This window comes from Kocuria tytonicola (genome assembly GCF_003687455.1).
Classification (GTDB): domain Bacteria; phylum Actinomycetota; class Actinomycetes; order Actinomycetales; family Micrococcaceae; genus Kocuria; species Kocuria tytonicola.
In genome coordinates this window covers 1-56803 of the sequence record NZ_PHOA01000002.1, presented here as the reverse complement: position 1 = coordinate 56803, position 56803 = coordinate 1, and the positions used below count along the sequence as shown (strand labels likewise).

Genomic DNA, 56803 nt, shown 5'->3' with positions numbered 1-56803 from the left:
TCACCGACACCGCGATCTGCTGGCCGAACGTGATGGCGGCCAGGAAGAAGACGATCCCGAAGCCGAAGGCGATGAGGTAGCGCAGCAGGGGGTTCGGTGCGCTGGGGTCGAGCAGCTCCACGGTGGGGCTGGCAGACAGTGCCTGCACCAGGCCCGTGGGGGCGTCCGTCATGGCCAGGACGGCGGTGCCGGAGGGGCTGGCCGGATCGGGAACCACGGCGGCGTCCGCGTCCCCGCTGCGCACCGCGTCGCGGGCCGCCTCCTCCGAACCGAGTGTCTGCGGCGCGTAGTTCTCCCCGAGCCCCTGGACCGACGCCGCCGTCTGGTCGACCACCGCCACGCGCATGGCGTCCCCGGCGAACAGGTCGCCCAGGCGCGGCACGAGCAGTGTGGCGGCCAGTGCCGCCGCGATCAGGATCAGCGTGGTGACGATGAACGGACGGGACCTGGCCTTCACCGTCATCTCCCGGGCGGCCACGGTGCCCACCGCGGACCAGAAGGGGGTGCGCCGGGGCCTGTGGACCGGAGTGGTGGGCGTGGAAGCAGCGGTGGTGCTCATCGGGTGACCTCCGTGAAGATCTCGTGCAGGGTGCGGGTGACGGGGCCGAAGCGGTGGACGGTGCCCCTGCCCACGGCGTCGGCAAGGACCTGGTGGGCGGCGGGTTCAGAGGTGGCGCGGAACCGGACGTGGCCGCCGTCGAAGGACAGCACCTCCACCCCGGGGACACCGCGCACCCACCCGGTGTCGGAGTCCGTCACCAGCTCCCACTCGGGTTCGGCGTGTGCGGCCAGCAGCTCGGCGCGCGAGCCCGTGGCGCGCACGCGTCCGCCCGCCAGGATGACGAGCTCGTCGCACAGCCGCTCCACGAGGTCGAGCTGGTGGGAGGAGAACAGGACGGGGACGCCGGTGTCGGCGGTCTCCCGCAGCACCTGGAGGGTGGTTTCCACGGCGTGGGGGTCCAGGCCGGAGAAGGGTTCGTCCAGCACCAGGGCCACCGGGTCGTGCACCAGAGCGGCGGCGATCTGGGCGCGCTGCTGGTTGCCGAGGGAGAGCTCCTCGAGTCGGCTGCCCGCCCGCTCGCCCAGGCCGAGCCGCTCGAGCAAGGCCGCGGCGCGGGACTTCGCCGTGCCGGAGGACAGGCCGTGCAGCCGGCCCAGGTACACGAGCTGGTCCAGGACGCTCATCTTCGGGTAGAGACCGCGCTCCTCGGGCATGTACCCGATCCCAGCCCGGTAGTCGGCGGTGATCGGGGCCCCGTCCACCTCGATCCGCCCCGAGTCCGGCGTCAGCACACCCAGCAGGATGCGCATGGTGGTGGTCTTGCCCGCGCCGTTGCCGCCCACGAACCCCGTCATGAGGCCCGGGCGGATGCTGAAGGTCACGTCCTGGAGCACGTGGGCCGCGCCGAAGGACTTGTTCACCCCGTTCACTGTGATCATGCTTCGAGGTTACGGAGCCCGGGCCTTCCGCACCTCCGTCCCGTGGGGGATTCTGCGGCGTGGGTTTCCTCCGCCCCGAGGGGGAGGGTGCCGCAGCGCGATGGGAGTCAGCCCCCGGCCACCCCGTGCTCGAACGCCCAGATGATGGCGTGCACGCGGTCCCTGGCCCCCGTCTTCAGCAGGACGTTCGAGACGTGGGTCTTCACGGTGGCCCTGCCCACGACCAGCTGCTGGGCGATCTCGTCGTTGGACAGGCCCCGCGCCATGGCCCGCAGCGCCTCGGCCTCCCGGGCGGTGAGACCCGCACGGTCCAGCTCGTCCGCTCCCCGGCGGTCCTGCTCAGCAGGGGTGGCCTCCGTCTCCGGGGCGGGCAGTTCGGAGCACGACGACGCCGCGGAGCCACCTGGCTCATCGCTCGCCCCCGCCATGCGCTCCAGCACCCGCCGCGTGACCAGTGGGTCCAGCAGCGCATCACCGCGTCCGAGCACCCGGACCGCCTCGATCAGCTCCTCGGGGCCCGCGGACTTCAGCAGGAACCCGGAGGCCCCCGCGGACAGGGCCGCGAAGAGTGCCTCGTCCGTGTCGAAGGTGGTGAGGATGAGCACCACAGCCCGTGACCCGGTGGCCAGGAGCCGACGGGTGGCCTCGATGCCGTCCATCCGGGGCATCTGGACGTCCATGCACACCACGTCCGGGTGGAGGGCCGCCGCGAGGTCGAGGGCCTGCGCGCCGTCACCGGCTTCTCCCACCACCTCGATGTCCTCCTGGGACGTGAGGATCGTGGCGAAGCCCACGCGGATCAGGGGCTGGTCGTCCACCAGCAGGACGCGCAGGCTCATGGCAGGGTCCTCTCCCCGGAGGGGACCGGCACGGTGGCCCGCACAAGCCAGCCGCCGTCCGGTTTCGGACCCGCCTGCAGCGTGCCGCCCATGGACGCCATGCGTTCTCTCATGCCGGTCACGCCCATCCCGGTGCCGTGTGCGGGCGTGTCACCGGGTCGGCCGCCACGGCCGTTGTCACTGACCTCCAGCTCCACCCGGTCCGTGCCGGAGCGCAGTCGCACGGTGACGGCTGCGCGGGGCCCGGCGTGCTTGCGGGCATTGGTGATTCCCTCCTGGGCCGTGCGGTACAGGGCCAGCTGGGCCGGGGGCGGCAGGTCCGGTTCGGGTCCGATCCGCTCGAGCACGGCATCCTGCCCAATGGCCCGGGCATCGGCCACGAGTGCGTCGAGGTCCGCCAGGCGCGGCACCGAGTCGGGAACCTCGTCGCCGTCCCGCAGCGTGTGCACCATGGTCTTGAGCTCGGCCACGGCCTCCCGGGCCGAGGACTCCACGCCGCGCAGGTGCACGGCCGCGGCGTCGGGGTCCCGGGTCATGCTCACCCGGGCCGCACCGGCCTGCACGCCCATGGCGGTCACGTGGTGGGCCACCACGTCGTGCAGCTCCCGGGCGATCCTAAGCCGTTCCAGGCTCACCGCCTGCTCGGCCAGCCGGTCCTGCTGCTCCCTGATCTCTGCGTGGGCGGCTTCCAGGTTTTCGCGCTCCACGGCCGCGTGCCACGTGCGGTCCCCGAAGATCCAGGCACCGGTGAAGTAGGCGATGTTGACCAGCAACTGGATCGCGGCGAACGCCATGTAGGCGTTGACGCCGCGCTCTCCCACCTGCGGGTCCGTGAACTGGTCCACGGTGGCCCAGAGCAGCCACACCGCCATGCCCACGGCAACCGCCGCCCGGGACCGGACGGCCAGACGGCGGTCCGGGCACCACGCCCCCACGGAGTAGAAGCCGAGGAAGAGCACCACCTGGGAGGCGTACATCTCCACTCCCACCCAGGTGGCGAGCGTGAAGTACAGGAAGGACACGGCCACCATCACGGTGACGGGGAAGCGCCGACGCCAGGCGAGGGGCGCGGCCAGGGCGACGGCGCCCAGGGCAACCCATCCCACGTCCGCCTGCCACGGCACCTTCTGTACGAAGTCCGACAGGTACACCAGCTCCACGCCGAAGAGCGCCAGGACCACGGCCTCCAGGCCGTCGCGGCGTCGCCACCCCGACGGCAGGGCGCGATGGCGCGTGGCGGCGTCGGGGGCGGAGCGGCGCGGTGGCATGGTGCCCACCCTACCGAGACCAGCCCGCGGGGCGGCCCGCTGACAGGGGAGCGGACCGCGCGGTCCACCCGGTGCACCCGGTGCACCCGGGCACAATGAAGGGGTGCAGACCCCAGCCCCCGCGCCGCGTCCGGCGAGCCCCGCAGACCTCCGGCTGCAGCTCCTCCTGGTGCTCGGCGTGTCCCTCGGCGCCTCCGCCGTGTACTCCGTGCTGGACCTCGCGGAGATGGTGCTGCGGTCCTCGATTGCGGAGAGCTCCACCACCCTGAACCAGCCCCTCAGCCGGGTACCGGTGGTCGACGCGCTGCGCCGCCTCGCGGGCATTTGCCTCGCCCTCGTGCCCGTGGCGCTCGCGGTCTACCTCCTGGCGGGCACCGCATCCCGCATTCCGGCCGCCCTGCGCGGCATGGGTGCGGACGGCAAGCGCCCGGCGCACGACGCCGCCTGGGGCCTCGGGCTGTTCCTCGCCATGGGCGGCGGCACGCTCGTGCTCTACCGGGTGGGCCGTGCGCTCGGGATCACCGCGCAGATCACCACGTCCACGCTGGACACCACCTGGTGGGCAGTGGCACTGCTCGCGCTCACAGCCGCACGGCACGCTCTGGTGGAGGAAGTCATCGTGGTGGCGTTCCTCGCGGACCGCATGCGCGGGCTGGGCCGCTCCTGGTGGACCGTGGCGGTGGTGTCCTCGGTGCTGCGGGCGAGCTACCACCTGTACCAGGGGGTGGGGCCGGCCGTGGGGAACCTCGTGATGGGGCTCGTCTTCGTGTGGTGCTACCGCCGGTACGGCCGCGTGATGCCGCTGCTGCTGGCCCACTTCCTGCTGGACGCGGCCGGTTTCCTCGCACCCCAGCTGCTGGCGGGATGACACCGTGGCACCGCCAGGATGCCGGGGCTCAGATGGTGACGGTGCCGTCCGGAGTGTCGAAGGAGACCGCCATCAGGCCGGGGGTGCCGTTGGGGGCGCTCCAGGTGACGTCCAGCGAGCGCAGGACGTCCTCCACGGGACCGCCCAGCCAGTCCGTGACCCGCTCGGGAGAGCCCGCGATCTCCATGCCGGTGAGGCGCACGTCCGTGAGACGGGCCTGGGAGGGGTGCATCGCGTCCGCGGAGTCGAAGTGGATCATGAACGGCAGCTGGGGGTCCGCGATCAGGCCCTTGACGCCGATCTGGTGCCACTCCAGCTGGCGCCCGTCCGGGAAGAGCCGGGAACCCGGGGCGGCGGGGCGCCCGAGCTTGTCCTCGAAGGGCGCGAGGTCCGGGACCTCCACGACCCAGCCGAGCCAGCCACCGCCGGCCTCGGAACGGGCGCGGACGGCCTGGCCGAACGGCGCCTTCTCCGCAGCGGGGTGCTCCAGGACGGTCACGACCTCCACGTACTGGTGGTCGGTGAGCGGCAGGATCATGTTCCGGGTGCCGAAGCGGGGATGGACCCCGCCCTTGACCGGCTCGATCCCCAGGCGGTCCGCGATCCGCTCGGTGGTGGCCTCCAGCCCGTCCGGCTGTGCTGCGAAAGAAACGTGGTCCAGCTTCATGCAGTCATCGTGACACCCGTCATACGGCCGTCCAAATCGGGCGGTGCAACACACGGGACCACCCGGACGGAACGCTCGCTTGACGGGTGCCGGGGTGGTTCCCACAATGGAGGCCTAGGTCACGAGAGTCAGCGCCAAGCCCCAGCTTGCTGACCGGCAACCCTCCCTACCGCGGCGGGGTGCCCTGGGTGAAGACCTGGCCGGGACGTCGTCCGACGTCTGCGGCAAGCGCGGGCCCTCGGTTGCCCGTTCGTGCGGGCGCCGTGCGGACGGTCGCCAGGCCCATGATCCTGCACAGGAGCACGGCCATGAGCACTGCACCCACCCCCGACAACCCCCAGGGCTGGTCCTTCGAGACCCGGCAGATCCACGCCGGTCAGAACCCGGACCCCGTGACCGGAGCCCGGTCGCTGCCCATCTACCAGACCTCGTCCTTCGTGTTCCCGGACGCGGACACGGCCGCCGCCCGGTTCGCCCTGCAGGAGATGGGACCCCTGTACTCCCGCCTGACCAACCCCACCACGGAGGTGGTGGAGAACCGCATCGCCTCCCTCGAGGGCGGCGTGGGCGCACTGATGGTCTCGTCCGGGCAGGCCGCCGCGACGCTGGCGGTGCTCAACCTGGGCGGCGCGGGCAGTCACGTGGTGGCCAGCCCCTCCCTCTACGGCGGGTCCTACAACCTGCTCAAGCACACGCTCGCGCGGCTGGGGGTGGAGACCACCTTCGTGGCGGACCCGGACGACCCGCAGCAGTGGCGGGACGCCGTGCGGCCCAACACCGTGGCGTTCTTCGGGGAGATGATCCCCAACCCCCGCAACGACGTCCTGGACGTGGAGACCATTGCGGAGACCGCCCACCGGGCCGGGGTGCCGCTGATCGTGGACAACACCGTGGCCACCCCGTACCTGGTGCGGCCCATCGAGTGGGGCGCGGACATCGTGCTGCACTCGGGCACCAAGTTCCTGGGCGGGCACGGCACCGCCATCGGCGGGTTCATCGTGGACGCCGGGCGCTTCGACTACGGTGCGGACCCCGAGCGCTTCCCCGGCTTCAACGAGCCGGACCCCACCTACAACGGCCTGGTGTACGCGCGGGACCTGGGGGAGGGCGGCGCGTTCGGCGCGAACCTCTCCTACGTGCTCAAGGCGCGCGTGCAGCTGCTGCGTGATCTGGGCTCGGCCATCTCACCGTTCAACGCGTTCCTCATCGAGCAGGGGATCGAGACGCTCTCCCTGCGCGTGGAGCGCCACGTGGCCAACGCCCAGCGGGTGGCCGAGTGGCTCGAGGCCCGCCCCGAGGTGCGCTCCGTCTCCTACGCGGGCCTGCCCTCCTCGCCGTGGCACGAGCGCGCCCGGAAGTACGCACCCCGAGGAGCCGGTTCCGTCCTCGGCTTCGTCCTGGACGGCGGCAGGGACGCGGGGATCGCCTTCGTGGACGCGCTCGGTCTGCACTCCCACGTGGCGAACATCGGGGACGTGCGCTCGCTGGTGATCCACCCGGCGTCGACGACGCACGCGCAGCTCTCGGCCGAGGAGCAGCTCGCGGCGGGTGTGGAACCCGGTTTCGTGCGGCTTTCTGTGGGCACCGAGGGCATCGAGGACATCCTCGCGGACCTGGAGGCCGGTTTCGCGGCGGTGGCAGGCGCCCCGACCGCGGGGGACGCGCAGGAGCCGGCGCGCTCGCGGTCGGCACAGTCGGCACAGGGTGGCGACGACGCCGTGGTCGCCGACGCGGCGGTGGGCGCGGGTCGCGGAGGTGGCCCAGCGGCGTCGTCGACGGCGCGTGGTGGCGCGGGCGCGGAGCGTGCGGCGTGAGTGCGGTGCAGACCGCGCCCGCCGTGCGCCGGGACGGCGTGGTGCGCCGCGCGGACCTCGGGGAGCTGGAGCTGGAGTCCGGGGTGCGTCTTCCGGACGTGCGCCTGGCCTACGAGACGTGGGGCGAGCTGGCCCCGGACGGCTCCAACGCAGTGCTGGTCGAGCACGCGCTCACGGGCGATTCGCACGTGGCGCGCGGCACCCGTGTTGGGTACGGGGACACTGCGCCCTTCGACACCCTGGACCGCCGCGTGGCCGCCGGGACCGACGGCTGGTGGGACGGGCTCGTGGGGCCGGGGGCCGCGATCGACACCAACCGGTGGTTCGTGGTGTGCGCGAACATCCTGGGCGGCTGCCACGGCAGCACCGGCCCGGCGAGCCTGGCCCCGGACGGCGCCCCGTGGGGCTCGCGCTTCCCGCGCATCACCGTGCGGGACACCGTGGCCGCGGAGGCGCGGCTCGCGGACCTGCTGGGAATCCCGCGGTGGCGGCTCGTGGTGGGCGGCTCCATGGGCGGGGCCCGCGCGCTGGAGTGGGCCGTGTGTCACCCCGAGCGGGTGGCCGCGTGCGCGGTGATCGCCGCGAACGCCCGGGTCAGCGCGGAGCAGCTCGCGTGGGGCCGCACCCAGGCGCTCGCCATCCGCCAGGACCCCCGGTTCCGCCACGGCGACTACTACGCGGGCCCGCACCCCGTGGAGGGCCTCGGCCTGGCACGGCGGATCGCGCACATCACCTACCGCAGCGCCCACGAGCTCGCCGCGCGCTTCGGCCGGGAGCCCCAGCCGCGCGAGGACCCCGCGGGCACGTACCCCGGCAGCCGGGGTCGCTACCGGGTGGAGGGCTACCTGGACCACCAGGCGGAGAAGCTCGCGGCGCGCTTCGACGCGAACGCGTACCTCAGCGTCAACGAGACGCTGATGTCCCACGACGTCGCCCGCGGCCGCGGCAGCCTGCGGCAGGCCCTTGCGCGCACCCGCTGCGAGTGGCTCGTGGCCGCCGTGGACTCGGACCGGTTGTTCCCGCCCGAGGAGTCCGCGGAGCTCGCCGAGGCGCTGCCCGGTGAGCACGAGGTGCACACCATCACCTCACCGAACGGCCACGACGGCTTCCTGCTGGAGACCCCGCAGGTGGGCCGGCTACTGCGGGCCACGGTGCTGGGGGACTGAGCGCGCGGGTGGCTGCCTGCTGCGGCTGACCTACGACGGCGCCTGCCCCCCGGAAGGGCGCGGGCGCCGTCGTCGTGTGGTGGAGCAGAGCGGGAGGGCTCAGGCCTCCTCGGCCTGCTGGGGGATCTCCTCGCCCGCGCCGGGGATGGTGGCCTGGCCGAAGGCGGGGCGCTTGGCGGTGATGAAGTCGCCGGAGCTGCGGCGGCGGATGCGGCGGCCCACCCACGGGACGAAGTACTTGCGGGCCCAGACCATGTCGTCCCGGCGGGCCTCGCGCCACGTGCGCTCGGGGCGCGCCTCGGGGTGGTCCGGGGTGAGACCGTGGTCCACGCCCAGGCTGTCCAGGGTCTCGCACGCGAGCAGCTGGTGGCCCAGGGGGGAGAAGTGCAGGCGGTCCGGGGCCCACATCTGGGGATCGCTCAGCTGGTTGAGCCCCCACAGGTCCACCAGCACGGCGTCGTGGCGGGCGGCCACGGTGCGCACGTTCTCGTTCCAGATGGCCACGCGCCCGCGGATGCCACGCATCACGGGGGTGTTGCCGATGTCCGCGGCGTCGAACATCACCACGGTGGCGCCGGTGGCGGCGATCTGCTCGACCACCACGTCCAGGCGGGACGCGATGTCGTCGGGGTCAGCGCCGGGGCGCAGCATGTCGTTGCCACCCGCGCTGATGGTCACGAGGTCCGGCTTGAGTTCCAGGGCGGGCTCCAGCTGCTCGTCCACGATGGGCTGGAAGAGACGCCCGCGGATGGCCAGGTTCGCGTAGGCGAAGTCGTCCGTGGTGCGCGCGAGCTCCTCGGCCACCCGGTCCGCCCAGCCGCGGAAGCCGCCAGGGACGGAGTCGTCCGGGTCACCCACGCCCTCGGTGAAGGAGTCCCCGATGGAGACCATGCGGTGCCACGGGTGCCACGGGTGCAGCGGTTCGGCGGTCGGGGTCTGCGGGGTTTCGGCCATCGGGGTCTGCGCTGGGGTGCTCTGATCCATGATCGGTTTCTAACACGCCCAAAGGGGTGGACGCGACTTCCGGGACCGGCAGCGCGTGCCAGGATGGTGGCATGCAGCAAGCCCCTCACGTGATCTGGAACAACGACCCCGACGACCGCGCAGGCACCCCGCTGGTGGTCCTGCTCCACGGCTACGGCTCGCACGAGGGGGACCTCATGGCCCTGAGCGAGTCCCTGCCGGAGTCCTTCAGCTACGTCGCCGTGCGTGCGCCGCAGCGCGCGGGGATGGGCTTCCAGTGGTTCCCGCTCGCGGATGACCTCAGCTTCACCACGGACGCCGTGGTGGCCGCCGCGCAGCCGGTGGTCGAGTGGCTGCGGGACGAGTCCCTGCAGCACACCCACGTGATCCTGCTGGGCTTCTCGCAGGGCATGGCCATGGCCACCACGGTGGCCCGTCACGCCCCGGACCTGGTGGACGCCGTGGTGGGTCTCTCCGGTTTCGTGGTCCCGGTGGCGCACGACGACGCCCAGGCGGACTTCTTCCACGACACCGCCCTGCGCGAGGAGCCCCTGCCCATGTTCTGGGGCCGCGACCCCGAGGACCCGGTGATCCCGCCCGCGATGGTGGACTTCACCGCGGAGTGGATGCAGCAGCACGCGGACGCCACCAAGGTGCAGTACCGCAACGTGGGCCACGGGGTGTCCCCGCAGGAGATCGGCCACGTGGGAGAGTACCTGCGCGCGCTGGTGGGCTGAGCCGGGTCCACGGCTCTCCACGACCTGCCTCAGGGGGCCGTGGCCGCGCTCCCGTCAGTTCCCACCCGGGTGCCGAACGGACGCGTCTCCTTCCATGCGGCGTCGGCGCGCAGCTCGCCACGGTCACGCGGAGACGAGACGCACCCCCGGCAGCCCGGAGCCCTCGACGGCGACGACGTCGCCCGGGTGCAGCTGGGCGCCGCGCCGGGTCTCCACCGCGCCGTTCACCGTCACCCTGCCCTCTGCCACCAGGGTCTTGGCCACGTGCCCGTCCTCGGCCAGGTTGGCCAGCTTCAGGGCCTGGCCCAGGCGGATCATCTCGTCGCGGATCGGCAGCTCTTCGTAGGCGTTGTCACTCATGGGCACATTGTCTCAGGTGCTCTGGGAGTGCGCGGAAGCCCCAGGTGTCTCAGACGGCTCCGGAGTGCTCGGGGTGGGCCACGGGTCAGGACGGCCGGTGCCGGGACGTGCGAGGGCAGGGCGCGCGAGGCGACACGTGAACGCACCCGGGCGGCGTCGTGCGCCAAAGTAGTTGCACGTCCAACGAAGTGGGGCTACGTTCGGGGGAGACGTGCATCACACCCCACCCCAGGAGCAGCCATGACCCTCGTTCCCCACTTCGTCCACGGCCGCAGGACCGAGGGCGGCTCGGGCCGGACCCAGGACGTCTACAACCCGGTGGAAGGTGCGGTGAGCGCGCAGGTTCCCCTGGCCACCGCCGAGGAGGTCGCGGAGGCCGTGGGCTCTGCGGAGCGGGCCTTCCCCGAGTGGTCCGGGCTCAACGCCCAGCGGCGCGCGCGCATCCTGCTGAAGTGGGTGGACCTCATCAACGAGAACATGGACGAGCTGGCCACCCTGCTCTCCAACGAGCACGGCAAGACCTTCCCGGACGCGAAGGGTGACATCCAGCGCGGCATCGAGGTGGTGGAGTTCGCGGCCGGTGCACCGCACCTGCTCAAGGGCGAGTTCTCCAGCGGCGCCGGAACGGGCATTGACGTGCACTCCCTGCGCCAGCCCCTGGGCGTGGTGGCCGGAATCACCCCGTTCAACTTCCCCGCGATGATCCCGCTGTGGAAGACCGGCATCGCGCTCGCCGCGGGCAACACCTTCGTGCTCAAGCCCTCCGAGCGGGACCCCTCCGTTCCGGTGCGGCTCGCGGAGCTGGCCCTGGAGGCCGGGATGCCCGCGGGCACGCTGAACGTGGTCCACGGGGACAAGACCGCGGTGGACGCGCTGATCGAGGATCCCCGGGTGCGCGCCATCGGCTTCGTGGGCTCCACACCCATCGCCCAGTCCATCTACAGTGCGGCGGCCGCGCACAACAAGCGGGCGCAGTGCTTCGGCGGCGCCAAGAACCACATGGTGATCATGCCGGACGCGGACCTGGAGCAGACCGCGGACGCGCTGATCGGCGCGGCCTTCGGCTCCGCGGGTGAGCGCTGCATGGCCATCTCCGTGGCGGTGCCCGTGGGGGAGGCCACCGCGGACACCCTGCGGACACTGCTCGAGGAGCGGATCGCCACGCTCACGCTCGGCCCGTCCCTGGACGAGTCCTCCGACTTCGGACCGGTGGTGAGCGCCCAGGCCAAGGAGCGCATCGAGACCTACATCGCCGCCGGTGAGAAGGAGGGTGCCGAGCTCGTGGTGGACGGCCGCGGTGCCACCGTGGACGGCTACCCGGACGGCTTCTGGGTCGGCGCCACCCTGTTCGACCGCGTGACCACGGACATGAGCATCTACCGCGAGGAGATCTTCGGCCCGGTGCTGTGCATCGCCCGCGCCGCGGACTACGAGGAGGCCCTGCGCCTGCCCAGCGAGCACGAGTTCGGCAACGGCGTGGCCATCTTCACCCGTGACGGGGACACCGCCCGGGACTTCACCACCCGCGTGGACGTGGGCATGGTGGGCGTGAACGTCCCCATCCCCGTGCCGATCGCGTACTACACCTTCGGCGGCTGGAAGGCCTCGGGCTTCGGGGACCTCAACCAGCACGGCACGGACGGGCTGAAGTTCTACACCAAGACCAAGACCGTCACCACGCGCTGGCCCTCCGGTGCCAAGGAGGGCGCGAGCTTCGTGATGCCCGCGGGCAGCTGAGCCGCGCGGCGTCGTCGTCCGCAGCCCCCCGGCACTCCACCACCCCCGGATCTCCACCACTCCTGGAACGAGGAACGTCATGACCGAGACCACCAGCCAGCAGCTCCCCGCCGTCGCCTTCCTGGGCCTGGGCCACATGGGCGGCCCGATGGCCGCGAACCTCGTGGAGGCGGGCGTGCGGGTCACCGGCTACGACATCGTCCCCGAGGCGTGCGCGGCGGCCCGCGAGCAGGGGGTCGACGTGGTGGACACCCCGCAGGATGCCGTGCGCGCGGCGGGCGTGGTGATCACCATGTTCCCGTCCGGCCGGCACGTCATCGACGCCTACACGGGGGCCGACGGCGCCGAGGGCCTGCTCGCCGCGGCTCCCGCGGGTGCCACGTTCCTGGACTGCTCCACCATCAACATCTCCGAGGCGCAGGAGGCCGCCCAGCTGGCGCGGGACGCCGGGTTCACCGCGGCGGACGCCCCGGTCTCCGGGGGAGTGGTGGGCGCCACCGCCGGGACCCTCGCGTTCATGGTGGGCGGTGAGCCGGAGGTGTTCGAGCGCGTGCGGCCGCTGCTGGAGATCATGGGCGCGCGCGTGGTGCACTGCGGCGGCAACGGCATGGGCCAGGCCGCGAAGATCTGCAACAACATGATCCTGGGTGTGTCCATGGTGGCGGTCAGCGAGGCGTTCGTGCTCGCGGAGAAGCTGGGGCTGGAGCACCAGGCGATGTTCGACGTCGTCTCCAACGCCTCCGGCCAGTGCTGGGCACTGACCACCAACTGCCCGGTTCCCGGCCCCGTGCCCACGAGCCCGGCCAACAACGACTTCGAACCCGGTTTTGCCGGCGCTCTGATGGCCAAGGACCTCAACCTCGCGGCCACCGCGCTGGACGAGACCGGGGCCACGGCGCCCATGGGGCGGTTGGCTGCGGAGCTCTACAACCAGTTCGTGACGGACGGCCACGCAGGCAAGGACTTCTCCGGGATCATCACGACGCTGCGGGCGGGGACGGGGGAAGACTCACAGGGAGGTTCTCGGGAGCAGTGAAGTCCCCGGAGCGCGCACGGAAGCCGCTGAGTGCGGCCACGATCGTCTCCACCTCCTGCTCCTCGAAGCCCGTGGTCAGGAACAGCTGCTCGTTCAGCGCGCGGCTGGCCTGCTCCACGATCTCCAGACCCTCGAGGGTGAGCGCCACGTTCACCGCCCGGCGGTCCGTGCTGACCGGCTCACGGCGCACCAGCCCGGCGTCCTCCAGACGGTCCACGGCATTGGTGATGGACGTGGGGTGCACCTGCAGCAGGGCGCTCGCCTTCTTCATGAGCATCTTGTGCTCCCGTGCGAAGCTCAGCAGGGCCAGCACCTCGTAGCGGGAGAACGTGAGCCGGAACGGCTTGAGAATGCGGTCCGCCTGCCCCAGCAGCAGCTGTTGTGCGCGCATGATCGAGGTCACGGCTGCCATGGGACCGGCGGCCTGCGTCCAGCCCTCGCGCTCCCAGTTGCGCCGTGCTTCGGCAATGGGATCGCGGGGGAGGGGCTCGTGCTGGGGCATGCCCGCATTCTAGTGGGCACCGGCCTGCGGGCTCGCAGCGGCGCAGCCCCGGGCGTGGGCACCCCATGTGATCCGCACCACGGAAAATCCATGAATCCGTTATAGTTGGACGTACCACTATCGACCTGCCCACCACACGAGGACCAGGACCATGAGCCCAGCCGCATCACCCCAGCGCGCCACCGCATCCCTCCCCACCCCGGACCTGCTGCACCTGGAGCACCAGCTCGGCGCGGCGGAGCGTGAGCGGCTGCACGCCATCTCGGAGTACCTGCAGCACGAGGTGCGGCACCAGAGCGTGGACCCGTGGAACCGGGAGGAGCTGCCCCGGGAGCTGCTGCCCGGGCTCGCCGAGCTCGGACTGGGGCGGCTGGTCCAGGACGGCGGCTCCCGTCTGTTCCAGGGCCTGGTGCACACCCAGATCGCCCGCGCGGACCTCTCGCTGTCCGCGCTGCTCGGCATCCACAACGAGCTGATCGTGGGCACCCTCGCCGCTTTCGGCTCGGAGGAGCAGAAGCAGACGTGGCTGCCCGGGCTCATGGAGCTGCGGCAGCTGGGCGCGTTCTGCCTCACCGAGCCCGAGCACGGCTCGGACATCGCCGGTGGTCTTGCCACCACCGCCACGCGGGACGCGGACGGGTGGGTGCTCAGCGGCTCCAAGCGCTGGATCGGGCTCGGCACCGTGGCGGACCTCGCGCTGGTGTGGGCCCGGGACACCGCGGACGGCCTCGTCAAGTGCTTTGCGGTGGACACGTCCCTGCCGGGGTACGCGGCCACCAAGATCGAGCACAAGATGGGTCTGCGCATCATGCAGAACGCGGACATCGAGCTCACGGACCTCCGGCTGCCCGCTGACGCACTCCTGCCCGGTGCGGCGTCCTTCCAGGCGGCCAACGGCCTGCTCAAGGACTCCCGCGCGTGGGTGGGCTGGCAGGCCGTGGGCGCCCAGCAGGCGATCCTGGACATCGTGCGGGACTACGCCCTGGAGCGGATCCAGTTCGGCAGGCCGCTCGCGAGCTTCCAGCTCGTCCAGCAGGTGATCGCGGAGGTTGCCGGGAACCTGGCGGCCAGCTCCGGGATGATGGCGCAGCTCACGCACGTCCAGGAGGCGGACGAGCTCGCCATGATGCAGGCCGCCCTCGCCAAGTCCACCGCGACGCGCCTGGCCCGCCAGTCCGCCGCGCAGGCCCGGGACGCGCTCGGTGGCAACGGCCTGCTGAGTCCGTACGGGATCGCCAAGGTCATGGCGGACATCGAGGCCATCCACACGTACGAGGGCAGCTACCACATCAACTCGCTCATCGTGGCCCGCGCCCTCACGGGCGTCTCCGCGTTCGTTTCGTAGGTGTTCGAAATTAACGACGTGATGGGTCAACGAAGCGGCAGGTGACACCGTTGCGTCACCATCGCCGCTCTGTTCGACTCAGGTGAGTTCGTGGGCGTTGATGAGCTTCTGGCTCACGGTGGCTCCCGCCAACAGTGTCGCCAGCTCTGCTGTGACGGCAGCGGCGATCATGATGGCCGGGATTCCCACGATGGCTGCAAGTTGCCCTGCGGTCAGGGCGCTCACAGGCATGATCCCGAAACCGACGAAACGCGCGGCACCCCCAACCCGTCCGAGCTGGGCGTCAGGAATCATGCGGGGCCGTATGGAGCCGGACACAACGTTTCCAATCACGCCGGCTATTCCGGCGATCAAGCCGTAGGCCACCATACCGGCCACGCTCGGAGAGATCAGGGGGACGACAAGGGCCGCGGCACCGACGGCCCAGCACGAGAGCAAGACGGTCATCTCGGGCAGTCGTCGCAAAAGATAGGTGGCCAGCCAGCTACCAAGCAAGGCGCCGGCAGGAAGAGCGATGACAACCAGCCCCCACGTCTGCGGGGTCAAGGCCCCTGCGGAACCCGGCCCGACCATCCAGAGCAGTAGCACGGCGCCCATCGCGGTGGAACCGGCGTTCCACAGCGCTCCAAAGAAGATCAGGGGTCGAAGTACCGGGTGGCGCCACAGAATCCTGAGTCCGCCATTCAGATGGTTCTTTTCATCATCTTCAGGGGCGCTTCGCGTCGCGGGGGCACGCCAGCGCCGCAGACCAAGGAAAAGGACGAGCACCGCGGCGAGGACGGCGACGGCGGGGAGCCCGAGCACCCATGCGGCGCCCAAGCCGACGAGCAATCCGGCTAGGGGAGGGCCGATAAATCCGTTGGTGATCTGCTCGAGGGAGAGAAGGCGCGCATTGGCGCGTTGCAGTTCGGTGGATGACCGTCCTGTCAAGGCGGGGACCTGTGCCTGTGCAGCCAGGTCCACGAACACCTCGGTGATCCCGTAGGACAGTGCCAGAAAAACCAAGATCAGGATCGTAAGATGCCCGGCCATCGCCAGACCGGTGACTGCGAGAAGCAGGATCGCGCGCATGGTCAGCGCAACGATCATGATACGGCGACGGTCCCACCGGTCGACTCCTCGGCCGGCGCTCAAACCGAGGAGGAGCCATGGGAGCCAGACCGCGGCGCTGAGTGCGCCCATGGCGGACGGGGACCGGGTCAGGGTGAGCGCCAGAAGGCCAATGCCCGTCTGCATGACGCCGTCTGCCAGGTTTGCCATGCCCACCGCGCCGAGGTGAGCATGGAAAGGATGAACGCGGCGGGGGCTTGACAAACGATGGAGCGGGACCATGGGCACCTCTAGACTGAGTACAAACCAAGTTGTGCAAAGGAATTTCTGCAAAGGTATCTCTGTATATGGATGAGGACAAGAACCTGCCCGTGGCGATGACGCCTGAGCAGATGAAGGCATTCAGCCATCCGCTCCGGATGCGGCTGTATCGCCTGCTCGAAGATCAGGGGCAGGCCACGGCCAGCATGCTGGCTCGGCAGACGGGGGAGAGCAGTGGGCAGACGAGCTACCACCTTCGCCAGCTGGCCAAGTACGGCTTCGTTGGTGAGGTCGAGGGGTCGGGGTCGAGTCGGCAGCGGTGGTGGCGGGCGCAAAGCTTCTCCTTCGAAGACGTCGGCACTGCACCGGCCGTGGTGGTGGAGGGCTTGCGGGACTGGACCGTCGAAGCAGTGGTGAACGATCTCCGCCGCTCGGTCGCGGGTTCAGCCAGAGACTCCCCGTGGTCTGAGGCAGGAACGCTGACGACGTACACGCAGTGGATGACCTCTGAGGAGTTGGCTGCGCTCACGACAGAGATGCTGCGCACCCTCAAACGTCACTCGGAGGCCGCTGAGCAGCGCCGCAAAGGTGAAGGAAAGATGCCGGGCGACACATCGGAACGTGCCGGAGAGAGACGCGTTCGCATCTTCTTGCACTCCTTCTCTCTTCCAGACGAACACCACAGCCACGACAGACCCCAAGCAGACGAGTGAGCGGGTGCCGCCCGGCGTCGGTTCGTGGCCCCGGGAATCACTCCCACGCGCTTCGGGGGGCGAAGCATCCGAACGGACTGAGCGGCGGGCGGTGCGCGCGGGAGTCCGCCGTGCGGCGTCGTCGTGCGCGGGGGTTAGGTCCGGCCTGCGGAACCTCGCTACCCTGGAGCGGAACGGCTCTGCCCGCGCGGGTCGAGAGCCTGAGCCCACCGATCCCCACGCGCGAGCCCTCGCGAGGCCCGCGCGAGAAACGGAAGTGAGACCGCATGGCCCCGAAATCCACCCTGGACAATGTCATCTCCCTGGCCAAGCGCCGGGGCTTCGTGTTCCAGGCGGGGGAGATCTACGGCGGGTCGCGCTCCGCGTGGGACTACGGGCCCCTGGGTGCGGAGCTGAAGGAGAACATCAAGCGCGAGTGGTGGCAGACCTTCGTGCGTGGCCGCGCGGACATGGTGGGCCTGGACTCCTCGATCATCCTGCCGTCCGCGGTGTGGCAGGCCTCCGGGCACGTGGAGACGTTCACGGACCCCCTGGTGGAGTCCCTGCACACCCACAAGCGCTACCGTGCGGACCACCTGCTGGAGGTGTACGAGGCCAAGCACGGGCACCCGCCGGTCAACGGGCTGGCGGACGTCAAGGACCCGGAGACTGGCCAGGACGGCAAGTGGACCGAGCCGCAGCAGTTCTCCGGTCTGATGAAGACCTTCCTGGGCCCCGTGGACAACGAGGAGGGCAAGCACTTCCTGCGCCCGGAGACCGCCCAGGGCATCTTCGTGAACTTCCTCAACGTGGTCACCGCCGCCCGCAAGAAGCCGCCGTTCGGCATCGGACAGATCGGCAAGGCGTTCCGCAACGAGATCACCCCCGGCAACTTCATCTTCCGCACGCGCGAGTTCGAGCAGATGGAGATCGAGTACTTCATCCACCCGGACGAGGCCACGCAGTACTTCGACGAGTGGGTCGAGGCGTGCTGGAACTGGTTCGTGGACCTGGGCGTGAACCCGGACAACATGCGCCGCTACGACGTCCCCGAGGACGACCGCGCGCACTACTCGGACGGCACCATCGACATCGAGTACCGCTTCGGCTTCCAGGGCTCCGAGTGGGGTGAGCTGATGGGCGTGGCCAACCGCACGGACTTCGACCTCAGCAACCACACCGAGGCCTCCGGAACCAAGATGCAGTACTTCGACCAGGCCTCCGGCGAGCGCTACACCCCGTACGTCATCGAGCCGTCCTTCGGGCTGACCCGCTCCATGATGGCGTTCCTGGTGGATGCGTACGTGGAGGACGAGGCGCCCAACACCAAGGGCGGTGTGGACACCCGCACTGTGCTGCGCCTGGACCCCCGTCTGGCCCCGGTCAAGGCCGCCGTGCTGCCGCTGTCCAAGAAGGAGGACCTGCGCCCCGCCGCGCAGACCCTGGACGCCGAGCTGCGCCGCCGCTGGAACATCGACTACGACGACGCCGGGGCCATCGGGCGCCGCTACCGTCGCCAGGACGAGATCGGCACCCCGTTCTGCATCACCGTGGACTTCGACACCCTGGAGGACCAGGCCGTGACCATCCGCTCCCGGGACGAGATGACCCAGGAGCGCGTGGGCCTGGACCGCGTGCAGCAGTACCTGGCCGAGCGCCTGGAGAAGTGAGCGCATGAGCATCGACTACCGCCTCTGGCAGGAGGACGACGACCTCCGCCTGCTGGAACTGTGGCCCGACGCCGAGTCCGCGCCCGTCCAGGCGTTCCGTGCCCGGCTCGGTGCTGAGGACCACAGCGGCTTCTCCACGACGCTGGTGGCCACCGACGACGACGTCCCGGTCGCCGCGGGGGTCTGCTACGCCTCCGCGTGGCACCCGCAGCGGCTGTGGCTGTTCGTGGAGGTGGCCCCGGACCACCGCCACGAGGGCATCGGGCGGGAACTGGTGTCCCGGCTGCGGGCAGCGGCCCGTGAGGCCGGTGCTCCCGTCGAGGCCCTGCGCACGCGCATGACCCCGGGCTCCACAGGGGAGGGCTTCGCCCGCTCCCTCGGGTTCGTGCACACCATGCGCTCGCGCGTGGTCCGCGTGGACGCCGGTGCTCTGCCGCAGCCCACGATGGGCCAGAACGCGGACGGCTCGGACGCGGAGTCCGTGGAGGACCTCGCGTCCGGTTCGGTGGAGCTCACCCGGGCGGTGGAGGCCTTCTACCGTGCGGTGCACGCGTGGGATCCCGTGGGGGACGTGAGCATCGGGGCGGTCAACAAGCAGTTCCTCTCGGACACCGCCGGGGCCTACGGCGCGGTGGTGCTGCGGCGCACGGTGGACGGTACGGAGGGGAAGGGCCCGATCGGTGCTTTCGCCGTGAGCTACCGCCCGTTCGACCCCGCCAACCCGCACGACGAGCCCCTGCCGAACGAGGTGGCGGACGTGCTGCTGGGCTACGTCCCCGGGACGGCCGGCGCCACCCCGGAGCAGTCCGGTGCTGCACTGGAGACCCTGCTGGCGCTGCTCGTGAGCGACTACCCGGTGGAGATCCAGGTGGACGACTCCATGGGCCCGCTGGTGGCCGTGGTGGACAACCTCCTGGCCGCCGGGGTGGCACGGGTGGTCACGGAGACCGAGACCCTGGTCCTGGACTAGGTGTCACGATGGATCCCCATCGCCCTTTCCCTCGAAGAGGAGGGCATGGGTCCACCAATACTGCCGCTACTCGAAAGGGAATCATGTCCTCCGCGTCCTCGCCTCGTCATGAAATCACGTCAAGATCTCCGGGATCCTGCTCACCTCCCCTGATCCTGCAGGGAATGAAGGAGGCACGGCGTCCTACTGGGCCAGTGGTCGGACTCCTCGTCGCAGGCCTGGCGATGCTTGGCCAGTTCGTCTTTCTGCCGCTGCTGATGGTTGACGACACTCCGCCTCAGTCGATGATCGCTCAGCTCGGCCTCACCGTCCCGTTCCTGGGCTGGGCACTGGCCCTGCTGGCATGGGTGAAGTTCAAGGAGAAACGCTCGATTCGCAGTGTCGGGTTGACCGCTGGAGCATTCCGCGGTCTCCTCGTGGGCAGCCTGGTGGGATTCGGCATGACCGCCATCGTTGTGGCTGTCAATCTGATCGCAGGAACCGCCACTCTCGGATCCTTCTCCTGGGGTGCGCTCGGAGGTGTTCTCATCGTCCTCGTCGGATTCGCGATTCAGAGCTCCACCGAGGAGATCGTGTTCCGGGGGTACCTCAGTCAGGCCCTCGCCCGCTGGGGTGCACCTGCTGCGTTCCTCCTCCAGGCAGTCGTGTTCTCGGCCCTGCACAGCTCGAACGGTGGAGCAACCGTTGTGACGGTGCTCAATCTCTTCCTCTTCGCCACTTTCCTGGCGGCGTGGACGTATGTCACCGGCAACCTGTGGGCCGCGTGTGCCTGGCACACCGTGTGGAACTGGGCGCAGGGGAACATCTGGGGAGCGGCTGTGTCGAACAACCCCTTCGCAACTCGGATGGCGCACTACTCCACGGTGGACGGGTCTCCGAGCTGGCTCACCGGCGGCGGTTTTGGTTTCGAGGGCTCCGTGGTTGCCACGGTGATGTTTGCCGCAGCCACTGTCTACCTTCTTGTCCGGCACCGTCGCGCTCGTTCCTGACGCCCGCCCATCAGACCCGTCGTTGAAGACTGCCTCGCCAGACCCAGTATGAAAGGTGGCGGGAATGTGCTGCGGCGGGTTGGGGAGTGGGTCATGGCAATACCTTGATCCTCTACCCAGCTGCGGGGGAGGTGCACGCGGGGACCGCGTGCACCCGACGAATATCGGGCACCCCTAGCACCTGCCGCGAAGGCCCTCCCTCCGAGCACTCGGCGGGAGGGCCTTCGCATGCGCGGCCTGCCCGAGCACCGCCCCACCCCCGCGCATGTGCTTTCCGCGGTGAGGACCGTGGTATGACGTTCACGGACGAAAGGACTTCCATGACCGGCTCCCAGGTGACACCCCGCTCGGACCGCGCGGCCTCTCCACCCGACACCCAGCCCCTGAACGGGCGGCTGCGGCTGATCGCCACCGTGGCCACGTTCGGCGGGCTGCTGTTCGGCTACGACACCGGCGTGATCAACGGCGCTCTGCCCTCCCTGGTCACGGACCTGCGGCTCACTCCGTTCCTGGAGGGGCTGGTCGCCTCCATCCTGCCGTTCGGCGCGGCCTGGGGCGCGGCGTTCGGTGGGCGGTTCGCGGACCGTTTCGGGCGGCGTCGTGTGCTCACGGTGCTCGCGGTGCTGTTCGTGGCCGCGACGCTCGGCTGCGCGCTCGCCCCCTCGGTGGGGGTGCTCGTGGCGTTCCGTGCGGTGCTGGGACTGGCCGTGGGTGCGTCGTCGGTGATCGTGCCCGTGTTCCTCGCGGAGCTGGCGCCCGCCCACCTGCGCGGGCGGGTGGTGGCCCAGAACGAGCTGATGATCGTGGGTGGGCAGGCGCTCGCGTTCGTCTTCAACGCGGGTCTGGCGACGGCGTTCGGGCACATCCCGCACGTGTGGCGCTACATGCAGGTGCTCGCCACGGTGCCCGCGCTGGTGCTGTGGGTGGGGATGGCCGTGGTGCCGGAGTCCCCGCGCTGGCTGGCCCGCCGCGGCCGCCTGGACGAGATGGTGCGGGTGCTCCAGCGCATCCGGCAGCACGCCTACACCGGGGACGAGGCCGAGGGCGTGCGGGAGCTCGCCGCGCAGGACGCGGACCGTCCCGCCGCCGGTGTGCTGGACCTCGTGCGCGTGCCGTGGATCCGCGGCATCTTCGGGATCGGTGCGGCCATGGCCGTGATCAACCAGATCTCCGGGATCAACGCCATCCAGTACTACGGCGTGACCGTGCTGCAGGACTCGGGCTTCGGCGGCAACGGGGCGTTCTACGCGAACATCATCCCCGGGTTCGTGGGCGTGGCCGCCGTGGCGCTCGCCATGGTGCTGCTCAAGCACGTGGGCCGGCGCCCGCTGCTGCTCACCGGGCTGGCGGGGACCATCACCTCGCTGACCGCGTTCGCGCTGTGCTACCTGCTGATCCCCGAGGACAGTACGGCCCGGCCGTGGGCGGTGCTCGCGTGCATCGTGGTGTTCGTGGGCTTCGAGCAGTGCTGCGTGGGAACCGTCACGTGGCTGTACATGTCCGAGATCTTCCCGTTGTCCGTGCGCGGGGTGGGAATGGGCGCGTGCGCGTGGTTGCTGTGGATGATGACGTTCGTGGTGGGGCTGACCTTCCCCCTGCTCACGGACGCCCTGGGGGTGGGGTACACGGTGCTGATCTTCGTGGCCCTGCAGCTCGTGGCGCTCGTGTGGGTGCACCGTGTGGCCCCGGAGACCAAGGACCGCACCCTGGAGGAGCTGGAGCAGCACTTCCGCGGCGCGTAGGGGACAATGGCGTGTCACCCCGCACCACCCGATCCACCACGTGAGGAAACCGTCCGTGTCCTGTGAAGCCAGCGTCGTCGCCCCGCCGGAGGAAGCCGGGTGCCCGCAGTGGGTGCCCCAGCCGGACGTCGCCGCCCGGGCACGGGAGCTGGGCGAGCGCTTCGAGCGGGCCTACGGCCGCGCGCCGGCGGGGGTGTGGGCCGCGCCCGGGCGCGCCAACCTCATGGGGGAGTACATCGACTTCTCGGGCGGGATGTGCCTGCCGTTCGCGCACCAGTACGTGACCCTCACCGCCGCCGCACCGCGCACGGACGGGGTGCTGCGGGCGCTGTCCCTGCAGGACGCGGACGAGTCCGTGGCGGACCACCGGCTGCGGGAGACCCGCGTGGGGCAGATCGCCCCCGGGGGGATCAGCGGCTGGTTCGGGTACGCCGCCGGCGTCGCCTGGGGCATGAACCGTGTGGCCGCGGGCGCCTCCGCGCACCCGGTGGCCGTACCGGAGCTCGCCCTGCCCGCGGAGTTCGGCGCGGACCTCATGGTGGACTCCACCGTGCCCATCGGCGCCGGACTCGCCTCTTCCGCGGCCCTGGAGTGCTCCGTGGCGCTCGCGCTGCACTCGCTGCACACGGGCGAGGACGACCCCGACGACGCCCACCGCCGCGCCCTCGCGCGCGCGTGCATGGATGCCGAGAACTACATCGTGGGCGCCAACACGGGCGGCCTGGACCAGACCGCCTCCCTGCGCTCGCACGCGGGCGAGATGATCGCCCTGGACTGCCGCGACTTCGACGCCACCCACCTGCCCGCCGATCCCTCCGCCGCCGGTCTCACGTGGCTCGCGGTGGACACGCGCGCCCCGCACCGGCTCGCGGACGGCCAGTACAGCTCCCGCCGGGACGAGTGCGAGGCCGCGGCCGCCGTCCTGGGCGTGGCCCGCCTGCGCGACGCCCTGCCGGAGCACCCCACCGAGGACGACGCGGCCGCGGTCCTCGAACGCTTCGACGACCTCGTCTCCTCCGGGGTCACCCTGCGCGGCAACCCGGAAGGTGTGCGGCTGCGGCTGCGCCACTCCCTGACGGAGATGGTCCGCTCGGTGCGCATAGCGGACCAGCTCTCCTCCCCGGACCCGGACTGGTCGCTCGTGGGCCGCCTGCTCGTGGCCGGCCACGAGTCCATGCGCCGCGACTGCCAGGTCACCGTCCCCGAGCTCGACACCGCCGTGACCGCGTGCCTGGCCGCCGGCGCCCTGGGTGCCAAGGTGGTGGGCGGCGGCTTCGGCGGTTCCGTGATCGCCCTGGCCCGGGAGGACGCGCTGGACGAGCTGGCCGACTCCGTGTGCTCGGCGTTTTCAGACCACGGCTTCCGCGACCCTCTGTTCCTGACCCTGAACCCGTCGCCCGCCGGGCGCCGGGTCCGCTGACGTGTTCCGGGAGCAGTTGAGCAAGCGGTTCGTGACGTGGGCCGGTACCCCGGCAGGGGCACTGGGGAGACCATTCTGGCGAGATCCGGATGTTCATCAGCAGTAGTTGCGGTTGCAGACAACGCCCCACCTGAAGAGCTCTGGGTTTCGTTCCGACATGCTTCCTCAAGGAGGATCAGAACATGTCTCAGAACTACAGCTCCGAATTCAAGGCCCGTGCCCTGGAGCTCATCGAGGAGCGAGTCCGTGCGGAGCAGTGCTCGGGATGGGTTGCCTACACCGCCGTGGGAGAAGCACATGGCGGGATCTCTCCCCGTACCCAGCGGAACTGGTGGAAACAGGACCGCATCGACCACGGTGAAGCCCTCGTTCCTGGGGGCTCAACTACTATGAGGGCCAGGCTCTCGGAGCTGAGCCAGGCGCCATGTGCTTGGCAATACAACTTATATCACCAGTAACGTGAACGAGAGGCTCCTTGGATGAACACCTACAAGATCAGCAAGCAGGCAATGACTGCATTCCTCTCGTCGAGTTGCCTTCGACAGCTGAGAATCAATCTAGTTCCAGAGCCGGCCCGCAAGCAGCAGTCGGGGCTCGATGCAATGCCAGAGAAGCACCCCCGCCCGGGCCTTACAGACCGCGCCGCAGCCGGAGAGGAATGGGCCAACACTTGTGTGGAGGACCTCATACAACAACTGCCCGCCGGTTTCGTCGTCGAAGAACACGCCGTCTCATCCGCCGGTAAGACCACTTACCAGAACATCCCGATCACGCAGGCCGGCCTTGCTCGGACCGCGCCATCGCAGGTGCTGGTCGAACACGAATACAGCGTGGGGCAAACCTTTCGGCGCCATTTTCCTGTTCTCAGCCAGGCAGGCCACACGATCGAGTTCACCAAGCTACGGCCAGACCTCATCTTTGTCATGGAGCCTGGCTCGGAAGGCAACGAGGTGCTCTCCGATGGGGGCATGCGACCGATCCTGAAGAGCGACAATCGCCGGCAGCTGCGCATCCTCGACATCAAGCTCAATGAAGACCCTGGTACCGGATACCTTATGGAGGCCGTCTTCTACGCCGTTGCCCTCGCTGGTTGGCTTGAGGACCAGTCATTGCAGCAAGAATTCCTAGTGCGAGCTGACCCGGGCATCTGGCCGGGTTCCCATGTCGGAAGCACCCTTCACCAGACTGCTCTCTACGCCGCGACCGAGGGTAGAAAGCTGACGCCCGGCGAAGTTCTGGGCTCAGTGGAGAAGGACCTTGTTATTGCTCAGCCCGCAGTTCTTGTCCACTCGTTACAGAAATTTTTCGGTGAGCACCTGCCGAAAGCGATGGACGAACCCGACTGGCAGGCTCTTCCCTTTCACGTCAACGCTCTGTGCCGTGGTTGTGACTACCTGGGTATGAGGTGGTCCAACGCACAGCCACCCTCGCCGAACTCGTGCATCCCCACCACGGAGGTGCGCGATCACTTATCTCGCATCCCTAGACTGAGCCGGGGCGCAGCGGGAGTTCTAGACCGCAATTCGGTCCAGACCGTCGCAGACGTCACCACAGCCTCTGATGAAGTGTTCGACGAGCACCACAGCCTCCGAGGGCGTCGGAGCGTGACGGTCGATAGAGCCGACCGGATCCGCTCGGACGGTGACGCAAGCCTCATCCCGGGCAACATCGCTACCGCCTCCCTGCCTCGATGGGCGGACGCGCAGATCCACGTTGTTGCCAACTTCGACTCGTCGACAGCAATCACGTTCACCCTCGGTGCCGACGGTATATATTCCGGCACCCGAAATAACCGGCTCGCCGAGCCAATATCGTTCCGTGTTGTCGAGATTGTCGAGCGCCGGGAAATCGACGAGGAGCAGACGAGGGTCATCAATTTTCTCGCAAAAATTGGCAGATTCGTCGAAAAGGTTCGCAAACACGACGAGAATGCTTCTCTGCAGGTTTATGTCTGGGACCAGCTGACTTACGACCATATCTGCAGGGTCGTTGGCCGCCACCTGGATGCGGTCCTCGCCCAGCCGGGAGGAGCGAAAAGCCTGGCTTGGTTGTTCCCGCCAGAAGAGATCCTCGCCAACGCCCGACTGGTCCTTGAGCCAGCAATTTGTGTCGTAAACCAACCTGTGGACTCGTTGCTGGCTACGCGCACCCCGTTCTACTACTCACTGCTCTCCACCGCTCGTGATTACCACAGTTCGGAGGCCTACGGAAGCGCCCATGGTTTCGCCCCTCCCACAGATCTGTGGGAGGATCCGTTCTCTAGCCAGATTCCCAGTGAGCGCGCCCACGAAAAATGGAAGCAGGCCAGCGGGAGTGCGCGCGTCCAACAGCAGGCTTTCAAGATGACGTTAACGCAGTTGTCTGCGTTGCAGGCTGTGCGTGAGCGGCTTCGCGAAGACCTCGGCGCCCGGAACGGCCTGCGGAGGTGGGCGCCAAAGGTCAAGTACCTGAAGGCTCTCGATAACCCCGGCAAGATGACCTCTGATGAGCTTCTCTGGTATGCACACACCAAGCTCAAGGCGGCAGTAGCATCGCAGGCGGTGTCTGCTATTCATGCGCTAACCGCGTCTGAGCGAGAAGCGTCCTTCGAATCCGCCCGCCTCAGCGAGCTGCTGGTCGGAGCCGACCGGGACAATGCGATGGTCCAGCTTGAACTGTCGGGCCCGGAGATCGAGATTTATCGGATCGCCGAGGCCAGTCGGGATGCGAAGTTCAGCGAGGGCGAGTTCGCGTGCGCCATCGTGCCGGAGGATCACACTGAACTACTCACTCAGCGGTTCGACTACTACCTGCAGAGGCGGGGGGCAACCGCAGCAGGGCTGCTGAGAGATGCTCAGGCCGCAGGGGTGGCGTACCTGACCATGGACAAAGTGCTCGGGGTCGACATCGTGGGGATGGACCGGACAAAGGGCTTACTTGCTGTCAAGGGCGTCGAGTATAAGGACGGAGCCCGTTGGCGCAGGCGACTGATGGATGCCGGGCTCATTGATTTGACGGGAGCGACTAGCCTGGAAAAGCTCTCCGTCGACATCATGTCCGGGCGGCTGAAGACGACGCTGATGGCCATCGGCAAGACCCCCAAGGCGCTCGACCACATGATGTCGTCAACGGCCACTGGCAATTCCAGCAACGTTAGGTCCACGCCGCGTGTGCCGGTGGAGGACCTCATTTGGGACAGCGCGGCCATGGCTGGCACCGCCGTTGCTCGCAACGTGCCTTATCTGCGACACGAGCTTGAAGCGGCTCGTCAGACCCTTGACGACAACCAGTGGGCTGCGGTCGAGCACGCACTCACCCACCGTCTCAGCGTGATCTGGGGGCCGCCAGGGACCGGGAAGAGCCGCACACTGTCGCGGATCCTCGCTGGGGCCGTCCTGGACGCCAAAGGCAAGGGCGAGGGCGTGCGAATCCTGCTGACGGCCAACACCTACGATGCCACAGACAACGTGTTGAAGTCTGTCGCTGGATTCCTTCCCAACATGGTGCCCGACGTCGAGCTGTGGCGGCTCCAGAGCGAGGGTAGGGCGCCTATGCCCGCCCCGGTCATTGCCTGCTGCACCTCCCACGGCACGGACGAAGACACCGATCGGTTGCGGGCCCGACTGGCGCCAGGTAGGAACGACGTCACAATCGTCGCCGCGAACCCGCACCAGGTCCACAAGCTCGTCTTCACCGAGGGCGGCAGGAGCAGGAATAGGAAGCTTCGTCAGGATGTCCAGTTCGACGTCGTGGTCGTCGACGAGGCAAGCCAAGTTGATGTTGCCTCTTCGATCGTTTCCCTCATCTCGATGGCTGAGAAAAGCACGGTGGTGGTGGCGGGCGACAAGCTTCAGCTGGCCCCGATCAGTCAGGTTGCGCCGCCTGTGGGGCTTGAGCACATGGTCGGCAGCCTTTACGAGTTCCTCGTCATGCAACGGGGAGTCGGCGAGCAGAAACTGTTGATCAACTATCGCTCGAATAGCGAAATCATTGAGGCCTTCAAGATTGCGGGCTATCCACTCGAGCTGACGGCCCACACTCCAGGCAAGCGACTGGCCCTGGCTTCGCCTGTGCCCACTTCCCGCCCCCACGATTGGCCGGCCGATCTCCCCTGGAGCGACGACTACGCGACGCTACTCGACCCCGAGACCCCTGTGGTCTGTCTCCTGCATGACGACGAGCTGTCCGGCCAGTCCAACGAGATGGAGGCCTCCCTCGTCGTCGCCCTGGCACACCTGCTCGATGCGCGTCTAGCTGCCAGCAGCCAACCAAGTGCCGGCTCGCTCGACCTCGAGGATTTCCTCAACAGCGGTCTAGGCATTGTCACGCCGCATCGCGCGCAGCGTTCGGCGATAACGTCCCGGCTAGCGCGGCTGTGGCCCACGGCGGACCTCGAAATCCTCGGCAAGACAGTCGACACCGTGGAGCACTTCCAAGGCCAGCAAAGGGAGATCATCATCGCTTCATACGGCGTGGGAGACCCGGACGTGATTGCAGGCGAAGAAGAGTTCCTCCAGTCACTGAACCGATTCAACGTCACAGCCTCGCGGCCGGAGACCAAGCTCATCGTTATCATGGCGCGCACACTGGTAGACCATCTAGCCTCCGATCTGAAGGTGCTTGACAACAGCTCGATGATGAAGCGGTTCGTCACCGAGGTGTGCGCGAACACCAGAACCGTCACCTTCCAAACGGGCGCAGATGTCAGGCCGATGGAGTTGCGCTGGTCATAACGGCTCGCAGGGGCGAGAGAGACTTGGCGGCCAGGATCATGTGTCGCCGGTCCGTCTCCGACAGCGGTCGCCAATTCGAGACGGCGCGCGCCCAGGCCGAGGGGTCGAAATGCGCGGGGGCCGGTTCACACACTGGAGCGGGCCGGCACACAACGAGCATGTCGAATTCGCAGTTGCCTGCTCCCGAGTGATGTCCCATGCCTGGGTCGGCCAAGACAGGCCACAGCGCCGTAACGCGCAGGCCCGCGAGCCTGAGTCCACCGGCGACGCCGGACCAGCCCTGCTCTCCGCCTTTGAAGGTAAAGGCCACAAGCGCACCGGGCACGCAGGCCTTGGATGCGTTGGCCAGAGCCGTCCCCAGGAGCTGGGCGAAGTGTTGCACGGGATCATCTCCGGCTGGCAGGACGGGTTCTCCCGCGAGATCCCGACCGGCGAGCCAGGCACGGAACACCTGACTGAGAGTGTCGTAGGGGATGAAGTCAAAGTAGGGCGGGTCCGTCAGGCACAGGTCCGCAGCCGGGGTGCTGTGAATTTCCTTTACCGAGTCACCCGGCGCAACGGTCCCGGCAGACCTTGCGAGTGCCATGCGCTCGGGCGTCACAGTTTCGCCACGGAGCACGTTCCTGCGTACTTCGTTCGAGCAAGAGGCGGCCACCCTCGAAAGCGCCGCCCGCAGAGTGCCTCGGCCTCCAGATGTGTGTAGGGGGTTGAGTTCGACAGTGAGGGCGGGAAGCGCGAAGGCGCGGACACTGAAGAGGGGTGCCAAGCGCCCGTAGTCCGTGGCGTACCCGCAAAGGCGGTTATTGCTCGTGATCGAGGTCGACACGGCCAGACGTAGGGCCCGGCCCAGCGGGGGGCTGTGGACTTCCCTCTTGATCCAGGACATGGCTTCGAGCAGGTAGGCGAGTTGGCGATCAGTGTGCAGGTCGCGGATCGTCTTGATTCCGTACGACACGGGCCGGCGGTCGTGCCCCACCTCGATCTCGAGCCCCAGCACCGCATTGTCGGGGACTGTGATGCTCGGAGCGTCGCTGTCGTAGGGAGCCCTGAGGCGACGGTGCCCTCGCCCTGGGGGAGTCTCTTCCACGGCGACCACGGTCCGCGGCGCGGTGCCCGTCTGGAGGCGCTCGTGAGAGCTTGCCAGGCCACAGGTTGGGCAACGGTATCGGCCCGCCCGGAACGTGCCTTGGTCAAGCGGCCACTTCCGGTCACAGCACATCAGTTCTTGCGAGTCCGCCGGAAGGCTATGCAGCGACAAGCATTCAGGGCAGAACGCATCGACTGCCGAGTCACGGACGACGGCTCCGCGGCATCCGATACTCCGTGCCAGCACGGGTGTTCGGTAGAGCAGATCCATGCTGTCGCACCCGGGGCAGGTGACCTTCGCTAGCGAAAAATAGTGCAGCGCCTGCCACGACTCGCTGTCCGTTTCCGTCGAGGGCCATAGCCACCCCATAGAACGCTCGAGGTGAGCGATGAGCTGACTGCCCGCCTCCGCGACCGCGTCCCGGGACGGTGGTGTCAGAAGATGGCGATTGAGCTCTACGGACATCGGGTCGACGTCCTGCCCATCGACGCCGGCTCCGAGGCGAGAAGCTTCGAGCAGGGTGGTGCCACCACCCATGAAGGGGTCGAGGACATGCGTGCCGATGAGGTGATGGTCTGGCTGAGCGTAATCCGCCCAGAACGAGTCGATCGACGATTCGTGATCGCGGGTCGCGGCAAGAAGGGTGGCACGGATAAGGGCTGGCGGTCGTCGTGCGAACCAGCGGTGCGCCTGGTAGGCCGGGTCTGGGGCTCGTCGATCTGCGGCGACTAGGCGAGAGATGTCGACGAAGGGGAAGTTGGACTCCAGCAGTGATCGGTTGGGGGGCATCAGTGGCTTCCTTCGGCGAGTTCAAGCACGCAATCGAGCAGGCCTGGAAGCCCTGCGGAGAGCTCCTTGCGGCGCAGGTGGCAGGGGCGTCGAAGGCCGACTGTCTCCTGGCGAATGATTCCAGCACGACGTAGAACGCCCAGGTGCTGGCTGAGGGTGGATGCTGCGACGTCTACCTGGATCTCCCCGGGGGAGAGGGGGCCTCGGGTGGCGACTTCAACAACGACAGCCAGTCGTACAGGGTTCCCAAGCGCCGACAGCACTTCGGCGAGTGAACTCACCGGCTCTGCAGGGGTTGGCCGGGCAAGGCTCTGATTCATAAGGAAAGTATATACGTATTTCGTCTAAATACGAAATACGGGGCTGCTGTACGGATATGTGACATCTGATCTGGCTTGCCCGTAGGGCGGCCTGGAAGGATGTGCACCATGCCCGCTCCATATCCCCGAGAGTTCCGCGACGATGTCGTGCGTGTGGCCCGGTCCCGTGAGGATGGCGTCACGATCGCGCAGATCGCGAAGGACTTCGGCGTTCACGAGATGACGCTGCATAAATGGATCCGCCAAGCCGACATCGACGACGGCAACCGTCCCGGCAAGTCGCGCGAGGAGTCCTCCGAGCTGCGTGATGCGCGTAAGCGGATCCGGCTGCTGGAGCAGGAGAACGAGGTCTTGCGCCGCGCCGCTGCGTATCTCTCGCAGGTGAACCTGCCGGGAAAATCCTCTACCCGCTCGTGAATGAGCTCGCTGCCGACGGTATCCCCGTCGCGGTGTCCCTGCGGGTCCTGAAGCTCTCCCGCCAGCCCTACTACCGATGGCGAAAACAACAGGTCACGGAGTCTGACCTGGTCGAGGCCCACCGGGCGAACGCGTTGTTCGACGCCCACCGCGATGATCCCGAGTTCGGGTATCGGTTCCTGGTCGGCGAAGCGGAGGCCGCTGTCCAGCGCATGTGCGAGCGGACCGCGTGGCGGATCTGCCGGGACAATCAGTGGTGGTCCGTGTTCGGCAAGAAGTGCGGCAAGAACGGGAAGCGCCCCGGGCCGCCGGTCCACGATGATCTCGTGAAGCGTGACTTCTCCGCTGAGGACACCAACGAACTCTGGCTGACCGATATCACCGAGCACTGGACAGAAGAGGGCAAGCTCTACCTCTGCGCCATCAAGGACGTGTTCTCCGGCCGGATCGTCGGCTACTCGATCAGCGGCAGGATGAAGGCCCACCTCGCGGTGAACGCCCTGGACAACGCGATATCCCGGCGTCGCGACGCCGCTGGCTGCATCGTCCACTCGGACAGAGGGTCCCAGTTCAGGTCACGGAAGTTCGTGCACGCTCTGAACCGTCATCACCTCGTGGGCTCGATGGGGAAAGTCGGCGCCGCTGGCGACAACGCCGCGATGGAGTCCTTCTTCTCGCTGCTGCAGAAGAACGTCCTGGACCGCAAGCGCTGGCGGACCCGAGAAGAGCTCCGAATCGCGATCATCACCTGGATTGAGCGGACCTACCACCGCCGTCGCCGGCAGGCCCGCTTCGGTCGATTGACCCCTATCGAATACGAGACCATCATGAACCCGGCCGTGAGCCTCGCGGCCTGACACCCCAACTGTCACCTGTTCGTGCGGCAGCCCCAATCATGCCGGGACCGGCTGGCTACCTACGCCCTCATCCTCCCGGAGGAAGGCGCCACGAAAAAGGTAACGGGGGGCACCCGCCACGAGAACCAAGCCGTTTCCGGTTCGCCTGCTGGTCCCGCGGTTCAGCGATCACGGCTGTGATCCCTCGACTGCGCAGCAGAGTCCGGTGAGCTCCCGAGGAGTACGCCTTGTCTGCCAACACCGCATCAGGGGTGGTGCGAGGACGCCCCGCCCCTTCGCGCGGAACCCGAACCGCAGCGAGCAGGTACGGGAACATCTTCGAGTCGCTGCCTTGCCCCGGCCCAACCGCGATGCCGATGGGACGTCCGTTGCCGTCGCACAACTGATGGACCTTCGTCGACAGTCCGCCGCGCAATCGTCCGATCGCATGATCCGCCGGCTCGAGCATCTGCATCACGTAATTCGATGGAGCCCCCGCGAGGCGCCTAGTGTTCGTCGCGTGCTGGTGGGCGCGCAATGGTGGAGTCGACCGCAACATCCCAATCGATCTCGCCCCTAGCGTCTGCCCTGGTCAACAAGGCCGTCGGGACCTTGTCCCAGGCCCCGTCGCCCGCGAAGCGGCGGTGTCGCTTCCGCACCGTCTGCCACGCACCGAACTCCGCAGGCAGGTCCCGCCACGCGAAGCCGGTCCGGTAGCGGTAGATGATCCCCTCGACCACCAACCGGTGATCCGAGAACCGACGACCCCGCCGCCCGTCCGAAGACGGCATGAAGTCCTCGATCAAGTCCCACTCGGCATCCGAGAGCGTTTGCAACCGCGACACGCGATCACCCTTGCCGACGCAGACTGAGGGTTTGGGAAACACGCCCTAGCTGAGCCCGCTGAGACGTGGTATCCCGGCGAAGCCGGTAGGTCAGGAGTGCCACTTCTCCGGGCAGCTCTTCCATGGCAGTCAGGCAAAAGGGGCGTGGTGCGTCTGCGCTGGGCAGCAGAGGTATCCCGTCCCCGAGAATGACCGGATTCACCTTGACCTGAATCTCATCAATGAGGTCCATCAGCTGCGCGGCGAGATGCGCACCACCGCACAACCAGATGTCGCGTCCAGCGCCTGCCTTGAGGTTGGTGACCTGCGTTGTCAGATCACCGCTGATGGTCGTCAAGCCCAGTGCCTCAGGCAGGTGGCGATGCGTGGCCACAACCTGATGAAGGTGCGGATACGCGCCGCCCGGCAGGTCAACAGCCAGAGCGGGTTCATACGTCTTGTACCCCATGATCACGGTGTCGAATCGACGGGGCGGCTCGGTAATGCCCAGGGCGGCTCTTGCGTGGGCAGGGCAGGTCTCGGGGTATCGGGTGAATAGCGCCCTGAGAGTGGCCGGATCCTGCGGAAAGGCGGTGAAAGCGCCGTCGCTGGCGGCGATGTAGCCGTCAATGGAAGTGGCAACGTAGTACACGAGGTCTCGCACGGTGTCTCCAATCACTACAGATGTACTGGTTGCTCACTAAAGCACACATTGGGCAGTCATGCGTAAGATTTCGGGCATGGTCGCCAACCCCTCCCGTCGTACAGCTGTCGCTGACGCTGCGCTCCAGCTGCTTGGCCGGGACGGTGCGCGGGCAGTGACACACCGTGCTGTCGATGCTGAGGCCGGAGTGCCGACGGGAACCTGCGCGAACTACTTCGGGACTCGCTCCGACTTGCTTGAAGGGATGGCGCAGAGAATTTTCGCGGTACTTGCTCCGGATTCGCGGCGGCTCGAAGAACTCGCTTCCCTCGATGCTGCCGAGGCGGGACCGGCCTATGCGGGCTATGTGGTGGAGCGGCTTCTGGCCCGTCCTGTCCTTGCGCGTGCACTGATTGAGCTACGTCTCGAAGCTGCCCGAAACCCAGAGGTCGCAGAACCCCTGGGCGCATTCCTGCGTGCGGGTTTCGAGGCGGACGTCGAATTCCACAACTCGCGTGGACTGCCAGGTGGGCGGGATGCAGTCCTGCGCCTGCACCATCTGGTCAACGGCATACTCCTCGACGCCCTGACCATTCGTCTCGACTCCACCGCTGACCCGGTTGCCCAGGCCCGAAATTCCGCGGCGGCGCTAGGATCTTAGGGCACCGATGTGCGGGCAATACGCTTCCTTGGACAAGATTTCCCGGTCGGCCCGCCCGCCAGTAGACAGCACCGTTCCAGGAGTCCAGCATGTTCGCAGCGCAGACCTCCGCCCGTCGGCTCAAGCGCGCCGCCGCCGCTCGTGAGCGCGGGGACCTCGTCGAGGCCCGGACGCTGTTCGAGGACGCCCTGCGCACCGCCCGCCTGGGTGACGCGTGGTGCGCGGCGGGTGACGCGGCGTCGTCGCTGGGGGATCTGGAACGGGACGCGGGGAATCTCACCAACGCCGAGCACCACTACCGGATCGGCGCCGTGCAGTACCGCCGCGCGGAGCGCACCGCGCGTTCCGTGCGCGGGCGGGTGCGGTGCCTGGAGGAGCTCGGGGACGTGCTGCTCGCCCTGGGACGCCCATGGGACGCGTACCGGGTTTTCCAGGAGGGCGCCGAGGTGGCCGGGGTGGATCCCGACCGGCCGGCCCACGCGGGCAGCACCGGGTTCGTGACCCGCGAGGACCTGCGCTGGACCTCCCACCTGGCCACGGCGGCGCAGGCGGCCGGGCGGCGCAAGCTCGCGGAGGAGCACTACGAGGCAGTGCTCAGCGGGTGCGAGACCCGCCGGGACGCCGCCGGGCAGATCCTGTGCTGGCAGGGACTTGCCGCGCTCGCACGGGACCGGATGGCCTGGGCCGACGCCGCGCACGCCCTGGAGAACGCCTCGAACCTGTACTCGGCACTGCCGGACCCCGAGGCGCACACGGACGAGTGGGTGGCCTGCCTGCGGGAGCTCGGGGCGGTGTGCAAGACCCTGGGCCGCCGGGACGAGCAGATCCGCGCGTTCAAGCTCGCGGTGCGCCTGGAGCAGATCGCGGCGGGTGCCGCGCGCGCGGAGGACGGGAGCGCCGTCGGCCGCAGGTGAGACAATGTCAGGCGATGAGCACCGAGACGACTGAGACCATGGACCGCGAACCGGCCGTGCTGAACCTGAAGCCGCTGCACCTGGGGCCGTTGACCATCGACGTCCCCGTGGTGCTGGCACCCATGGCCGGGGTGACCAACAAGTCCTTCCGCAAACTGTGCCGCGAGTACGGCGGGGGACTGTACGTGACCGAGATGGTCACGGCGCGCGCCCTGGTGGAGCGGCGGCCGGAGTCCCTGCGGATCATCCACCACGACCCGGACGAGACCCCGCGCTCCATCCAGATCTACGGCGTGGACGCCGTGAACGTGGGCAAGGCCGTGCGGATGGTCGCGGAGGAGGACCGCGCGGACCACATCGACCTCAACTTCGGTTGCCCCGTGCCCAAGGTCACCAAGCGCGGCGGCGGCTCCGCCCTGCCGTGGAAGACGGACCTGTTCCGCGCGATCGTGAGCACGGCGGTGCGCGAGGCGTCCGTTGCGGACATCCCGGTGACGGTGAAGATGCGCATCGGCATCGACGACGAGCACCAGACCTACCTGGACGCCGGGCGCATGGCGCGCGACGAGGGCGTGGCCGCGGTGGCCCTGCACGGGCGCACCCTGGAGCAGCACTACTCGGGCACCGCGAACTGGGACGCCATCGCCCGGCTGCGGGAGGCCCTGCCGGACCTCCCCGTGCTCGGCAACGGGGACATCTTCTCCGCCGAGGACGCGGTGGCCATGGTGGAGCACACGGGAGTGGACGGCGTCGTCGTCGGTCGCGGCTGCCAGGGCCGCCCGTGGCTGTTCGGGGACCTGCAGGCCGCGTTCGAGGGCAGCCCGCGCCGGTTCCGGCCGGGCGTGCGCAAGGTCGCGGAGACCGTCTACCGCCACGCCGAGCTGCTCACGGAGGAGTTCGGGGACGAGGCCAAGGGCTGCCGCGAGATCCGCAAGCACGTGTCCTGGTACTTCAAGGGCTACCCCGTGGGCGGGGAGCTGCGCGCGAAGATGGCGCAGGTGCCCGCTCTCGCCGCGCTGCGCGAGCTGCTGGACCAGCTGGACCTGGACGCGCCCTACCCGGGTGCGGACGTGGAGGGACCCCGCGGCCGCGCGGGCTCGCCCAAGAAGCCGCACCTGCCGGACGGCTGGCTGTCCTCGCGGATCCTGGGCGACGCCGAACGGCTGGGTCTCGCGGCCGCCGAGCTCGACGTCTCGGGAGGCTGAGCGCCGTGCACACCCCCGACCGGCTGGAGTCCCTGTCTCCCGGCTACACGCCCGCGGACACCGAGCGCTTCGTCACCGAGGACCACCACAACCGCCACCGCAGCCACTTCGAGCGGGACCGCGCGCGTGTGCTGCACAGCTCCGCGCTGCGCCGGCTCGCGGCCAAGACCCAGGTGGTGGACCCGCAGACCTCGGACTTCGTGCGCAACCGCCTCACGCACTCCCTGGAGGTCGCGCAGATCGGGCGGGAACTCGGCAAGGCGCTGGGCTGCGACCCGGACGTGGTGGACGCCGCGTGCCTCTCCCACGACCTCGGCCACCCGCCGTTCGGGCACAACGGGGAGACGGTGCTCGCCCAGCTCACGCGGGGCATCGGGGGCTTCGAGGGCAACGCCCAGACCCTGCGGCTGCTCGTGCGCCTGGAACCCAAGATCATGACGCCCTCGGGGGAGCCCGCCGGGCTCAACCTCACGCGCGCCACGCTGGACGCCACGTGCAAGTACCCGTGGTCCGCCGCGGACGCCCCGCCCCGCGCGGACGGGCGCCCCAACCGCAAGTTCGGCGCGTACCAGGACGACCTCCCGGTGTTCGAGTGGTTCCGCGAGGGCGCGGTGCAGGGCCGCAAGTGCCTGGAGGCCCAGGTGATGGACCTCGCGGACGACATCTCCTACAGCGTGCACGACGTGGAGGACGCCGTGGCCGCCCACGCCCTGCAGCTGGAGCTGCTCGCGGAGCCCACCCAGCGCGGGCGGGTCATCGAGTGCACGCGCGGCTGGTACCTGCCCCAGGCCACGGACGCGGAGCTCGACGCCGCCCTGGTCCGCCTGGAGGCAACCACCGCCTGGGTGCCGCGCATGAACGGCACCCGCGCGGACCTCGCGCGGCTCAAGAACATGACGAGTCAACTGATCGGTCGCTTCGCGATGTCCGCGGTGGTGGCCACCCGGGACGTGGCCGGGGACGACCGGCTCACCCGCTACCGGGCCTCGCTCGTGGTCCCGTGGGAGACCCAGCTGGAGATCGGCGTGCTCAAGGGCATTGCCACGGCGTTCGTGATGACCGTGCGGGACGCCCTGCCCCTGTACGAGAACCAGCACGAGATCCTCACCATCCTGGTGGAGGCCCTCATGGAGACGGACGGGCGGTTCCTGGCCACCGAGTTCGCCGCGGAATGGCGGGAACTGGGGGACGGGCCCGGCGCGGAGGCCGCTCGGCTGCGGCTCGTGGTGGACCAGATCGCGTGCCTCACGGACCACTCGGCCGTGGCACTGCACGACCGCATCCGGGGCACCAATTGGCGCACCGGGGACAAGCCGCTGTGGTGAGGTGGGGCGCCCTGCACACCCGCCCGAGCGGCGTCGTACCGGTTTGACGGGGTGCCTAAACTGGCCCAGTGGCCGGACTGATCAAGCGTGAAGACATCGACGAGGTTCGTGCGCGCACGGACATCCGCGAGGTCGTGGAGCAGTACGTCACCCTGAAGCCCGCGGGGATCGGTTCGTACAAGGGGCTCTGCCCGTTCCACGACGAGCGCTCGCCGTCCTTCCACGTTCGCCCGCAGATGGGCACGTACCACTGCTTCGGCTGCGACGAGTCCGGGGACGTCATCGCGTTCCTCATGGAGATGGACCACACCCCGTTCACGGAGACCGTGGAGCGGCTGGCCGCACGGATCGGCTACGAGCTGCACTACGAGCAGGGCGGTGCGCCCAACCGCGAGGAGGTGGGCCGCCGCCAGCGTCTGCTGGACGCCCACAAGGTGGCCGCCGAGTTCTTCCAGCGCAACCTCTACACCCGTCAGGCCGCCGCCGCCCAGAAGTTCCTGGGGGAGCGGGGCTTCGACCACGCCGCCGCCCGCACCTACGGCATCGGCTACGCACCCCAGGGCTGGTCCCACCTGCTGCACCACCTGCGCAACCTGGGGTTCACGGACCAGGAGCTCAAGCTCACCGGCATGTTCTCGGAGGGCAACCGCGGACTCTACGACCGCTTCCGCGGCCGGCTCATCTGGCCCATCCGCGCGGTGGCCGGGGAGGTGATCGGCTTCGGGGCGCGCAAGCTCTACGAGGACGATCAGGGCCCCAAGTACCTCAACACCCCCGAGACCCAGCTCTACAAGAAGTCCCAGGTGCTCTACGGCATCGACCTGGCCAAGCGGCCCATCGCCAAGACCAAGCAGGTGGTGGTGGTGGAGGGCTACACGGATGTCATGGCGTGCCACCTGGCCGGGATTCCCACCGCGGTGGCCACGTGCGGCACGGCGTTCGGCCCCGAGCACATCAAGATCGTGCGCCGCTTCCTCTCCGACGACTCCGCCGGGGGTGAAGTGGTCTTCACCTTCGACGGCGACGCCGCCGGGCAGAAGGCCGCCCTGCGCGCCTTCCAGGAGGACCAGCGCTTCGTGGCCCAGACCTACGTGGCCGTGGAGCCGCACGGCATGGACCCGTGCGACCTCCGCCTGGCCCGCGGGGATGTGGCCGTGCGGGACCTCGTGGAGACCCGCACCCCGCTGTTCGAGTTCGCGCTGCGGGCCACCATCAAGGAGCACGACGTCAACAGCCTGGAGGGGCGGCTGCGAGCCATGCGGGCGTGCGCGCCCATCGTGGCTCAGATCCGCGACCCCTCCCTGCGCCCGGCCTACGCCCGGGAGCTCTCCGGGTGGCTCGGCATCGAGACGGACGAGGTGATGCGCGCGGTGAGCGCGGCGGCGAAGTCCGCGCAGCGCGGCGGCTCCGGTCCCGCTGGCTCCGGAGCCGGGTCTGCCCCTGGGCCCCGGTCTGCCGGTTCCGGGCACGACGGCGCCCGGTCACGGCAGCAGGGTCACGAACCCGGGCGCGCGGCCGCGGGCGGCACCCAGGGGCCGGCGGGCGCTCACAGTGACACTTCCGAGGAGTCCCAGGGGCCGCGCCCCGTGGAGCTTCCCGATCCCCGGGAGCCGGTGTCCCGCATGGAGCGCGAGGCGCTGGAGATGGTGCTGCAGGTTCCGGACCTGGTACCGCTGTCCTACTGGGGGCACTTCGACTCCGCGGGGATGACGTACCGGGTGCACCAGGTGATGCACGACGCCGTGGTGGGTGCCCGCGCGGACCTGGGCGAGCAGGTGCAGGGCGGACGCGTGTGGCTGGAGGCCGTGCGGAACCACCTGCCCGAACCGCTGCACGGGTACCTGGCGCAGCTCTCGGTCACGCCGCTGCCCGCGGCCACCGAGCAGCAGATGCGCAACTACGCGGTGGGGGTCATCACCTCGCTCGTGGAGATGCACATCAACCGGGAGAAGTCCGACAAGCTCGCGCACCTCAACCGGCTCAACGCCCAGCGCGCGCCGGACCTCTACCAGCAGCTCAACCGCGAGCTGCTGGACCTGGAGCTGCAGCGGCGCAGCCTCATGGGGGTGTGACTCCGGCCGGCCGCCGGGGCGTGGGGCCGCCCGCCCGGGCGATTTGAGGAAGCCCGGCGGGGGCTGTAAAGTATCGTCTCGTTGCGCAGCAACATGTGCATTCCCCCGTAGCTCAATTGGCAGAGCATTCGACTGTTAATCGAAGGGTTACTGGTTCGAGTCCAGTCGGGGGAGCCACCGAACCGGGTCTGACCTGCGGAGACGCAAGGCAGGCCCGGTTTTTCATGTCCAGCATCGTGGAGAGCCGGCCGGTTGGTGGACTCTCACCTACGCGCGCCGAGGGCTCCTCACTTCACGTGACCCACGCGTTCGTGTGGTTCCACGCGGCGTCGGTGATCGTGGTGCCCACCGCCTGATGGGGTTCGCGCTGCTCACGTCGCTGGCTGGCATCAGGCGTGAAGCAGCGTCAGCTGGTCATGCTGGTGGATGACGCCCCGCCGGTAGACGGGTATGAGCGACACACCTTTCGCTTTCACGACGAGGTGAGGAGTCCTTGTGCGCGGGTAATGCGGTGTTCGGTTGGGAGGATGACCAGCTGCTCAACGCCTTGGCGGCGCCCCTGGCCCAGTTTGGAGAAATTGAGGGCGGAGCGAGCTGCATCAGGTGGGACAACCACCCGGAATGGGACATCGAGTACCGCACCAGGCTCTGGCCTTGACGGCGAACACTAAGAGCGGGAAGCAGAGTGTTTAGGTTAATGAGATAAAAGCCTACTGGTAATGAGGAAAAGTCCGGTCGTTTGGCTATTGACAAACTAGGGGGCGTGCTGGATATCCACACTGTTAGTGGCGGATGCTTGTGGTCTTTCTGGTGTTAGTGGCAATCTGGGATTGTCCTCATGGTCCGAGACATTAAGGAGCGAGTCATGAAGCGTGCATACACCTACCCGACAGGAATTGCCCTGGCCGCCGCGGTGGCTCTGGGCTCGTTGCCGGCAGCCCATGCGCAGCCAGCCCCGGCTGAGCAGGCCTCGGCGGCCGCGGTCTCGCAGGCGCTGTCGGCGGACGCTGCGTCCGGCAACGCGAGCGTCACCTCCGTCGAGGGGTTGGACGAGAAGCTGATCGCCAAGTACGACCCCTACGTCACCGTCGACGCACAGGGGGCATACACGCTGAACCTGCCGGCGGGCCAGGATTTCCCGGCCTCCGAAGTGGAGCTGGTGAAGAAGGCGATCTCTCAGGCCAACGCGGATCAGAAGCAGGCGATGGATTCCGGTGCTGCAACTCGGGACGGTGATGGCCACGTCGGTGCCCAGGCCTCCCACGGCGGGTTCAAGGCGCACTGGTGGGGGGTGGAGCTGTGGCTGGACAACTACGCAGTGGGCCAGGCCCAGAAGATCCTCACCGCTGGGGCCGGCGTCAGCGCCTTGGCCGCGGCAATCATGTCTTGGACCGGTTTGGGTGGGGGAGTCGCCGGTGTGGTTGCCGGAGCATTCGCGGCAGCCGGCGGCATCGCAGGACTGTGCAACTGGAATGACAAGGGGATCTCCATCAAGAAGCCCCACGTCGGTCCCGTTGTGTGCTGGCCCCGGTAGTTCCTGATTCGTCTGCTCGTTCACGACGGGTCGACCCTTTGGAAAGGCTTCTGGTATGAAGATCGGATACCCCATCGCCGTTGTTCTGGCTCTGCTTGGCCTGGCGGTGCTCTTGACGGAAGGTTTCGGGGCAGTGGGCAACCCCGTTCCCCTGGCACTGGCGCTAATCGTGGGGTCGCTCGTGGCCACCATGTGGCAGCGCCACCACGACCGCCGAAAACCCGACGAGGAGCACCACAAGCCCTGAGCTCGGCGTGGTGACCCGAGGTAGTCAACCAGTGAGCATCGAGTTCCGGTGGTGCCGGGAGCGCTCCCGTACTGCACACTGCAGAGAGATAGCGCCGGGCGCCACCGGAACAAACAGTCTTGGGCGCGCTTTGGTGATCGCGCGCTCACGACTCGGGACCATCCACGGTTGGTCAATGGACAGGAGAACGAGCATGGTCATCACCTACGGCATCATCGACGAGCACCGCCAGAATCGCGCCCGCTGGCTGGCTGACAAGGAAATTCACATGGTCAAGGCAAGGGGCATTGGCCGTTGGGATGATGCTGAGCACCGCGCTGCGCGTGCGTTCATGCGGGAACACAGCGCTGAGCTTCCCGCCGACTTCTGGTTCGGTGCATGGAGTGGGCGTGAGCTGATCGGCGTCGTCCACTCAGCACCTCCTGTGGGCAACGGGTCCGAGCTGATTTCTCGTGTGTCTCCAGACGCTCGTCTACCGAGGGCGTTCACCCCAAAAGGGCTTGTCAATTACTTTATGGGCAATGTGCTGCTCGAAGAAATTGCCGTTGACCCCGAATACCGGGGTCAGGGGATCGGGAAGCGATTTTTCGAGGCGGCATTGAGAGAGGCGCAGGACCGGTCCGTGCGAAACTTTTGCGCCGCCGCTACATCCGAGGGTGCCGCCGAGTTCCTCCGATCCATGGGCATGGATATCCAACCTGCGGGGGAGCCGCTGCATCCCTCTCACGCAGATGGGCTGAAAACCAGCATGAGGCCCGAGTGGGCACACGTTCGATGGGCGACGATGACATTGTGAGAGTCTTCGTCTCGAACGCCGCGGTGCATACGGTTGTGCACGGATGGACGCCGGCCCGCTAGTACCGCCTACTGCAAGGCTGGCGCCGCCCTGGCGACGGGAGCGGAGGTTGTCACCCTGGCGTCGTAACTCTTTGGATGCGGGCCCGGCATCGCTTGCCCTTCGGCGGAATGCATAAGTCCATGATTCCACATGGTGTCCGGGCGCACACCCGGACTGACAGCGCCCCGGAGGGGAAGGGCGATCCCTGTTGCCGCGATAGTCAGCTGAGCCTTGGGGGAGGCGCAGGAGACTGACTTACATGCTGTGTTTTCCTACGCCGTGGGTTTGGCGGCAAGGGTTGGGAATTGGGCTTCCCACAGGTCGCGTACCCGTGTGGGCAGGACGAGCTCGTCCCAGACCTCCACGAGCCGGTCGGCGTTGACCAGGGCTTGGACATCGGCCAGGGTGCCCTCGGCCAGCGCGGAGACGTAGACGCGCCATATGCCGTAGTCGTCGTCGAGGTTGAAGCGGCGTGGGCCCGGAGCCCAGTACAGCGAATGTGAAAGTTCCACCCACCCAGAGGATGGGCCGTGGAGCTCGTCCAGCGAATCGGGCACGGCGTAGGGCTTCACATGGTGGAAGAACACTCGTTGCTGGGACATGGTCATCACTCTCCTCGGGTTTCATCGTAGGAACGGGGCCGCTGGCGCCGGGAGGGGCGTTACTCGGCGGCGTTCGGGCTCGTGTCTCTTGGAAGCGCAGTGACCCTGGCCACTACAGGTGTGGGTCCAGGGGCACTGCGCTCATCAGGTGCTCAGCTCATGCTGGGGCCGTCAGGCGGGGGTGGGGGTGGTCCCTGCTCGTGGCCGGGCATCTGCGGCGGGGTTTCCGGGCGGGGTACTTCCCTCTGGAGCGAGGCATCGGGGGTCGCCCTCGACGCGCTCTCGGTGTCGGCCGGGGGGTGGCGTTGCTGCGTGCCCTGGCGCCAATGGGCGTCTTGTGCGCCTCCGAGGTCGATCTTTTCGACTCGTTTCCCGGCCCGCGCGATCTGCTGCTGGCACTCGCGGAACTCCGGCAACGTGCGAGAGAGCACGTCCACGATCTTGGCGTCGGCGAAACCGGGGCCCTCGGCGTCCAGCTGCATGCTCACCGCGCGCAGCGCCTGGCTGTTGCCGTACTGGGCGTAATGGGTGATTGCCGCGAGGCCGGCAATGGACTGCTGGTACTCCGGTGGCGCTTGCACGTAGAGCTGACGCAGCGTGTCAGCCATGGCCGGGGTGGGGGGGCGGTGCAGGCTTCCATCATCAGCCGGTCCGAGACCCAGTGATCGGTGGAGGAGCTGATCAGCCCTCCCAGACGTCGCTGGTCGCTTTGAACATTGCGGGAGTCACCCTTGGCGAGCCCACGTGCGAGACGCACGGCCTCGTCAGCGCGTTCGGTCGGTTTACCTCGACACACCGTCGAGTCTCCATTCCACAGGTGGAGCGGACAAGCCCGGCAGGGGAGAGAAGCGGTGGTGCGCGTCCACCCTCCCGGGTCTAATGTGTGAGTGCGCGACCGCGGGCGGACCCGCCCCGAGGCAGTGGATACCGCCCGGTCGCGCCCTCCCCGACCCTCCGGCCCAAGGACGTCCTCGATGACCGATTCCGGCTCCACCGCTTCCCCACAGCCCACGGCCTCCGCGCGCGGCACCGCCGCGACCCGGCAGAGCCCGGAGCAGCAGTCCTCAGCGATGCAGACCTCCTCGCCGCAGGCTCCGCCCCCCGCCCCCACCCCGCGTCAGATGTGGCGTGACGCCTACGGGCGGGCAGCCATCCGGGCCCTGCAGACCCTGATCCTGGTGGCGGTGATCGGGCTGGGCGTGTGGCTGGCCGTGACCTTGAAGATCGTGGTGCTGCCGCTGCTCCTGGCCCTCATCATCGCCTCGGCCATGAACCCGATCATGCGGTTCCTGCGCCAGCGGGCCGGCTTCACCCGTGTCTGGTCGGCCATCACCGGCCTCGTGGCCATCCTGGTGGGCCTGGCCGCCGTGCTGTTCGGCATCGCGCTGACGGTGCGCGCCGAGTGGTCCGCTCTCGCGGGGAAGGCCCAGGAGGGCGTGAACAAGCTGATGGAGATCCTCACCGGCTGGGGCATCCCGCTGGACGACACCCACCTGAGCGAGTACCTCTCCCAGGTCACCGAGTTCCTCAAGAACAGCGGCGCGGAATCCAGTGCGCTGTCCGGGGTCTCCGTGGCCACGGAGATCATCACCGGTGCGCTGCTGATGATCGTGATGCTGTTCTTCTTCCTGCTGGACGGGGACCGGATCTCCGACTTCCTGGTGGGGTTCCTGCCGGAGCGGCTGCAGGAGCGGGCCAACGAGGCCGGGCGGGCTTCCGTGAACGTGCTGGGCAAGTACATCCGCGGCACCGTGGTCATCGCCGCCTTCGCCGCGGTGTGCGACCTGATCGCGATGCTCGTCATGGGAGTGCCGCTGGCGTTCCCCCTGGCGGCCCTGATCTTCCTGGGGGCCTTCATCCCCATTGTCGGCGCCCTGGTCACCGGCATGGCGGCCGCACTGGTGGCGCTGGTGGCGGCCGGGCCGCTGGCCTCGGTGGTGCTGGTCGTCGTGGTGATCCTGGTCAACCAGATCGAGCACCACATCCTGCAGCCCAAGGTCATGGGCACCGCGCTGAGCCTGCACGGTCTCGTCATCATTGCTGCGCTGGCCATCGGCGCCCACCAGGGCGGGGTGGCCGGAGCGCTGCTCGCGGTCCCCCTCACGGCGGTGCTCTGGGCCAGCTTCAAGACCTTCCGGGACATGCGCGCCACCGCCCCGCGCCCGCTTCCCACGGAGGACGACGACGAAGCGCTCGCCGCGCAGGCCTGAGCCCCGCAACCACGTGTGGCGTCCGGATCGACCGTTGTCGCGGGGAGGGCTACATCTCCCTGAGCCGAATGGCCACACAGCCAGACCGTCTCTCTGCGCCGTCGGAACCAGCCGAGGTTGACGGTGGCGCCGTGCAGAGGCGGGCAGAGCAAGCAGGCCCGTTCCGCCAGCAGACCCCTTGGCCAGGCTTTACGAACAAGGTGATGGGATGACGACATGCGGTGCCCGCCCATGGCGCAAACGTACGTACTTGCGTACGCCTGTGGCATGACGACCATACGAGCCACCTCTGCCCGCTCAGCCCGCGAGGAGGTCGTCCAGCTGAGCCACTCGGTGCACGCCGAACCGGAGACCGCATACGAGGAAAGGCGCAACGACGACCCCATGGTCGCCGCGTACCGCGCCAACGCCGAGTCCCTGGGCCGCGTCTTCACGGACGCCCCCATGAGCCGACGACGCCGCATGGCCGGGTCCACGGGCATGGCGAACGTCTCGCTGCGGGTCCCCGCGATCCACCCCACCCAGCACGAACGCGTGGTGCACACCGCGGAGGAGCTGAAGCCGCCGCGAGCCTAACCCTGAGTGGCCCCTCGGGGCCATCCCCTCACTCACGTGAGAGCAGTGCACTGAGCAGGTGAAAGGGGGCCGTCCCAGGTGGCCGCATCACGGCGGCCTTCATCGTCGCGTCCTAGTACAGTGAACCGGTGCTACCTTCCGCAGCACCACGACGACCACAGGCGGGTGACCCGGTTCCCATGACCCTGGCTTCACGCCGGCTCTGCTCCGTGGTGGCGGTGGTCTACTCGGCGTGGCTCGTGGCCCCGCTGCTGGACCCGCAGCTGCACCCGTGGACCTCGTACGCGTCCGAGTACTTCGTGGCGGACCGCCCCGCGGCCACCCTGCTGCGCACGGCGGACGGGATCTGCGGGATGCTCCTCATCGTGATCGCGGTGCTCTCCTACGCGCGGACGCGCACGCTGTGGCGCGGGCTGCCCGGTGGTCTCGGCGGTGCCGCCCCCGCGCAGCGCACCGAACGGCGCGGACGCGTGGCCGTGCGCGTGTGGAGTGCCGCCCTGGCCGTGGCCGGTGCCGCCACGGTGGTGGACGCCATCAACCCCATGACGTGCGCCCCCTCCGTCTCCCCGGAGTGCGCCGCGGCGGAGGCCGCCGGAACGCTGCCCGTCCAGCACGAGATGCACACCGTGTCCTCAGCGCTCGCCGGCACGGCCTTCGTTCTCGCCATGGCGGCCTCCCTGGCCCTGAGCACTGCGTCCGACCGCGTGGTGCGGATCGCCAGCTGGGCAGGGATCGTGACGATCGCACTGTCCGGTGTGGACGCCGTCGTCACCCGCATTCCCACGGAGGGGATCACCCAGCGTGTGTCCATGCTGGCCATCGTCGTGTGGCTCGTGGCGGTGGCCGGGATCCCCGTGGTGGACCGGCTGGGGTCCCGGCGCGAGCCGGTGGCCGCATGAACCGCGACGCCACCCCGGAGCTGCGAGAGCACGTGAGTGCCCCCGTGGTGGCGGGCCGGCGCACCAGGATCCTGGACACCGGTTCCGGGCCCGTCCTGCTGTGCTCCTCGGGCGTGGCCTCCGTGCTGTGGGACTGGCTCCCGCTGGCACGCCTGCTCCGCGACCGGTACCGCGTGGTCGTGGTGGACCGCCCCGGCTACGCGCCGGGGGACCCCGTCACCCCGGAGCTGCCCACGCTCGAGGAGGAGGCCGCACGCCTCGTTGCCGTCCTGGACACCCTCGGCATCACGGAGCCGGTCACCGCCGTGGGCCACTCCTTCGGGGCGGCCGTCGTGGAGGCCACCGCCCGGCTGCACCCCGGGCGCGTGTCGGGACTCGTCCTGCTGGACGGCTCCGTCCCGGAGGCGGAGGGCACGGACCACGGGGTCGACGCCGCCCGGGCCGCCCGACGCTTCCGCCGCGCCACGCTCCCGGTGGCCCTGTCCCGCCCCGTCGGGTTGCTGTGGCGTGCCCTGGGCCCGGCCGTCTTCACGGGCTCCGTCCCCGCACGACGCCGCGTGGCCGCCTCCCTGGGGTGTCGCGTCCTCTCCGAGGCTGCCTCGCAGAGCACGATGGCGGCCTCCCTGCGCGATCTCGTGGGCTACCGCTCGTGCATGCACCACCTGGAGGAGCTGCGGGCCACCACCCCGCTGCCGCCCCGGCTGCCGGTGCTCGTGGTGGCCGCGAACGGCCGACTCCCGCGCCGTCGTCCCTCCGCGTGGGTGCGCCACGTGCTGCGCCAGGCCCGCGCGCTGGACCGCGAGGCCCGCGTGACCACCCGGGTGGTCTCCCGCTCCGGGCACTTCGTGATGCTCGACCGCCCCGTCCGCACCGCAGAGCTCATCACCGAAGCCACCGGACACTGATTCCCCGCGGCCACCAGCCGCCCGCAGGGCCCGCCCCGCCGAGCGCTGACGCATGTCCGTCCCCGACCGCCCTAGGGCGGATTTTGTCCCGCTATATGCGAATGATTATCATTGCGATGCCATGCACACCTCACCACGCCTGTCTCCCCGCGGCCACGCGCTCACCGTCCTGGCCCTGCTCCTGGCCCTGGGCGCGTCCCTTCCCGTGGCCATCTCCTGGGGCGCCGCCCCAATCCCCGTGGGGGACACCGCCCACTTCCTCCGGGCGGCCGTGACCGGTGGGGCGATCCCCGCTGCGGACTTCACCGACTACACCGTGATCCTGCAGATCCGCACCCCGCGGGTGCTGCTGGCCGCGGTGGTCGGCGCGGGGCTCAGCGCCCTGGGCATCGCCGCGCAGGCCATGGTGCGCAACCCCCTGGCGGACCCGTTCATCCTGGGGATCTCCTCCGGCGCGGCGGTGGGGGCGAGCGCCGTCGTCTCCTGGGGGCTGTTCGCCGCGCTTGGGGCACTGGCGCTCAGCGCGGCGGCCTTCCTGGGGGCCCTGGCGGCGTCGGTGCTCGTGTACCTGCTGTCCCGCACCCCGGGCGGTGTGGCCCCCGTGCGGCTCATCCTCACCGGGGTGGTGCTCTCCTTCGGCTTCCAGGCGCTGATGTCCGCGATCGTGTTCTTCGACGCGAGGGGCGACGCCGCCCGCACCGTCATGTTCTGGATGCTCGGCTCCCTGGGTGCGGCCACGTGGGAGCAGCTTCCCCTGCCGGTCCTCGCCACGGCGCTGTGCCTGGTGTGGCTCGCGTGGCGCGCCCGGGACCTGGACACCCTGGCCATGGGGGACGGCTCCGCCGCGAGCCTGGGCGTGGACCCGGACCGGATGCGGGTGCAGCTGTTCGTGCTCACGGTCCTGGGCACCGCCACGCTCGTGGCGGTCTCCGGCACCATCGGCTTCGTGGGACTCGTGGTCCCGCACGCCACCCGGATCCTGCTGGGCCCGGCGCACCGGCGCACCGTGGTGGTCGCGCCGCTGGCGGGGGCCCTGTTCATGGTCTGGGTGGACCTGCTCAGCCGTGTGGCCGTTCCGCCGCGCGAGCTGCCCCTGGGCGTGGTCACCGCGCTGGTGGGTGTGCCCGTCTTCCTGGTGCTGGTGCGCCGTGCCGGCTACGTCTTCGGGGGATCGCGGTGACCGCGCGCGAGCAGGCGGCGGCGGGGCGAGGCGCCCTGGTGCGTGACGCGCCCGCGGGGGCGCCCGCCGACGGCACGGCGCACGTTCCATGCAACGCCCCCGACGCAGGGCGGAACGACGGCCTGGAGCTGCGGGAGCTGCGCCTCGACGTCGCCGGGCGCACCGTGGTCCCGGACCTCTCGCTGGACGTGGCCCCGGGCGACGTCGTGGGGCTGGTCGGTCCCAATGGCTGTGGGAAGTCCACCGTACTGAAGGCCCTCTACCGCGCCCTGGTGCCGAGCGGCGGCGCGGTGCTGGTGGACGGGGACCCCCTGCACCGGATGCGCCACCGGGACTCCGCGGCCCGGATCGCGGCGCTGCCCCAGGAGGAACGGGTGGAGCTGGACTTCCTGGTGGCCGAGGTGGTGCGCCTGGGCGCCGCGGCCAACTCCCGGACACCACGCGAAGAGCTGGACCGCGCCGTGCAGGACGCCATGGCGCGCGCCGGGGTGCAGGAGCTGGCCCACCGCAGCGTGCTGGGACTCTCCGGCGGCGAGCGCCAGCGGGTGCTCATCGCCCGTGCCCTGGCCCAGCGGACCCCCTACCTGCTGCTGGACGAGCCCACCAACCACCTGGACCTGCGCCACCAGACGGACCTGGTGCGCACCCTGCGGGGCACGACCACCGCGCGCCCGGCCGTGCTCATGGCGCTGCACGACCTCAACCTCGCGGCCGCCCTGTGCGACCGCGTGGTCGTGCTGGCCGCGGGCCGGGTGGTCGCGGACGCCCCGCCGCACGAGGCACTGCACCCGGACACCGTGGAACGCGTGTACGGGGTGCGGCCCGTGAGCATCACCCGTCCCGACACCGGGACACCCCACCTGCTGTTTCCCATCACCCGAGAGGACCCCTCATGAGCACATCCCCTTCCCCGCACCCTGCCACGCACGGCACGGACCCCGCCGCGCGCTCCGGCGTGGTGGGCCCACCCGCCACGGGTGCCCGGCACGAGAACCGGGCGAGCGGCGTCGTCGGCAAGGGCCTGACGCGGCGCACCGGGCCCCTGGCACTCGGGGTGGTCGCGTGCCTGCTGCTCACCGGCTGTGGTGCGCAGGTCCAGAAGGATGCGGCAGCCGGCGCGGAGAAGACCATCGAGAACTGCGGGCAGAGCAGCACCTACCCCACGCCACGGAAGCCGGTGGCGTACGACGTCTCCGCGATCGAGAAGATGTTCGCGCTCGGCCTCTCGGACCGGATGCGCGGGATCGTGCTCCCCTCGACGGTGAGCAGCGTGATCGAGAAGTCCCCGTACCGCGAGGACTACGGGAAGACGGAGACCATCTCCGACACCGTGCTCAGCCAGGAGGCCGTGGTCAGCGCCAAGGCGGACTGGGTGTTCGCGGGCTGGCAGGCCGGGTTCAGCGAGACCCGCGGGGTGACCCCCGACTCGCTGCGTGACGTGGGCGTGAACTCCTACATGCAGCACGAGACCTGCAAGGGCTACAAGGGGGACACCTCCGAGCCCGATCCGCTCGACGCCACCAACCAGGACCTCCGGGACCTGGGGAAGATCTTCGACGTGGAGGACCGCGCCGAGAAGCTCGTGGGGGAGCTGGAGGACAAGCGGCGCGCGCTGCGGGAGGCACCGAGGCCCGAGAAGCCCGCACGCGTGCTCGTCTACGACTCCGGGACCTCCGAGCCCTACACCGCGGGCCACCGCACCGCCCTGAACGGCATGATCGAGCTGGCCGGGGCCGAGTCCGTGACCAAGGACCTCGACGCTCGCTGGGACACCGTGGGCTGGGAGTCCGTGGTCAAGAGCGAGCCCCAGGCGATCGTGGTGGTGGACTACAACAAGCAGCCCGTCCGGGAGAAGATCGACTACCTCAAGAACCAGTCCCCGCTCAAGGACTCGCTCGCCGTGAAGAACGACAGCATCTACGTCATGGACTACGGGGAGGCGGTCTCCAGCCCCCGCAACATGGACGGCGCGCAGAAGCTCGCCGACTACCTGCGCTCGAAGGGCCTGCGGTGAGCCGGCTCGGGGAGCGCACCCCGGAATCCGTGGCGGAGCTGCTGGAGCTGGCCCGTGAGCACCTGGACAGAGAGCATCCGGGTGCATCGGACGCTCCCGCGCCGGTGGCCCGCAGCGTCTTCGCCGTCCAGCACGGCACACGTCTCGCTGCGGAGACCGAGCTGTACCGCAACCAGTACATCCTCGTGAGGGTCGAGGGGGCCTTCGGCGGCTGCGCGGTGGAGGCCCGCGAGCTGACCCCGGAGATCCCGGAGCTCTCCGGCCTGCCCGTGCGGGAGCTGCTGGCGCACCCCTGCCTCCCGGTGCGCGTGGCCGTGCTGGACGCGTGGCTCGCGTCCAGGGCACCGCACTCCGAGGATCCGCGCGCCCGTCGCGTGCCCCTGCCGCCCGGGACGCCGGACGAGCGCGCACGGGCCAGGGACAGCGCCGTCGCCGACCTGCTGTCCGTCAGCCCCGGCCAGCGGATCGCCCTGATCGGCGTGGTCAACCCCCTGGTAGCGGCACTGCGCGCTCGCGGTGCGGAGGTGCTGCCGTGCGACCTCGCCCTGCGCGAGACCCTGTGGGGAGACCCCGTGAGCCGCGACATGGAGGACGTGCTGGCGGTCGCGGACGGGGTCCTCGCCACGGGGATGACGATCGGCAACGGGACCTTCGACCGGATCCGCAACCGGTGCCTGGAACGGGGCGTCCCACTGGGGCTCTACGCGCAGTCGGCACCCGCCGTGGCCCGGGAGTTCCTGGGCCACGGTGTCACGGCGCTGAGTGCCGAGCCGTTCCCGTTCTCGCAGTTCAGCGCCGAGCAGACGCACCTGCACGTCTACGGCGGGCCCGGCGGCGCCGGCGCGGGGGAGCCCGCACGATGACCGCGCGCTCCGGAGCCACCGCGTCCCACGGTGACGTGGCGCTGACCGACCGCCAGATCGCGGCGCGCATCCTGCCCCTGCTCGCGGCGTGCGCCCTGGGGCTGGTGCCGTTCACCGTCTACTCGAACTTCCTGGTCGACATCACCCGGGAGAGCGGCCAGGGCGCCCCGCTCATGGGCTGGCTGCGCGGCACGGGTGGTGTGGCGGCCCTCGTGGTGGGCGTGTGCTGCGCGCCCCTGCTGGACCGGGTGTCCCGCGGCGTCGCGGCCGCCGGGGCGCTCGCCGTGCTGGCGCTCGCGTGCCTGCTCGGCGTGCTCGGCTCGGTGTGGTCGTGGGCGGTCTTCTGCCTCCTGGTGGGGGCGGGGACGGCGGTGCTGAACCCCGCCGTCTCCGCGATGGCCGCGGACCGGTTCCGGGACGAGGCCACCTCCGGGCGCGCGGCCACGCAGGTCTCCGCCACCATGACGCTCACCGCGATGCTCGCGGCACCCCTGCTGGCGGGCCCCGCCCTGCTGTGGGGATGGCGCGGTGACCTCGTGGCGACCGCTGTGCTGGCGGTCGCCACGGCGTGGCTGCTGCTGCGCCACGCCGTGCGCGGGCCCGGCCGGGAGACGTCGACGCCGCCGAGTGCTCCCACGGGGTACGTGGCCGGGCTGCGGGTGGCGTGGACGCTACCAGGGGTTCCCGCGCTGCTGCTGGTGTCCACGCTGCGCACCACGGCGTTCATGGGCCAGCTCGCGTACCTCGCGGTCGTCTACTGGCAGCGTTTCGCAGTGGGGCCCGGGGTTTTCTCCCTGGTCTGGACACTGTCCGGTCTGGCGTTCTTCCTGGGCAACTGGTTCGGGGGTCGGGCGCTGCGCTCCCAGCCCTCCGCGCGCTGCGCCGCATGGATCGCCTGTGCTGCTGCGCTGGTGGGGACCGGGGCCGTCCTGGCGGTGTTCCTCGCGCCCGTGCTCCCCGTGGCACTGCTGGCGACGGCGGTGCTCGCCGCCTCCCACGCGGTGGTCGCCGCGGTGGTGACCACCGTTCTGGTCCGCGCCTCGTCGGGACACCGCGGCACGGTGCTCGGGCTGAACGGCGCGGGCCAGAGCCTGGGCGTCTGCCTCGGCGCCACGGTGGCGGGGGCCGGTCTCGCCGCGGCCGGCTGGGAGGGTGCGGGCACCGCGCTCGCGCTCGTGACGCTGCTGGCCGCCCTCGCGGCCGGCCGGGCAGCCGGGGTGCTCGGGGGACCGGCGCGTTCGGGGCAGCACGCGGGAGGCACCCCGTGAGCGCTCCGGGTCCACGACCGCCACTGCCCGAACGGACCGGGCGCGGGCGGTGCATCGCCCACCACGGTGAACTCGTGCAGGGCAGCTTCGCGTGGGGCACCCGGTCCGTGCCCGCGCTCGTCACCGTTCCCCTCCCACCGCTGCAGTCCCGAGTGGAGTTCGTGCCGAGCGCCCGGCCCGGCGTGCGCGCGGGCCACGGTACGGAGAAGGCTCGACGGGCGGCGCAGCTGACCCTGCGGCTGTGCCGGGAGCGGGGTCTGCCCCGTCCAGCCGGGGGGCAGCTGCGCGTGGAGAGCGCCATCCCGTCCGGCTGCGGCATGGGCTCGTCCACCGCGGACGTGATCGCCACCATCCGGGCCGTGGGGCACTGCTGCTCCCTGCGGCTCACCCGGGGAGAGGTCAGCGAGCTGGCTCGCCGGGCGGAGACCGCCTCGGACCCGCTGGCCTTCGGGTGCGAGCCGGTCCTCTTCGCCCAGCGACACGCGCGCGTGCTCCGGCACTGGCCCCGCGCGTTCCCACCCGTGCACCTGGTGGGCTGCCGCCTGCCCGGCGGCCCGGTGGAGACCCTGGCACTGGACGCACAGGGCTACACCCCGCACGAGCGCCGGGAGTGCCTCCGGATCCTCCACCTGCTCGAACGCTGCGTGGGGGACGGGGACGCCCGGGCGCTCGGCGAGGCCGCCACGCGCTCCGCCCTGCTGAACCAGACCCGCCTGCCCAAACCCGCCCTGCCCGAGCTGCTCGCCGTGTCCCGGGAGACCGGGGGAGTGGGTGTCCAGGTGGCTCACAGCGGCACGGTGTGCGCCGTGCTGCTGGACGCCCGCCGGCCGGGGGCGGCCCACCGGGCGCGCGAGGCCCGCACGGCCCTGGACTCCCTGGGCCTGGAACGCACCGTCGACATGATCTGGGGTGGACCATGACAAACGCACCGCACGACGACGCCGCCCTTCCGGACCTTCTCGAGCACGCCGCCCAGGCCGTGGGTGCGCCGGACCTGATCCGGCTGCGTCCCGGGCTGCTCGCGCTGCGTTTCGAGGTGATGAAGGTGCAGTCCGCCCGGGGCGCCGTGCGGCAGCTGCTCGCACAGGGCCGGATCGCCCCCGGGGACACCGTGGTGGACTCCTCCAGCGGGATCTACGCCCTGGCCCTGGCGCTGGCGTGCCACGAGGCAGGTCTGCACTGCGTGGTCGTGGGCTCCACGACCGTGGACGAGACCCTCCGGCTGCAGCTCGGGATGCTCGGGGCGCGGCTGGAGCAGATGCCTCCCTCGGACTCCCTGCGCGCGGACCAGGACCGGCGGGTGGCCCGGATCCGGGCGCTGCTCGCGGAGCACCCGGACTGGCACTGGATGCGCCAGTACCACGACGCCGTGCACTACCGCGGCTACCGGGACCTCGCCCTCGGTCTCGGACGACGCCTGCTGCGGGAGGGCCACCGCGCTGTGGAGCTGGTGGCTCCCGTGGGGTCGGGGGCCTCCAGCGGGGCACTGGCCCTGGGCCTGGCGGAGTCCGGACTGGAGGTCCGCCTCACGGGCGTGCAGCCGTTCGGCTCCGTGACCTTCGGCTCCCAGGACGTCCAGGACCCGGACATGCTGATCGCCGGAATCGGCAGCTGCATCGAGTTCCGCAACGTGCGCCACGAGCTCTACCGCGAGATCCACTGGGTCAGTTCGGAGGTGGGCCGGGCCGGGGCCGTCTCGCTGTGCCGGGACCACGCGCTGTTCGCGGGGCTCAGCTCCGGGGCCGCGTACGCCGTGGCCGGGCACGTGCTGGGGCGAGCACCGCACGGGGACGCCCGCCTGCCCGGGCCGGACGCGCCATCCGCGCCGGGGACCGGGCACGTCGGGGGCACCTCCCCGGGCCGCTGCGTCCTGATGGTCTGCCCGGACACCGGTCACCGCTACACCGGGCCGGTGTTCAGGGGTCACGAGGACGTCCCGCCGGTCACGGACTTCACCCCGCACCGGCTCACCTCCCGCGGGCAGACCCCCCGGCTGCCGTGGTCCTGCGTGCACTGGGGCGGAACGGTGCCCTCATCGCCGGTCACTGCCCAGGGGTGAGGTGACGGACCGGAACGGGCGGGCGCGTCCGCGGCAGACACCGACGGGTCACCGGTCGGCCCGCGGCGCACGACGGGCACCGCGGCACCGCGCGAGTGCAGCGGTGCAGCCCCGCGGGCGGTCCACACCACGGCGCCCGGCAGGACACGGTGACGTCAGATGACCCGGTCCTCCCGGGCACGGGTCACGGCGGCGGTGCGGTTGTCCACGCCGAGCTTGTCGTAGATGTGCACCAGGTGCGTCTTGACGGTGGCCTCGGAGATGAACAGGGACTTGGCGAGCGAACGGTTGGAGGCCCCCGTGGCGAGCCCCCGCAGGATCTCGATCTCCCTCGGGCTCAGCGAGGCCGCGGGGGTGCGCACCTGGTGCACGAGCCGCGCCGTGACCGAGGGGGAGAGCACGGGCCGCCCCGCGGCGGCGTCGTGCACGGCCTGCCCGATCGTCGCGGGCTGGGCGTCCTTGAGCAGGTAGCCGGTGGCACCCGCCTCGAGGGCGGCCACCACGTCCGCCTGGGTGTCGTACGTGGTGAGGATCAGCACGGGCGGCCCGCCCGCGGACACGATGCGCCGGGTGGCCTCGAGCCCGCCCATGCCCGCGCCCATCTGCAGGTCCATGACCACCACGTCCACACCGGGCTCGGGGCCGTCGAGCACCGCGAGCGCCGCCCGCCCGTCCTGGGCCTCGGCGCACACGGCGATGTCCCCCACGGACTCCAGCACGGCGCGCAGCCCCGCGCGCACCACGGGGTGGTCGTCCACGAGCAGCACTCGCGTGGTCATGGTGTTCCCCTGTCGTCGTGGTTCTGGGATTTTCCGGGCGCGGTGCCCACCGTGCGTGCCTCCGGGGGCGACGACGCCGCGGCGCCCGGCCGTGCGGCGTCGCCCGTCGTGGCGTGGCCCGGCAGCACCGGGGCGAGCGGGAGGCGGAGGTTCACCGTGGTGCCGTGGCGCGGTTCGGACTCCACCGTGAGCTCGGCGCCGAGCTCGGCCGCGCGGCGCCGCAGGTGGGAAAGGCCGTAGGAGTCGTCCGAGCCCCGGTGCCGCAGGGCGTGCGGGTCGAACCCCACGCCGTCGTCCACCACGTCCAGCGAGACGGAGTCCTCCCAGCCCGCGAGGGTGACCACCACCCGGGAGGCGCGGGCGTGGGAGACCACGTTCGCCAGGGTGGACTGGGTGGCGCGCACGAACAGCGTCTGCTGCGGGTCCGTGAGGTCCGGGACCTCGCCCTGGACCGAGAACTCGCACGAGAGGTTCGTGTCCGCGGCCTGCGCGGCACCCTCCGTGCGGCGGCACACCTGGGCGAGCGCGGTGGGCAGGGACTCCTTGAGCGCGGGGGAGGCGAGGTCCCGCACGAACCGGCGGGCCTCGGCGAGGTTCGCGGTGGCGGTCTCCTCGATCGTGGCGAGCCGGGCCGCGGTGGTGGAACGGTCGTCCCCGGTGAGGGACTGCTGGGCGGCCCGGGAGACCAGCACGATGGAGGTCAGCCCCTGGGCCAGCGTGTCGTGGATCTCCCGGGACAGCCGCTCCCGCTCGCTGCGGGTGCCCGCGCTGCGCTCCTGCCGGGCGAGCTCCGCGCGCGTGGACTCCAGCTGGCGGATCACCCGCACGTGGCGCTGCGAGTCCCGGTAGAGCGCGCGGTAGCCGTAGCTCACGAGCAGCGCGACCACCGCCCCCATGCTCGGCCCCACGGCCATGGGTGCGGTGAAGGTCCCGGCGGGCACATGCAGCAGCTGGGACAACACCACCACACCCGTGAGCCCGGCAATGGCTGCGAGCGCGACCACCGGGGGCAGCAGCACGGGGTAGAGGAAGAAGAGGGGGAAGACCACCCACGCGAAGTCCCGGCTCAGCAGGGCCAGGCAGATCCACAGCACGGTCACCGCGGCGAGCCACACCGGGGTCCAGCGCAGCCGCCCCGGGTCCGCCCGGCCCCGGGCCACCCTGCTCTCCACGGTGGTCCCGAGCACGTAGGTCAGCGCGAGCAGCCCCGCGAGCCCCAGGACCAGGGCGAGCCGCAGCTCGTGGCCGCCCCCGGTGCCGAGCTCCATGACGGAGCGCAGGCACGCGAGCCCCAGCAGCGCCGCGAAGCTCACGTGGAGGGTGACGCGCATGACCCGCAGCAGGACCGGGGTGGAGAGTTCCTGGCGCACGGTGGACCTTCCTGCGGTGGTGGGGGGCTTCCGGGATGGGGGTTCCGAGGGCCGGGGCACGGCGGACGCCGGGATCCCGTGGTGGCCGCAGGCGGGTGGGGGGCCGGAGGCGGGGCGG

The 56803-nt window shown here is 69.7% G+C and carries 52 protein-coding genes, 1 tRNA gene, 2 pseudogenes and 1 riboswitch (1 of these 56 cut by a window edge); of the genes and pseudogenes, 38 read left to right on the top strand and 17 right to left on the bottom strand.

Going from position 1 to position 56803, the window contains the following annotated elements:
- The 4 genes from CWC38_RS00660 to CWC38_RS00645 form a co-directional block, all read right to left on the bottom strand.
- Positions 1-559, bottom strand: the 5' portion of a protein-coding gene (locus CWC38_RS00660; RefSeq protein WP_121844932.1) for an ABC transporter permease. The gene continues 578 nt to the left of window position 1, outside the view; the window shows 559 of its 1137 coding nt (coding positions 1-559); its start codon is at positions 557-559; its stop codon lies beyond the left edge, outside the window.
- Positions 556-1440: an ABC transporter ATP-binding protein gene (locus CWC38_RS00655; RefSeq protein WP_121844931.1), complete on the bottom strand. Its 885-nt coding sequence runs from the start codon at positions 1438-1440 to the stop codon at positions 556-558. Before CWC38_RS00655 ends, CWC38_RS00660 begins: the two co-directional genes overlap by 4 nt.
- A gap of 107 nt (positions 1441-1547) precedes the next feature.
- Complete coding sequence (locus CWC38_RS00650; RefSeq protein ID WP_121844930.1) at positions 1548-2279, bottom strand: response regulator; 732 nt, start codon at positions 2277-2279, stop codon at positions 1548-1550.
- On the bottom strand, positions 2276-3547 hold the full coding sequence (locus tag CWC38_RS00645; protein WP_121864959.1) for a sensor histidine kinase: 1272 nt from the start codon (positions 3545-3547) through the stop codon (positions 2276-2278). Before CWC38_RS00645 ends, CWC38_RS00650 begins: the two co-directional genes overlap by 4 nt.
- Before the next feature lie 103 nt (positions 3548-3650).
- On the opposite strand from CWC38_RS00645, the gene CWC38_RS00640 reads away from it, so the two are divergent.
- Positions 3651-4415 (top strand): CPBP family intramembrane glutamic endopeptidase, encoded by a 765-nt coding sequence (locus CWC38_RS00640; protein ID WP_121844928.1) that lies wholly within the window; start codon positions 3651-3653, stop codon positions 4413-4415.
- 28 nt (positions 4416-4443) lie between these two features.
- On the opposite strand, the gene CWC38_RS00635 is transcribed toward CWC38_RS00640, so the two are convergent.
- Entirely contained in the window at positions 4444-5082 is a 639-nt protein-coding gene (locus tag CWC38_RS00635; RefSeq protein WP_121844927.1) for a VOC family protein, read from the bottom strand.
- Between the two features lie 117 nt (positions 5083-5199).
- Positions 5200-5319: riboswitch (SAM riboswitch) on the top strand.
- A gap of 71 nt (positions 5320-5390) precedes the next feature.
- Between CWC38_RS00635 and CWC38_RS00630 the strand changes: the two genes are divergently transcribed.
- Positions 5391-6896 (top strand): bifunctional o-acetylhomoserine/o-acetylserine sulfhydrylase, encoded by a 1506-nt coding sequence (locus CWC38_RS00630; protein ID WP_121844926.1) that lies wholly within the window; start codon positions 5391-5393, stop codon positions 6894-6896.
- Positions 6893-8062 (top strand): homoserine O-acetyltransferase MetX, encoded by a 1170-nt coding sequence (gene metX, locus CWC38_RS00625; RefSeq protein WP_121844925.1) that lies wholly within the window; start codon positions 6893-6895, stop codon positions 8060-8062. Before CWC38_RS00630 ends, metX begins: the two co-directional genes overlap by 4 nt.
- Positions 8063-8161: 99 nt before the next feature.
- On the opposite strand, the gene CWC38_RS00620 is transcribed toward metX, so the two are convergent.
- Positions 8162-9046 (bottom strand): SGNH/GDSL hydrolase family protein, encoded by an 885-nt coding sequence (locus CWC38_RS00620; protein WP_121844924.1) that lies wholly within the window; start codon positions 9044-9046, stop codon positions 8162-8164.
- A gap of 71 nt (positions 9047-9117) precedes the next feature.
- Here CWC38_RS00620 and CWC38_RS00615 point away from each other — a divergent pair, with 71 nt between their 5' ends.
- Positions 9118-9762: an alpha/beta hydrolase gene (locus tag CWC38_RS00615; RefSeq protein WP_121844923.1), complete on the top strand. Its 645-nt coding sequence runs from the start codon at positions 9118-9120 to the stop codon at positions 9760-9762.
- A gap of 123 nt (positions 9763-9885) precedes the next feature.
- Here CWC38_RS00615 and CWC38_RS00610 read toward each other — a convergent pair whose 3' ends face one another.
- Positions 9886-10122: an RNA-binding S4 domain-containing protein gene (locus CWC38_RS00610; protein ID WP_121844922.1), complete on the bottom strand. Its 237-nt coding sequence runs from the start codon at positions 10120-10122 to the stop codon at positions 9886-9888.
- 240 nt (positions 10123-10362) lie between these two features.
- Here CWC38_RS00610 and CWC38_RS00605 point away from each other — a divergent pair, with 240 nt between their 5' ends.
- Both CWC38_RS00605 and mmsB read left to right on the top strand, forming a co-directional pair.
- Positions 10363-11859, top strand: coding sequence for a CoA-acylating methylmalonate-semialdehyde dehydrogenase (locus CWC38_RS00605; RefSeq protein WP_121844921.1), 1497 nt, complete (start codon positions 10363-10365; stop codon positions 11857-11859).
- Between the two features lie 79 nt (positions 11860-11938).
- Positions 11939-12895, top strand: a complete 957-nt coding sequence (gene mmsB, locus CWC38_RS00600) for a 3-hydroxyisobutyrate dehydrogenase (RefSeq protein WP_121844920.1) — start codon at positions 11939-11941, stop codon at positions 12893-12895.
- Here mmsB and CWC38_RS00595 read toward each other — a convergent pair.
- Positions 12837-13397, bottom strand: a complete 561-nt coding sequence (locus tag CWC38_RS00595) for a MarR family winged helix-turn-helix transcriptional regulator (RefSeq protein ID WP_121844919.1) — start codon at positions 13395-13397, stop codon at positions 12837-12839. The two genes, mmsB and CWC38_RS00595, sit on opposite strands and share 59 nt — an antisense overlap.
- Before the next feature lie 151 nt (positions 13398-13548).
- Between CWC38_RS00595 and CWC38_RS00590 the strand changes: the two genes are divergently transcribed.
- A complete protein-coding gene (locus tag CWC38_RS00590; protein ID WP_121844918.1) occupies positions 13549-14742 on the top strand; it encodes an acyl-CoA dehydrogenase family protein in 1194 nt (397 codons plus the stop codon).
- Positions 14743-14820: 78 nt separating this feature from the next.
- On the opposite strand, the gene CWC38_RS00585 is transcribed toward CWC38_RS00590, so the two are convergent.
- A complete protein-coding gene (locus CWC38_RS00585) occupies positions 14821-16002 on the bottom strand; it encodes an MFS transporter (protein ID WP_240624965.1) in 1182 nt (393 codons plus the stop codon).
- A 137-nt stretch (positions 16003-16139) separates the two neighbouring features.
- Between CWC38_RS00585 and CWC38_RS00580 the strand changes: the two genes are divergently transcribed.
- The 7 genes from CWC38_RS00580 (at position 16140) to CWC38_RS00550 (ending at position 28248) form a co-directional block, all read left to right on the top strand.
- Positions 16140-16766, top strand: a complete 627-nt coding sequence (locus CWC38_RS00580) for a winged helix-turn-helix domain-containing protein (RefSeq protein ID WP_121844916.1) — start codon at positions 16140-16142, stop codon at positions 16764-16766.
- A gap of 266 nt (positions 16767-17032) precedes the next feature.
- Positions 17033-18415 carry a glycine--tRNA ligase gene (locus CWC38_RS00575; RefSeq protein WP_121844915.1) on the top strand — a complete coding sequence of 461 codons (1383 nt, stop codon included), beginning with the start codon at positions 17033-17035 and terminating at the stop codon, positions 18413-18415.
- Positions 18416-18419: 4 nt separating this feature from the next.
- Positions 18420-19385, top strand: coding sequence for a GNAT family N-acetyltransferase (locus CWC38_RS00570; protein ID WP_121844914.1), 966 nt, complete (start codon positions 18420-18422; stop codon positions 19383-19385).
- 194 nt (positions 19386-19579) lie between these two features.
- Positions 19580-20374, top strand: a complete 795-nt coding sequence (locus CWC38_RS00565; protein ID WP_165860307.1) for a CPBP family intramembrane glutamic endopeptidase — start codon at positions 19580-19582, stop codon at positions 20372-20374.
- A 320-nt stretch (positions 20375-20694) separates the two neighbouring features.
- Positions 20695-22116, top strand: a complete 1422-nt coding sequence (locus CWC38_RS00560) for a sugar porter family MFS transporter (protein ID WP_121844912.1) — start codon at positions 20695-20697, stop codon at positions 22114-22116.
- A gap of 55 nt (positions 22117-22171) precedes the next feature.
- Positions 22172-23536 (top strand): galactokinase, encoded by a 1365-nt coding sequence (locus CWC38_RS00555; protein ID WP_121844911.1) that lies wholly within the window; start codon positions 22172-22174, stop codon positions 23534-23536.
- 479 nt (positions 23537-24015) lie between these two features.
- Positions 24016-28248 carry an AAA domain-containing protein gene (locus CWC38_RS00550; protein WP_121844910.1) on the top strand — a complete coding sequence of 1411 codons (4233 nt, stop codon included), beginning with the start codon at positions 24016-24018 and terminating at the stop codon, positions 28246-28248.
- Here the strand turns inward: CWC38_RS00550 and CWC38_RS00545 are convergent.
- Positions 28220-29245 carry a hypothetical protein gene (locus CWC38_RS00545; protein ID WP_121844909.1) on the bottom strand — a complete coding sequence of 342 codons (1026 nt, stop codon included), beginning with the start codon at positions 29243-29245 and terminating at the stop codon, positions 28220-28222. The two genes, CWC38_RS00550 and CWC38_RS00545, sit on opposite strands and share 29 nt — an antisense overlap.
- Positions 29246-29716: 471 nt before the next feature.
- Between CWC38_RS00545 and CWC38_RS00540 the strand changes: the two genes are divergently transcribed.
- Positions 29717-30067, top strand: a complete 351-nt coding sequence (locus CWC38_RS00540; RefSeq protein ID WP_124106130.1) for a hypothetical protein — start codon at positions 29717-29719, stop codon at positions 30065-30067.
- A gap of 56 nt (positions 30068-30123) precedes the next feature.
- On the opposite strand, the gene CWC38_RS12650 is transcribed toward CWC38_RS00540, so the two are convergent.
- A complete protein-coding gene (locus CWC38_RS12650) occupies positions 30124-30444 on the bottom strand; it encodes an ArsR/SmtB family transcription factor (protein ID WP_121844907.1) in 321 nt (106 codons plus the stop codon).
- Between the two features lie 108 nt (positions 30445-30552).
- Here CWC38_RS12650 and CWC38_RS00530 point away from each other — a divergent pair.
- Positions 30553-31718 (top strand): IS3 family transposase gene (locus tag CWC38_RS00530; RefSeq protein WP_121844906.1). Its coding sequence is split into 2 segments (ribosomal slippage): positions 30553-30837 and positions 30840-31718, totalling 1164 coding nucleotides; the frame shifts between segments, so codons are not numbered across the junction.
- A 115-nt stretch (positions 31719-31833) separates the two neighbouring features.
- Here CWC38_RS00530 and CWC38_RS12290 read toward each other — a convergent pair.
- Positions 31834-32542: pseudogene (locus CWC38_RS12290) on the bottom strand (IS5 family transposase); the annotation flags it as partial.
- A 4-nt stretch (positions 32543-32546) separates the two neighbouring features.
- The gene (locus CWC38_RS00520) at positions 32547-33185 is read right to left on the bottom strand and encodes a dihydrofolate reductase family protein (RefSeq protein ID WP_121844904.1); all 639 of its coding nucleotides are present in this window, start codon (positions 33183-33185) and stop codon (positions 32547-32549) included.
- Between the two features lie 58 nt (positions 33186-33243).
- Between CWC38_RS00520 and CWC38_RS12285 the strand changes: the two are divergent.
- The 11 genes and pseudogenes from CWC38_RS12285 to CWC38_RS00475 all read left to right on the top strand — a co-directional run.
- Positions 33244-33414 (top strand): annotated as a pseudogene (locus CWC38_RS12285) (TetR/AcrR family transcriptional regulator); the annotation flags it as partial.
- Between the two features lie 15 nt (positions 33415-33429).
- Positions 33430-33825 (top strand): hypothetical protein, encoded by a 396-nt coding sequence (locus CWC38_RS00515; RefSeq protein WP_240624969.1) that lies wholly within the window; start codon positions 33430-33432, stop codon positions 33823-33825.
- 89 nt (positions 33826-33914) lie between these two features.
- Positions 33915-34739 (top strand): tetratricopeptide repeat protein, encoded by an 825-nt coding sequence (locus CWC38_RS00510; protein WP_121844903.1) that lies wholly within the window; start codon positions 33915-33917, stop codon positions 34737-34739.
- Positions 34740-34753: 14 nt separating this feature from the next.
- Entirely contained in the window at positions 34754-35944 is a 1191-nt protein-coding gene (gene dusB, locus CWC38_RS00505; protein ID WP_121844902.1) for a tRNA dihydrouridine synthase DusB, read from the top strand.
- Positions 35945-35949: 5 nt separating this feature from the next.
- A complete protein-coding gene (locus CWC38_RS00500) occupies positions 35950-37269 on the top strand; it encodes a deoxyguanosinetriphosphate triphosphohydrolase (RefSeq protein WP_121844901.1) in 1320 nt (439 codons plus the stop codon).
- Between the two features lie 68 nt (positions 37270-37337).
- Complete coding sequence (gene dnaG / locus CWC38_RS00495; protein WP_121844900.1) at positions 37338-39341, top strand: DNA primase; 2004 nt, start codon at positions 37338-37340, stop codon at positions 39339-39341.
- Between the two features lie 101 nt (positions 39342-39442).
- Positions 39443-39518: transfer RNA gene (locus CWC38_RS00490), tRNA-Asn, on the top strand.
- A gap of 47 nt (positions 39519-39565) precedes the next feature.
- The gene (locus tag CWC38_RS12545) at positions 39566-39697 is read left to right on the top strand and encodes a hypothetical protein (RefSeq protein WP_276309544.1); all 132 of its coding nucleotides are present in this window, start codon (positions 39566-39568) and stop codon (positions 39695-39697) included.
- 509 nt (positions 39698-40206) lie between these two features.
- Complete coding sequence (locus CWC38_RS00485) at positions 40207-40875, top strand: hypothetical protein (RefSeq protein ID WP_121844899.1); 669 nt, start codon at positions 40207-40209, stop codon at positions 40873-40875.
- Positions 40876-40930: 55 nt separating this feature from the next.
- Positions 40931-41122, top strand: a complete 192-nt coding sequence (locus tag CWC38_RS00480; RefSeq protein WP_121844898.1) for a hypothetical protein — start codon at positions 40931-40933, stop codon at positions 41120-41122.
- Between the two features lie 193 nt (positions 41123-41315).
- Positions 41316-41918, top strand: coding sequence for a GNAT family N-acetyltransferase (locus CWC38_RS00475; RefSeq protein WP_165860306.1), 603 nt, complete (start codon positions 41316-41318; stop codon positions 41916-41918).
- Positions 41919-42232: 314 nt separating this feature from the next.
- Here CWC38_RS00475 and CWC38_RS00470 read toward each other — a convergent pair whose 3' ends face one another.
- Both CWC38_RS00470 and CWC38_RS00465 read right to left on the bottom strand, forming a co-directional pair.
- Positions 42233-42568 carry a transcriptional regulator gene (locus CWC38_RS00470; protein ID WP_121844896.1) on the bottom strand — a complete coding sequence of 112 codons (336 nt, stop codon included), beginning with the start codon at positions 42566-42568 and terminating at the stop codon, positions 42233-42235.
- 146 nt (positions 42569-42714) lie between these two features.
- The gene (locus tag CWC38_RS00465) at positions 42715-43170 is read right to left on the bottom strand and encodes a hypothetical protein (RefSeq protein ID WP_121844895.1); all 456 of its coding nucleotides are present in this window, start codon (positions 43168-43170) and stop codon (positions 42715-42717) included.
- A 366-nt stretch (positions 43171-43536) separates the two neighbouring features.
- Between CWC38_RS00465 and CWC38_RS00460 the strand changes: the two genes are divergently transcribed.
- From CWC38_RS00460 to CWC38_RS00410, 11 genes are all read left to right on the top strand, one after another.
- Positions 43537-44772 carry an AI-2E family transporter gene (locus tag CWC38_RS00460; protein ID WP_121844894.1) on the top strand — a complete coding sequence of 412 codons (1236 nt, stop codon included), beginning with the start codon at positions 43537-43539 and terminating at the stop codon, positions 44770-44772.
- 267 nt (positions 44773-45039) lie between these two features.
- Entirely contained in the window at positions 45040-45348 is a 309-nt protein-coding gene (locus CWC38_RS12200) for a hypothetical protein (protein ID WP_206059827.1), read from the top strand.
- A gap of 179 nt (positions 45349-45527) precedes the next feature.
- Complete coding sequence (locus tag CWC38_RS00450) at positions 45528-46247, top strand: DUF998 domain-containing protein (protein WP_121844893.1); 720 nt, start codon at positions 45528-45530, stop codon at positions 46245-46247.
- A complete protein-coding gene (locus CWC38_RS00445) occupies positions 46244-47152 on the top strand; it encodes an alpha/beta fold hydrolase (protein WP_121844892.1) in 909 nt (302 codons plus the stop codon). The genes CWC38_RS00450 and CWC38_RS00445 overlap by 4 nt, the downstream gene beginning before the upstream one ends.
- 121 nt (positions 47153-47273) lie before the next feature.
- Positions 47274-48332, top strand: a complete 1059-nt coding sequence (locus CWC38_RS00440; protein ID WP_121844891.1) for a FecCD family ABC transporter permease — start codon at positions 47274-47276, stop codon at positions 48330-48332.
- Positions 48329-49228, top strand: a complete 900-nt coding sequence (locus tag CWC38_RS00435; RefSeq protein WP_240624964.1) for an ABC transporter ATP-binding protein — start codon at positions 48329-48331, stop codon at positions 49226-49228. Before CWC38_RS00440 ends, CWC38_RS00435 begins: the two co-directional genes overlap by 4 nt.
- Complete coding sequence (locus CWC38_RS00430) at positions 49225-50346, top strand: ABC transporter substrate-binding protein (protein ID WP_121844890.1); 1122 nt, start codon at positions 49225-49227, stop codon at positions 50344-50346. The genes CWC38_RS00435 and CWC38_RS00430 overlap by 4 nt, the downstream gene beginning before the upstream one ends.
- Positions 50343-51209, top strand: coding sequence for a Rossmann-like domain-containing protein (locus CWC38_RS00425; protein WP_240624963.1), 867 nt, complete (start codon positions 50343-50345; stop codon positions 51207-51209). The genes CWC38_RS00430 and CWC38_RS00425 overlap by 4 nt, the downstream gene beginning before the upstream one ends.
- Positions 51206-52477, top strand: coding sequence for an MFS transporter (locus CWC38_RS00420; RefSeq protein ID WP_121844889.1), 1272 nt, complete (start codon positions 51206-51208; stop codon positions 52475-52477). Before CWC38_RS00425 ends, CWC38_RS00420 begins: the two co-directional genes overlap by 4 nt.
- A 74-nt stretch (positions 52478-52551) precedes the next feature.
- Complete coding sequence (locus tag CWC38_RS00415) at positions 52552-53397, top strand: GHMP family kinase ATP-binding protein (RefSeq protein ID WP_121844888.1); 846 nt, start codon at positions 52552-52554, stop codon at positions 53395-53397.
- Positions 53394-54536 carry a pyridoxal-phosphate dependent enzyme gene (locus CWC38_RS00410; protein WP_121844887.1) on the top strand — a complete coding sequence of 381 codons (1143 nt, stop codon included), beginning with the start codon at positions 53394-53396 and terminating at the stop codon, positions 54534-54536. Before CWC38_RS00415 ends, CWC38_RS00410 begins: the two co-directional genes overlap by 4 nt.
- Before the next feature lie 155 nt (positions 54537-54691).
- Here the strand turns inward: CWC38_RS00410 and CWC38_RS00405 are convergent, their stop codons facing one another.
- Both CWC38_RS00405 and CWC38_RS00400 read right to left on the bottom strand, forming a co-directional pair.
- Positions 54692-55315 (bottom strand): response regulator, encoded by a 624-nt coding sequence (locus CWC38_RS00405; protein WP_121844886.1) that lies wholly within the window; start codon positions 55313-55315, stop codon positions 54692-54694.
- Positions 55312-56685, bottom strand: coding sequence for a sensor histidine kinase (locus tag CWC38_RS00400; protein WP_121844885.1), 1374 nt, complete (start codon positions 56683-56685; stop codon positions 55312-55314). Before CWC38_RS00400 ends, CWC38_RS00405 begins: the two co-directional genes overlap by 4 nt.
- Positions 56686-56803 lie beyond the last annotated feature (118 nt).

Coding starts and splice junctions, on each gene's coding strand:
- CWC38_RS00405 (WP_121844886.1), bottom strand. CDS start 55,315: ATGACCACGCGAGTGCTGCTCGTGGACGACCACCCCGTGGTGCGCGCG.
- CWC38_RS00445 (WP_121844892.1), top strand. CDS start 46,244: ATGAACCGCGACGCCACCCCGGAGCTGCGAGAGCACGTGAGTGCCCCC.
- CWC38_RS00585 (WP_240624965.1), bottom strand. CDS start 16,002: ATGGCAAACCTGGCAGACGGCGTCATGCAGACGGGCATTGGCCTTCTG.
- CWC38_RS00460 (WP_121844894.1), top strand. CDS start 43,537: ATGACCGATTCCGGCTCCACCGCTTCCCCACAGCCCACGGCCTCCGCG.
- CWC38_RS00615 (WP_121844923.1), top strand. CDS start 9,118: ATGCAGCAAGCCCCTCACGTGATCTGGAACAACGACCCCGACGACCGC.
- CWC38_RS00465 (WP_121844895.1), bottom strand. CDS start 43,170: ATGGCTGACACGCTGCGTCAGCTCTACGTGCAAGCGCCACCGGAGTAC.
- CWC38_RS00560 (WP_121844912.1), top strand. CDS start 20,695: ATGACCGGCTCCCAGGTGACACCCCGCTCGGACCGCGCGGCCTCTCCA.
- CWC38_RS00450 (WP_121844893.1), top strand. CDS start 45,528: ATGACCCTGGCTTCACGCCGGCTCTGCTCCGTGGTGGCGGTGGTCTAC.
- CWC38_RS00480 (WP_121844898.1), top strand. CDS start 40,931: ATGAAGATCGGATACCCCATCGCCGTTGTTCTGGCTCTGCTTGGCCTG.
- CWC38_RS12200 (WP_206059827.1), top strand. CDS start 45,040: ATGACGACCATACGAGCCACCTCTGCCCGCTCAGCCCGCGAGGAGGTC.
- CWC38_RS00485 (WP_121844899.1), top strand. CDS start 40,207: ATGAAGCGTGCATACACCTACCCGACAGGAATTGCCCTGGCCGCCGCG.
- CWC38_RS00605 (WP_121844921.1), top strand. CDS start 10,363: ATGACCCTCGTTCCCCACTTCGTCCACGGCCGCAGGACCGAGGGCGGC.
- CWC38_RS00475 (WP_165860306.1), top strand. CDS start 41,316: ATGGTCATCACCTACGGCATCATCGACGAGCACCGCCAGAATCGCGCC.
- CWC38_RS12545 (WP_276309544.1), top strand. CDS start 39,566: ATGTCCAGCATCGTGGAGAGCCGGCCGGTTGGTGGACTCTCACCTACG.
- CWC38_RS00630 (WP_121844926.1), top strand. CDS start 5,391: ATGAGCACTGCACCCACCCCCGACAACCCCCAGGGCTGGTCCTTCGAG.
- CWC38_RS00595 (WP_121844919.1), bottom strand. CDS start 13,397: ATGCCCCAGCACGAGCCCCTCCCCCGCGATCCCATTGCCGAAGCACGG.
- CWC38_RS00650 (WP_121844930.1), bottom strand. CDS start 2,279: ATGAGCCTGCGCGTCCTGCTGGTGGACGACCAGCCCCTGATCCGCGTG.
- CWC38_RS00575 (WP_121844915.1), top strand. CDS start 17,033: ATGGCCCCGAAATCCACCCTGGACAATGTCATCTCCCTGGCCAAGCGC.
- CWC38_RS00570 (WP_121844914.1), top strand. CDS start 18,420: ATGAGCATCGACTACCGCCTCTGGCAGGAGGACGACGACCTCCGCCTG.
- CWC38_RS00410 (WP_121844887.1), top strand. CDS start 53,394: ATGACAAACGCACCGCACGACGACGCCGCCCTTCCGGACCTTCTCGAG.
- CWC38_RS00430 (WP_121844890.1), top strand. CDS start 49,225: ATGAGCACATCCCCTTCCCCGCACCCTGCCACGCACGGCACGGACCCC.
- CWC38_RS00440 (WP_121844891.1), top strand. CDS start 47,274: ATGCACACCTCACCACGCCTGTCTCCCCGCGGCCACGCGCTCACCGTC.
- CWC38_RS00515 (WP_240624969.1), top strand. CDS start 33,430: ATGGCGCAGAGAATTTTCGCGGTACTTGCTCCGGATTCGCGGCGGCTC.
- CWC38_RS00470 (WP_121844896.1), bottom strand. CDS start 42,568: ATGACCATGTCCCAGCAACGAGTGTTCTTCCACCATGTGAAGCCCTAC.
- CWC38_RS12650 (WP_121844907.1), bottom strand. CDS start 30,444: ATGAATCAGAGCCTTGCCCGGCCAACCCCTGCAGAGCCGGTGAGTTCA.
- CWC38_RS00510 (WP_121844903.1), top strand. CDS start 33,915: ATGTTCGCAGCGCAGACCTCCGCCCGTCGGCTCAAGCGCGCCGCCGCC.
- CWC38_RS00420 (WP_121844889.1), top strand. CDS start 51,206: ATGACCGCGCGCTCCGGAGCCACCGCGTCCCACGGTGACGTGGCGCTG.
- CWC38_RS00620 (WP_121844924.1), bottom strand. CDS start 9,046: ATGGATCAGAGCACCCCAGCGCAGACCCCGATGGCCGAAACCCCGCAG.
- CWC38_RS00655 (WP_121844931.1), bottom strand. CDS start 1,440: ATGATCACAGTGAACGGGGTGAACAAGTCCTTCGGCGCGGCCCACGTG.
- CWC38_RS00550 (WP_121844910.1), top strand. CDS start 24,016: ATGAACACCTACAAGATCAGCAAGCAGGCAATGACTGCATTCCTCTCG.
- CWC38_RS00590 (WP_121844918.1), top strand. CDS start 13,549: ATGAGCCCAGCCGCATCACCCCAGCGCGCCACCGCATCCCTCCCCACC.
- CWC38_RS00645 (WP_121864959.1), bottom strand. CDS start 3,547: ATGCCACCGCGCCGCTCCGCCCCCGACGCCGCCACGCGCCATCGCGCC.
- mmsB (WP_121844920.1), top strand. CDS start 11,939: ATGACCGAGACCACCAGCCAGCAGCTCCCCGCCGTCGCCTTCCTGGGC.
- CWC38_RS00635 (WP_121844927.1), bottom strand. CDS start 5,082: ATGAAGCTGGACCACGTTTCTTTCGCAGCACAGCCGGACGGGCTGGAG.
- CWC38_RS00580 (WP_121844916.1), top strand. CDS start 16,140: ATGGATGAGGACAAGAACCTGCCCGTGGCGATGACGCCTGAGCAGATG.
- CWC38_RS00610 (WP_121844922.1), bottom strand. CDS start 10,122: ATGAGTGACAACGCCTACGAAGAGCTGCCGATCCGCGACGAGATGATC.
- dusB (WP_121844902.1), top strand. CDS start 34,754: ATGAGCACCGAGACGACTGAGACCATGGACCGCGAACCGGCCGTGCTG.